Below are 55,056 nucleotides of genomic sequence, written 5' to 3' on the forward strand. Positions count from 1 at the left end.
AGCGCGCGGCCGGGTCGCGGCGCGGGTCGGCTTCGTACAGGCCGCGCTGGTCGGTCAGGATGATGAGCGCATCGGCTTCGATCAGGTTGGTGACCAGGGCGCCGAGCGTATCGTTGTCGCCCAGGCGTATTTCGTCGGTGACGACGGTGTCGTTTTCGTTGACGATGGGCACGACGCCCAGCGAGAGCAGGGTGTACAGCGTGCTGCGGGCATTGAGGTAGCGCCTGCGGTCGGACAGGTCTTCGTGGGTCAGCAGGATTTGCGCGGTGCGTATGCCGTGGCGCGCGAAAGCCGCTTCGTAGGCCTGCGCCAGGCCCATCTGGCCCACCGCCGCGGCGGCCTGCAGTTCGTGCATGGTGTGGGGGCGCACTGCCCAGCCAAGGCGGGCCATGCCTTCGGCGATGGCGCCGCTGGACACCAGAACGACTTCCCGGCCCTGGCCATGCAGCACGGCGATCTGCTCGGCCCATTGCTCCACCGCCACCAGGTCGATGCCGCGGCCCTCGTTGGTGACGAGCGACGACCCCACTTTGGCGACCAGGCGCTTGGCTTTGGCTATGACCGATTTGGCGGTTGTGTCGGAGGGCATGATGTAGTCAGAAGTAGGGAAGGTCGCAACGCCGTGATTTTACCCGCATGCGCCGCGCTATCGACAATGGCGGCGTAAAGCGCTGCGAACCGTGTTGCGTGCGAGCGCCGGCAGGCGGCTTCAGCCTTCGCCGCGGGTCGTATCGAAACGCGGGTCCTCGGCAATGTAGGAGCCGTCGGCCTTGTCTTGTTCGATCTGGGCTTTTTGGCGTTCGGCGTCGAGCCAGTCCTGGAGTTGCCAGATCAGTTCCTGGGTGCCTTCGCCGTTCAGGGCCGAGATGCTGAATACCGGGCCTTTCCATTCCAGGGCCTTGCATAGGCGCTGCTTGACGTCTTCCGGGTCGGCCACCATGTCCAGCTTGTTGAGCACCAGCCAGCGCGGCTTTTCGTACAGGGCGGGGTCGTAGCGGCGCAGTTCCTCGACGATGGCGCGGGCGTCGGCCGCGGCCTGTTCGACGGGGTCGATTTCGGGGTCGGGCGACGAGACGTCGACCAGGTGCAGCAGGACGCGGGTACGCGACAGGTGGCGCAGGAACAGGTGGCCCAGCCCGGCGCCTTCCGAGGCTCCTTCGATGAGGCCGGGAATATCGGCCACGACGAAGCTGCGCGATTCCGAGGTGCGCACCACCCCCAGGTTGGGATGCAGGGTGGTGAAAGGGTAGTCGGCGATCTTGGGCCGCGCGTTGGAAATCTTGCTGATCAGCGTGGATTTGCCCGCATTGGGCAGGCCCAGCAGGCCGACATCGGCCAGGACCTTGAGTTCGAGCCTGAGCTTGCGCTGCTCGCCTTCCTTGCCGGGAGTCCATTGGCGCGGCGCGCGGTTGGTGCTGGACTTGAAGTGCAGATTGCCCAGCCCGCCCTCGCCGCCGGCGGCAAGCACGACCTTTTCCTGGTGACGGTCGAGGTCGAACAACTGCTCGCCGGTCTCGGCGTCGAATATGGTGGTGCCTACGGGAACCCGCAGCGTGATGTCGGGCGCGGCAGCGCCGTATTGATCCGAGCCGCGGCCGTTTTCGCCGTTCTTGGCGCGGTGCAGGCGGGCATAGCGGAAATCGACCAAGGTGTTGATGTTGCGGTCGGCGATGGCGAATATGGTGCCGCCGCGCCCGCCGTCCCCGCCGTCGGGGCCGCCCTTGGGGATGAATTTTTCGCGACGAAAGCTCGACACGCCATTGCCCCCCTTGCCGGCGATGACTTCGATGGTGGCTTCATCTACGAATTTCATGATTTTTTGACCAGTAAGACAAAAAGCCCCGCCGTCACGGCAGGGCTTTGGCAAGACAGCAGTCCGGGAATTACTCGGCTGCGATCACGGAAACGGTGCGTTTGTTGAGCGCGCCCTTGATCGTGAACTTGACGGTGCCGTCGACCAGCGAGAACAGTGTGTGGTCCTTGCCGATGCCGACATTCGTGCCGGGGTGGAATTGCGTGCCGCGCTGGCGAACGATGATGGAACCTGCGTTGATGGCCTGGCCACCGTAGATTTTCACACCAAGCCGTTTCGATTCCGAGTCGCGACCGTTGCGCGTAGAGCCGCCGCCCTTTTTGTGTGCCATGTTTAGCTCCTGCTATGCAAACAGTTGATTGACAATTAAGCCGTGACAGCTTCGATGCGAAGCTCGGTGTAGTTCTGGCGATGGCCTTGACGCTTTTGATAGTGCTTGCGACGGCGCATCTTGAAGATCTTGACCTTGTCGTGACGACCTTGCGCAAGAACTGTTGCCTTGACCACGGCGCCAGCAACCAAAGGCGTGCCAATCTTTAATTGGTCACCTTCGCCAACCGACAAAACCTGGTCCAGCGTGATTTCTTGCCCAATGTCTGCCGGTATCTGTTCTACCTTGAGTTTTTGTCCTGCGGCAACACGATACTGTTTGCCGCCGGTTTTTATGACCGCGTACATGTGGGTAACCTCTAGATTTTTAACTTGGCAAAATGCCAAGCTAAGCATGATAACGCTTTTTTACGTGGTAAGTCAAGGGCTTGCGCAGGCGCTGCACAGTGCCGACGCGGCCCTTGTGCCCGGCGGGCCGCTCAGGAGCGGTAGTCGGCGTTGATGCTGACGTATTCGTGCGAGAAATCGCAGGTGTAGACGGTTTCGGCCACGTCGCCGCGTCCCAGGGCGATGCGGACGGTTATTTCGGCTTCCTTCATGACGCGCTGGCCGTCTTCTTCCTGGTATTGCGGATGGCGCTGGCCGTTGCTGGCCACCAGCACGTCTCCCAGCCACAGATTGACCGAGGAGACTTCCAGGTCGGCGATGCCGGCATAGCCGATGGCGGCCAGGATGCGGCCCAGGTTGGGGTCGGATGCGTAGAAAGCGGTCTTGACCAGCGGCGACTGCGCCACGGCATAGGCGACCTTGAGGGCTTCGTCGGTGTCCTTGGCCTGTTCGACCTGGATGGTCATGAACTTGGTGGCGCCTTCGGCGTCGCGCACGATTTTCCGGGCCAGTTCGGCGGCGGCGTCGGCCAGGGCGTCGAACAGGGCGGCAAAATGCGGGTCTTTGCTGCTGTCGATGTTCAGCCCGCTCTGGCCCGTGGCCATGATGATGAACGAGTCGTTGGTGGACGTGTCGCCGTCGACGGTGATGCGGTTGAAGGAGCGGTTGGCGATGGCCCGCGTCATGTCCTTGAGCAGGGCCGGGCCGATGCCGGCGTCGGTGCCCAGGTAGCCCAGCATGGTGGCCATATTGGGCCGTATCATGCCTGCGCCCTTGCTGATGCCGGTGATGGTGACGGTTTTGCCGCCCAGTTCCATGCGGCGCGACACGATCTTGGGCAGGGTGTCGGTGGTCATGATGGCGTGGGCCGCCTCGAACCAGTTGTCGGCCTTGGAGCTGGCAATGGCCTGCGGTAGTGCTGCGATCAGCCGGTCGACGGGCAGGGGTTCCAGGATGACGCCGGTGGAAAACGGCAGGATCTGCTGGGAATTGAGCCCCAGCAGCGAAGCCAGCGCCTTGCAGGTGTCCTGCGAGGCCTGCAGGCCGCTGTCGCCGGTGCCGGCGTTGGCATTGCCGGTGTTGACGACCAGGGCCCGGATTTCGGGTTCGGCCATGAGATGGCTTTCGCACACCTGCACCGGTGCGGCGCGGAAACGGTTTTGCGTGAACACGCCGGCGACCAAGGTTCCGGGGGCCAGTTGGAAGACGGTGAGGTCCTTGCGGTCGGCCTTGCGTATGCCCGCTTCGGCGATGCCGATTTCTATGCCGGGAACGGCGTGGATTTCGGATTCTGGGGGGATGTACAGGTTGACGGCCATAGCGAAGACACCAGCGAAAAAGGAAGCCGCCATTTTACTCGAAGCGCGGCCCTGCGCCCGCAGGCGGCGCCTTGCGGCCGTTCAGGAGCGCAAGGTAAGCTGGGTCTGGACGATGAGCTTGAGCTCGCCCAGCGCCTCGAACAGGTTTTTCTTGCTTTTTTCCGACATGCCGGCCATGACGCCTTGTATCCATTGCTCGTGGGACTCGGCCATTTTGCGGAAGGTGCGCTTGCCCTTGGCGGTGAGCTTGATGATGGAGCTGCGGCGGTCGGTGGCGACCTTGTTGCGCTCGACCATGCCTTCTTTCTCGAGCTGGTCGGTGATGCCGGTGATATTGCCGTTGGTAACCATCATGTGCCTGGAAAGCTCGCTCATTTTCATGCCTTCGGGCGCGCGCAGCAGTTGGGCCATGAGGTCGAAGCGCGGCAGGGTGGTTTCGTATTCGGTGCGCAGGCGGCTGCGGATGTCGCTTTCCAGCAAGTTGCAACAGGTCAGCAGGCGCAGCCATAGCCGAAGATCGCCGTGGTCTTCGGGCCGGGCCCTGGATTCCAGATCCGGGGTGGTTGCATTGAGGTAGGAATCGGTCATGGCTTTGCTTTCGTGGAGGTTCGCCGGGGCGATTTGTCTTTATGGGCGGCAGCGGGGCGGGGCCGTCTCCTGTGCGGGTGTTTCCGTATTTTCCCTAAATCTAAACAGCCTAAACTATTACTGTCAAGAAGGTTTAACCTTCAACATATAAAAAAACAGGGTAGCTGCGAAAAATCTCTTGCCACGCCTGTTCTTTGACTATATAGTTTAAGCTTAAAGTATATGGATTTGCCCGCCCCTGCCTGATCATGCCGCTTGTGCATTGTGCCAGCCGGTAACAGGAACAGCCCAGGCGGACGCCTGTTGTTGGAACGTACCCGGAGAGACGCATGAACATAGTTTGTATTGGCGGTGGCCCCGCTGGCCTGTATTTCGGTTTGCTGATGAAACTTAGCGACCCCACGCACGAAGTCACCGTCATCGAGCGGAATCGTCCTTACGACACCTTTGGCTGGGGCGTGGTTTTTTCCGATGCCACCCTCGAAAACCTGAAGGAAGCCGATCCGGTGTCGGCCGAGCAGATCAGCCAGGCCTTCAACCACTGGGACGACATCGCCATTCATTACAAGGGCCGCAGCATCCGCAGCGGCGGCCACGGCTTCATCGGCATCGGCCGCAAGAAACTGCTGAATATCCTGCAGGCCCGCTGCGAAGAGCTGGACGTCAAGCTGGTGTTCGAAACCGAGGTCTCCGACGACCAGGCCATCGCCGAACAGTACAAGGCCGATATCGTCATCGCCTCCGACGGCTTGAACAGCCGCATCCGCACGCGCTACCAAGACACCTACAAGCCCGACATCGACACGCGCGAATGCCGTTTCGTGTGGCTGGGCACCAAGCAGACCTTCGACGCCTTCACCTTTGCTTTCGTACAGACCGAGCACGGCTGGTTCCAGGCGCACGCCTACCAGTTCGAAGATGGCATGTCGACCTTCATCGTCGAAACCCTGGACAGCACCTGGAAGGCCGCCGGCCTGGACACCATGAGCCAGGAAGACGGCATCGCCTATTGCGAAAAACTGTTCGCCCCGTGGCTGGGCGGCAATGCGCTGATCAGCAACGCAACCCACCTGCGCGGCTCGGCCATCTGGATCCGCTTCCCCCGCGTCATCTGCGACACCTGGGTGCACGAGCAAAAGCTGCCCAGCGGGCGCACCGTGCCCGTCGTGCTCATGGGCGATGCCGCGCACACCGCGCATTTCTCCATTGGCTCGGGCACCAAGCTTGCGCTGGAAGACGCCATCGAGCTGCGGCGCTCCATCCTGGCCAACGACAACAACCTGGCCGCCGGCCTGCATCATTACGAAGAAGTGCGCAGCGTCGAAGTCCTGAAAATCCAGAACGCCGCGCGCAACTCCACCGAGTGGTTCGAAAACGTCGAGCGCTATGCCGCGCTCGAGCCCGAGCAGTTCGCCTATTCGCTGCTGACCCGCTCGCAGCGGATTTCGCACGAAAACCTGCGCCTGCGCGACCCCAAGTGGCTGGAAGGCTACGAACGCTGGCTGTCGGGCAAGCACGAGGCCCAGGCGGGCGAGCGTCCCGTGCCGCCCATGCACATTCCCTTCAAGCTGCGCACCGTCACGCTCAAGAACCGCATCGTGGTCTCGCCCATGGCCATGTATTCCTGCGTCGACGGCGTTCCGGGCGATTTCCACCTTGTGCACCTGGGTTCGCGCGCCATGGGCGGCGCCGGCCTGGTCATGGTCGAAATGACCTGCGTCTCGCCGGAAGGCCGCATCACCCCGGGATGCCCGGGGCTGTGGACCGACGAGCAGGCGGTCGCTTTCAAGCGCATCGTTGATTTCATACACGGCAATTCCGACGCCAAAATCGGCATCCAGCTCGGCCATGCGGGCCGCAAGGCTTCCACTCGCGTAAGCTGGGAAGGCACCGATCTGCCGCTGCTCGAAGGCAACTGGCCCATTATCTCGGCTTCGGCCCTGCCTTACATAGAAGGCGTGTCGCAAGTGCCCCAGGCCATGACGCGCCAGCAAATGGACGAAGTCCGCGACGAGTTCGTGGCCGCCACACGCCGCGCCATGGCTGCCGGCTTCGACCTGCTCGAGCTGCATTGCGCGCACGGCTACCTGCTGTCGTCGTTCATTTCGCCGCTTACCAATCTGCGCACCGACGAATACGGCGGCTCGCTCGACAACCGCCTGCGCTATCCGCTCGAGGTCTTCGAGGCCATACGCCAGGTCTGGCCGGCGCAACTGCCCATGTCGGTGCGTATTTCCGCGCACGACTGGGTCGAGGGCGGCATCACGCCCGACGACGCCGTCGAGATCGCGCGCCGCTTCAAGGCCGCGGGTGTCGATCTGGTGGACTGCTCTTCCGGCCAGGTCAGCAAGGCCGAGCAGCCCGTTTACGGCCGTATGTTCCAGACGCCGTTCGCCGACCGCGTACGCAACGAATCGGGAATCTCCACCATGGCGGTGGGCGCCATTTTCGAGGCCGACCACGTCAACAGCATCATCGCCTCGGGGCGCGCCGACCTGTGCGCCCTGGCCCGCCCGCATCTGGCGGACGCCGCCTGGACGCTGCGCGAGTCGGCCCGTATCGGCTATACCGACATCAGCTGGCCCAAGCAGTACTTCCCGGCCAAGCGCCAGCTTGAAACCAACTTCGAACGGGCTGCCGCCTACGCGCAGCAGATCGGCAAATGAGCGGCGCAGGCACGCTGGCGCGGCGCCACGCGCTGGTTACCGGAGGCTCGCGCGGCATCGGCTACGCCGTAGCGCAGCGGCTGCTGGAGCAGGGCGCCCGCGTTACCTTGCTGGGCCGCGACGTCAAGTCGCTGCAGCAGGCGGTGGACAGCCTGGCCGAATATGGCGAGGCGGGCTTCGTCAGCGCCAATATTTCCCAGCAGGCCGACGTGCGCAAGGCGTTTGCGCAAGCGGTCGAGCGTTTCGGGGTCATCGACATCCTGGTCAACAACGCCGGGCAGGCGGTCAGCGAACGCTTCGACCGGCTCGATGAGGCGGCCTGGGAAAAAATGATCGCCGTCAACCTGACCGGCACCTTCCATTGCATCCAGGCGGCCCTGCCAGGCATGCTCGAGCAGCAGTGGGGGCGCATCGTCAACGTGGCCAGCACCGCCGGCCTGGCGGGGTATGCCTATGTCAGCGCCTACTGCGCCGCCAAGCACGGGGTGATCGGCCTGACCCGCTCCCTGGCCCTGGAAACCGCCAAAAAGGGGGTGACGGTCAATGCGGTATGCCCGGGCTATACCGAGACCGACCTGGTTCAAGAGGCCCTGGACAACATCATGCAAAAAACCGGCATGAGCCGCGATCAGGCAAAAGCCAAGCTAGCCGAAGGCAATCCGCAGGGCAAGCTCGTACAACCCGCCGAAGTGGCCGATGCGGTGGCGTGGCTTTGCCAGCCGGGCGCATCGGCGGTAAACGGCCAGTCCATTCCCGTCGACGGGGGAGAAGTCATGGTTGGCTAGGCGCCGCCATCGTACTCAAGGAGAAAAATACAGATGACTCAAACCGAACACACCATGGCCCACCACAGGCAGCCGATGGCCGGCTACACGCCGCGCAATTTCCTCTGGAGCGTGTCCGGCGACGGCAAGGTTGCCACCATTACCCTGAATCGCCCCGAGCGCAAGAATCCGCTTACGTTCGAGTCGTACGCCGAGCTGCGCGATCTGTTCCGCAGCCTGGTGTACGCCAGCGACATCAAGATCGTGGTCGTGACCGGTGCCGGCGGCAACTTCTGCTCGGGGGGCGATGTGCACGAAATCATCGGGCCGCTCACCAAGATGACCATGCCGCAATTGCTGGAGTTCACGCGCATGACCGGCGACCTGGTCAAGGCCATGCGCGCCTGCCCGCAGCCCATCATTGCCGCCGTGGACGGCGTATGCGCCGGCGCCGGCGCCATCGTGGCGATGGCGTCCGACATGCGCCTGGGCACGCCGCAGGCCCGCACCGCCTTCCTGTTCACTCGCGTCGGCCTGGCCGGCTGCGACATGGGCGCCTGCGCCATCCTGCCGCGCGTGATCGGCCAGGGCCGGGCTTCCGAACTGCTTTACACCGGGCGCGCCATGAGCGCCGAAGAAGGCCAGGCCTGGGGCTTCTTCAATAGCCTGCATGCTTCAGACGCCCTGCTGGATGCCGCCCACAAGCTGGCGGATCAATTGGCCGCCGGCCCCACCTTCGCCCACGGCGTGACCAAGAAAATGCTGCACCAGGAGTGGAGCATGGGAGTGGACGAGGCGATCGAATCCGAAGCCCAGGCCCAGGCCATCTGCATGCAGACCCAGGACTTCCGCCGGGCGTACGAAGCGTTCGTCGCCAAACAGAAACCCGTATTCGAAGGTGATTGAATGAGCGACCTGACCTGGACCGACTGGCCTTTCTTCGACGAGCGCCACCAGCAGCTGGCGCGTGAGCTGGATGCCTGGTGCTCCAGCACCCTTCACGGCATAGACCATTCCGACACCGACGCCGCCTGCAAGCACTTGGTGCATGCGCTGGGCGAAGCGGGCTGGCTGAAGATTGCCGTGCCCCAGGGGCCGGACGGAGCGTGGGGCGGCCGTTGGCCCGAAATCGACTCGCGCTCGCTGTGCATCATGCGCGAGACCCTGGCGCGCTACGACGGCCTGGCCGATTTTGCGTTCGCCATGCAAGGCCTGGGCAGCGGCGCCATTTCCATTGCCGGCAGCGATGACCTGCGCCGGCGCTATCTGCCTCGCGTCTCCAGCGGCCAGGCCATCGCGGCTTTCGCCTTGTCCGAACCCGATGCGGGCTCCGACGTGGCGGCCATGTCGTGCGAGGCCAGGCTCGACGGCGACTCGTACGTGCTCAACGGCGAGAAGACCTGGATATCCAATGGCGGCATTGCCGATTTCTACTGCGTGTTCGTGCGCACGGGCGAAGCGCCGGGCGCGCGCGGCATCTCGGCCTTTGTGGTCGATGCCGGCACGCCGGGCTTTTCCATCGCCGAGCGCATCGACGTCATTGCGCCTCACCCCTTGGCCAGGCTGCGCTTCGATAATTGCCGCATCCCCGTTTCGCAGCGCCTGGGCGATGCCGGCCAGGGTTTCAAAATCGCCATGATGACGCTGGACATTTTCCGCGCTTCGGTGGCGGGCGCCGCGCTGGGTTTTGCGCGCCGCGCCCTCAGCGAGGGGCTGGCGCGCGCCAAGTCCCGCAAGATGTTCGGCCAGACTCTGGGCGACCTGCAGCTGACCCAGGCCGCGCTGGGCGACATGGCGACCGAAATCGACGCCGCCGCCTTGCTGACCTACCGTGCCGCCTGGATGCGCGACGTCAAGGGTGTGCGCACTACGCGCGAAGCCGCCATGGCCAAGATGGCGGCCACCGAATCCGCGCAGCGCGTCATCGATCGCGCGCTGCAGATGTTCGGCGGCGAAGGTGTCGTATCGGGCCGGCCGGTTGAAAAGCTGTATCGCGAAATCCGCGCCCTGCGCATCTACGAAGGCGCGACCGAAGTGCAAAAGCTGATCATCGCGCGAGAGCTCATGAAAGAATAATCAGGCAAGCGCGCGGGCATTGCGCCATGCAATGCGGCAAGCCCCGCAGCGGATGCGGGGCCGCGAAGACGATGCGCCGATCTTGAAAATACAGGAGATAGGAAATGGAAAAATCAGGACATACCGACACCTTTGCGCGCGATCACTTGCCGCCGCTTGCCGAGTGGCCCGAGCTGCTGCTCGACGGCAACCCCGACGTCGACTATCCGGCGCGCCTGAACTGCGCCGTCGAACTGGTGGACGCCCATGTCGCCCGGGGAAACGGGGATCGCGTGGCCTTGTTTTGGCGCGATGGCGCTGAAAAGAAAAGCATGACGTACCGGCAGCTCATGGAGCTGACCAACCGCATCGCGCACGTGCTGACCGAAGACATGCAGCTGCAGCCGGGCAACCGCGTGCTGCTGCGCGGGCCCAACAACCCCATGATGGCGGCGTCCTGGCTGGCCGCCGTCAAGGCCGGCCTGGTAACCGTGCCCACCATGCCCTTGCTGCGAGCGATCGAACTCAAGGCCATTATCGACAAGGGCCAGGTTTGCGCCGTGCTGAGCGACAAGCGGCTGGCCGACGACGTCGAGGCCTGCATGGACTCCAGCCACGCCGCGTATTGCCCCACCTTGAAGCAGGCGCGCTACTTTCACGACGACGGCCCCGATTCGCTGGACACGCTGGCCCGCTCCAAGCCCGCCGAGTATCGCGCCTGCGACACCGCCGTCGACGATGTCTGCCTTATCGCCTTTACCAGCGGCACCACTGGCCGTCCCAAGGGCTGCATGAATTTCCATCGCGATGTGCTGGCCATGTGCGATACGTTCTCCAAGCATATTCTGCGCACCAATGCGAACGACATCGTATGCGGCACGCCGCCCCTGGCCTTTACCTTCGGCCTGGGAGGCCTGCTGTGCTTTCCCTTGCGGGCGGGCGGCGCCACGGTGCTCACCGAAAAAGTCACGCCTGCCGAGCTGCTGCAAACCATTCAGGATTTCCGTGCCACCATGGTTTTCACGGCGCCCACCTTTTACCGGCAGATGGCGGCCCTGGTCGGCAATTACGACCTGTCCAGCCTGAAGACCACCGTTTCGGCTGGCGAGGCCTTGCCCGATGCGACCCGCCAGTTGTGGAAGCAGGCCACCGGAATCGAAATGACGGACGGCATCGGCGGCACCGAGATGATCCACGTGTATGTGTCGAGCGCGCCCGAAAACGTGCGCCGCGGCGCTATCGGCACTGTCGTGCCGGGCTATATTGCGCAGGTGGTGGACGAAAACCTGAAGCCGGTTCCCTTTGGCACGGTCGGCCGGCTGGCCGTCAAGGGCCCTACGGGCTGCCGCTACCTGGACGACGAGCGCCAGCGCGTTTTCGTCCAGGAGGGCTGGAACTTTCCGGGCGATACTTTCGCCATGGATGAAGACGGCTATCTGTACTACCAGGCGCGCAACGACGACATGATCATCTCGGCCGGCTACAACATCGCCGGCCCCGAGGTCGAAGACGCCCTGCTGCTGCACGAAGCGGTGGCCGAGTGCGGCGTGGTGGGCGTGCCCGACGAAAGCCGGGGCAATATCGTCAAGGCCTATATCGTGCTCAAGCCCGGTTTCGAAGGCAGCGATGCCCTGGTCAAGACGCTGCAGGAGCACGTGAAATCCGCAATTGCTCCGTACAAGTATCCGCGCGCCATCGAGTTCGTGGAAACCCTGCCCCGCACGGAAACCGGCAAGCTGCAGCGCTTCGTGCTGCGCAAGAAGCAATAAGGTGTGTGGAAGGCCGGCATTCCCGCCAAAGGATACGCCGAAGTCTTCCATGCGCAGAGTCACTATTGAAGAGCTCCGGGAAAACCGCTTTTCCGGATTTGATGAATGCGGCAGGCGCCCTACGGGCGAGCATCGCTATTGATTTGCATGAGGAACACATGAAAACTCTACAGCCACCTAATTGGACAGCACCGCGCGGTTACGCCAACGGCACCATGGCGGAAATGACTGCCGGCAGCCGTATTCTTTTCATCGGCGGCCAGATCGGCTGGAATGCGCAGCAGCAATTTGAAAGCGACGATCTGGCCGAGCAGGTCGGCCAGACCCTGCGCAATATCGTGGCCGTCCTGAAAGAGGGCGGGGCGGGGCCCGAACACATGACGCGCATGACCTGGTATTTGCGCGACAAGAAGGAATACGTTGCCTCGCTGAGCGCCATCGGCAAGCAGTACCGTGAAGTCCTGGGCAAGAATTTCCCCGCCATGACGGCTGTCGAGGTGGCCGATCTGGTCGAAGACCGGGCCAGGGTGGAAATCGAAGTCACGGCCGTCGTGCCGCCTGCCGTCTGATACGGCCGCTGTATAACGACCGCCGTGGTCGTTTTGGCCGGCATCTAAAAAGGGCCGCCGCTGCGATTCAATCGTGCAGCGGCGGCCCTTTTTTTTGCCGCCGGGCCGTCCCAAGGCAAAAAGCCCCCCCCCCCTGGGGGGGGGGCAGCAAGCCACGTAGTGGCGAAGCGTGGGGGGCTTTTTTGGCCCGGCGGGCGGCGTTACAGCTTGGCGAAGACCTGTTCGGCGGCGTCCAGCGTTGCCTGGATGATCTGGTCGTCGTGGGTGGCGGAAACAAAGCCCGCCTCGAACGCCGACGGCGCGAAATACACGCCCTTGATCAGCATGGCGTGAAAGAACTTCTTGAAGCGCTCGGCGTCGCAGGCTGCGACTTCGGCGTAGGTGGACGGCACCTGGCCGGTGAAGTACATGCCGAACATCCCGCCGACCGAGTCGGCGCAAAACGGAATGCCCGCCGCGGCGGCGCGTTCGGTCAGGCCTGCGGCCAGCTTCCGGGTTTGCGCAGCGAGTTTTTCATAGAAGCCCGGTTCGGACAATAGCCGCAGCGTGGCCAGGCCCGCCGCCACGGCGACCGGGTTGCCCGACAGCGTGCCGGCCTGGTACACCGGCCCCACGGGCGCAATGTATTCCATGATGTCGGCGCGCCCGCCGAAGGCGCCCACCGGCATTCCGCCGCCGATGACTTTGGCCAGGGTGGTGATGTCGGGCGTGATGCCGGTAAGGCCCTGCACGCCTTGCGGCCCGGCGCGAAAGCCCGTCATGACCTCGTCGAAGATCAGCAGCGCGCCGTGCTGGGTGCAGAGTTCGCGCAGGCCCTGCAGAAAGCCGGCCGCCGGCCTGATGAGGTTCATGTTGCCGGCGATGGGTTCGACGATGATGCAGGCGATTTCCTTGCTGTATTGTTCGAATGCCTTGCGGACGGCGTCGAGGTCGTTGTAGTCCAGGACCAGCGTGTGCTGGATGAATTCGGGCGGCACCCCGGCCGAGGTGGGGTTGCCGAAGGTCAGCATGCCCGAGCCGGCCTTGACCAGCAGGCTGTCGGCATGGCCGTGGTAGCAGCCTTCGAACTTGATGATCTTGGGGCGATTGGTATAGCCGCGCGCCAGGCGGATGGCGCTCATGGTGGCTTCGGTGCCCGAGCTGACCAGGCGGACTTTCTCGATGGAGGGTATGCGTTTTGCGATGGCCTCGGCGATTTCGATCTCGCCTTCGGTGGGAGCCCCGAAGGAAAGTCCGTCGACTGCGGCCTCCTGAACGGCGCGGATGATTTCGGGATGGGCGTGGCCCAGGATGGCGGGGCCCCACGAGCCGACGTAGTCGATGTACCGGGTGTCGTCGGCATCCCACAAGTACGGGCCCTGGGCGCGCTTTATGAAGCGTGGAGCGCCGCCCACCGAGCGAAAGGCGCGGACGGGGGAATTGACCCCGCCGGGAATGGTTTGGCAGGCGCGTTCGAATAAAGCGGTGTTGCGGGACATGGTGTGGACTCTATAACGGGTAAGCAAAAAAAGCGCCGGGCGGGGCCCGGCCGGCGTCAGCCTTTGAACAGGGCGCTGCAGCGCGCTGCCGTCGCCTGGATGTCGGGTGTTTCGAAAAGCCCGCTGATCAAGGCGATGCTGTCGGCGCCCGCCTGGATGACCGGCGCGGCGTTTTCGGGGGTGATGCCGCCGATGGCGACCACTGCGGCGCGCGGTGTTTTTTCCTGAGCCAGGGCCAGCCGCAGGCCTTCGCGCACGTCGTCCAGCGAGGCGCGCACCGTGTCGGGCTTGACGGTGGAGGGGTAGATGGCTCCGAAGGCGATGTAGTCGACGTCCAGTTCCAGGGCCTTGCGGGCCAGCTCGGGTTCGTTGTAGCAGGAACAGCCGACGATCTTGCCGGGCCCCAGCGCCTGGCGCGCTTCGGACAGGCTGCCGTCGCCTCGGCCCAGGTGGACGCCGTCGGCTTCGGCGGCCAGGGCAAGCTGCAGGTTGTCGTTGACGATGAACAGGATGCCGTGCTGCCTGCAGCATTCGGCCAGGGCCAGCGCCTGCGCCAGATGCTCTTGGTGCGAGCCCGATTTACGGCGCCATTGCAGGGCGGTCATGCCGCCGCGCGCCGCTTCGGCGACCGCGAGGATCAGTCGTTCGGTGTCGGGCCATTCTGGGGTAATGCCGTACAGGCCTTTTGGAAATCGTGGAGGAAGGCTCATGGTATGGATCGGTTGATCAGCCGGCTGCCCATGCCGGGCTGGAAAGTGGAAGCGGCCAGCGGTTCGGCCAGGGCCAGGGCGGTTTCGACGGCCTGGGGCATGGCCGAGCCCTTGCCAAGCTCGATGGCCAGCGCGCAGCTGAGCGGGCCGTTCGGATTGGCCAGGCGGGGCGGGGGCGCTTGCCACTCCCAGTTGAAGGTGGCCTGTTCGGGACCGTGCAGCAGACAGGCCTTGTGGCCCGGCCGTATGGGAAAGCCCGTGCTCAGCACCCACCGGGCGCCGTATTCCTGCAATACCCGGACAGGCGGATCGGTGTCGGAGCCTGCCAGCAGGCCGTCGGTTTTCCAGTGCGCGAGCAGGTTGTGCTCGGCAAGCACGAGATTGGTTTGCGGCAGCAGTAGTTCGAACAGCGCCGAAAGGACTTCCTCGGGGTCGTCGTCTTCCAGCAGGGAGTTGTCGGGCAGGGCCTCCAGGTGCAGCATGAGAGGCATGTGCGAGTAGTCGGCGGCGATCTGGGCCAGCACCCTGACGGATTCAATGTTATAAAGGCCCCCGACCTTGATGGCCTGTATGTTCATGTCTTCGAGCACGCAGCGTATTTGGTCGTCGATGAGCTCTGGGGACAGGATTTGGATGTCTTCGGTGGAGACGGTGTCCTGAACGTGTACGGCCGTAATGGCGCTTAGGGCGTGCCCGCCCAGTCTGGCACAGGTTACCGCGTCGGCAGGCAGGCTGCCCGAGCCGCTTGGATCGAAAGCGCCGACGACGAGAACTAGGGTGGGGTTGGACATTGATACGGAAAAAGGGCTATTTGAATGTTTTTTCAACATCTTTGGTTAATATCAAAGATGTAGGCGTTGAGTTTGGCGATAATGCCCCCATTCTAATTGAAGCGCCCACAGTTGGCTGGATTTCGCGCTTGATATTTTCAGAGAGTAACAAACATGCGTACCTGGATGTGCCTGATCTGCGGTTGGATCTATGATGAAGAAGCGGGTGTTCCCGAAGAGGGAATCGCTCCCGGGACGCGCTGGGAAGACGTACCCCCAAACTGGGTCTGCCCTGAGTGCGGCGCCCGCAAGGAAGATTTCGAATTGGTCGAGGTCTAAGCCTTTCCAGACGCCGACTGCAAATTCGTGCGGACGTTCGGTAACGTCTCGGATACAATAAAAGCGCAGCGGTTTCGGTCAAGGAGGCAAGCCATGGAACACTACAATAAGCCACATGCCGCATCTAGCGCCGATTTGTCGCAACAGTTGTTGCTGGCCATGCCCGGCATGGTCTCGGGCAATCTGGCCAATACCGTCATCTACCTTTGCGAACACACCGAGCATGGCGCGCTTGGCCTGGTCATCAATCGTCCCACCGATCTCACAGTGGGCAATTTGCTGCAGCGCATCGACCTCGATCTGTCGCTCGAGATCGGGCCCATCCAGGAGGCGCCGGTGTTTTTCGGCGGCCCCGTTCAAACCGACCGGGGTTTTGTGCTGCACGCCCCCGTCGGTGAATACAGCTCCAGCATTCGTCTTGGCGAGCTGGCGCTGACCACTTCGCGCGACATCCTGCAGGAAGTGGCCCAGGGCCACGGCCCGTCGCAAATCCTCATCACCCTGGGCTATGCGGGCTGGGGGGCGGGCCAGCTGGAAAGCGAGATGGCGCAAAATGCCTGGCTCAACATGGGGGCGTCCAACGAGATCCTGTTCAGCGTTCCCCCGGAAATGCGCTACGAAGCCTCCCTGGCGCAGCTTGGCATCAACTCGTCCATGCTGACGGGCGACGCGGGCCATGCCTGAAGAAACCCTGCTGGCGCTGGACTACGGTACAAAAAAAATCGGGGTGGCCATCGGCAACACCCTGACCCGCCAGGCCAGGCCCCTGGAGGTCTTGGTTTCCTCCACGCGCGACCAGCGTTTTGCGTCTTTGGCCAGGCTGTTCGACCAGTGGCGGCCGGACCGCATCGTCGTCGGCCTGCCTTTGGCCCTGGATGGCAGCGAACAGTACACCTCGATGCGCTGCCGGCGCTTCGCCAATCAACTCAGGGGGCGCTTCGGCGCTGTCGTCGAGCTGGTCGACGAACGCGGCTCCAGCCTCGAGGCGCAAGAGCTTCTGGGAACCAACGAGGCCGACGACGCCATGGCGGCGGCGGTCATCCTGCAGCGCTATTTCGATTCCCTGCCGGCCTGACGCCAAGGCCTGGCCCGCCTTGCCGGCGGATCCGGGCATCCGGATTTCAATGCAAGAGCCTGGGCCGGCCGGCAGTTCCTGACCAAACCGCGCACGAGCGGGTAATATTACGCCCAGGCTTCGGGCAGGCGGTTCGGCCGATGCGCATGCGCAAACCGGCCGGGTTGCGCGCAAGCTGGAACATTGTGGGAGAAATTGATTTGGGTTTGCTGCTTTTCGTATTCCGAGCGCCTTTGGTGATTATCTGGATAGCCTCCAGCCTGCTTTCCGTTGCCGTCGTCTACCCCATCCTGCCCCTGGCGGGGCGCAATGCCATGAACCAGGCCTGGTCGCGCGCGTTGATGAAGATCTGCGGCGTGCGCGTGCGCGTGCATGGCCAGCCCATGATGAGCGGCGCTTCGCTTTGGGTGGCCAATCATGTATCGTGGATCGACATCTTCATATTGAGCAGCGTGCGTTGCGTGGCCTTTGTCGCCAAAAGCGAGATACGGCAGTGGCCTGTCATCGGCTGGCTGGTGGCCAAGGCGGGCACGGTGTTTCTCAACCGGCGCCAGCGCCAGGCCATCAAAGAGGTCAGCAACCAGATGGAGCACCGCTTTGCGCGGGGCGAGGTGCTGGGCTTGTTCGCCGAAGGCACGACCTCGACCGGCTTCGACATCCTGCCGTTCCGCTCCAGCTTGTTCGACCCCGCCATCCATGCCTCGGTCGACGTTCAGCCGGTGGCGCTGCGGTTCTATCACCGGGGAGTGCGCAGCGGCCGTCTGTCCTTTGTGGGTGAACAGACTCTCGTGCAGAACCTGTGCATCCTGATCAGCGCCACCCAGGTCATGGTCGAGGTGGAGTTCCTGCCCGTGCTGCCGGCCGACTATTGCCGTGAATTGGGCCGCGTCAAGCTGGCGGAGCATGCGCACGATCTGATCGGCAAGGCCGTGCGCTCGCACAGCGACTAGGGCCTGCAAGCCACAATATTAAGGAGTCGCTTGGGGCTGGCTGGCGCTTAGGCGTCGCCGGGCTTCTGGTGCTGTTCGCAGTCGATTTGCAGCAGCTTATGATCGCGCAGGCGCAGGGCGGTCAGTTTTCCGCCCCAGATGCAGCCGGTGTCCAGGCAGACGACATCGGGCCGTACCAGCAGGCCAAGCGTCGACCAGTGGCCGAAGACGACGGTGACGCTGTCCCGCAAAATGGCCCGGCCCGGCGCGTCGAACCAGGGCACGAGCTGGTTGTCCTGCATCGGTGCGTGTTTGTAGCCGAAGTCCATCCGGCCCTGGCTGGTGCACATGCGCATGCGTGTCAGCGCATTGATGATGACGCGGAGGCGATCGTCCCCGCTCAGTTCGTCGTTCCATCCGGCGGGTTCGTTGCCGTACATTTTCTGCAGGCCGCTCTTCCAGTCGGGAGAGCGCAGCACGGCTTCGACTTCGGCGGCCAGCGCCAGTGTCTTGTCAAGATTCCAGGCGGCCGGGATTCCGGCATGAACCATGAGGTGGCCATGCTCGTAATGGGCCAGAGGCCGGTGCCTCAGCCAGTCGACGAGCTCGTCTGCGTTGGGCGCGTCCAGCACTTCGGCGATAGTGTCGGACTTGCCGGGCTTCTTGATGCCGGCGGCCACGGCCAGCAGATGCAGGTCGTGGTTTCCCAGGACGGCGACGGCGCGGCCGCCCATGCCATGGATGAGATTGAGGGTTTCAAGCGATTGCGGGCCCCGGTTGACGAGATCGCCTGCGAACCAGAACCTGGCGTCGCTGTCCTGGGCGATATCGGGTTGCGCCAGCAATTCCCGCAGCGATCCGCAGCATCCCTGGACATCGCCGACTATCCAGACGTTCGATTGCCCGTTCATGCCGCCGATTTGCTCCAGGGCCAGCGCGCCTGCGTGAAGGCGCGCACATTATGCTGGTTTTCCATGATGAGCAGGGCCGCCAGCGCCAGGGCCAGCGCGCCGAGATTGGGCACCAGCGCCGTGACCCAGGGCGCCCATTTGCTGAGCATGCCCACATTGAGCGATAGCTGGTTGATCATGAAGAAGCCCACCCCCAGCAGGATGCCTATGAAGACCTTGCCGCCGACGCCTCCCCGGCGGGTCTGCATGAAGCCGATGGGTGCGGCGATGGTCATCATGACCAGCAGCGTGAACGGATAGGCGATCTTGCGCCACAGGGCCACGACCTGCCTTTCGGTCTGGAGCTGATTGTTCTTGAGGTATTTGATGTAGTCCAGCAGCACCGAGATGGACATTCGCTCGGGGGTGAGGACGCGCGCGATCAGCCGCTCGGGGGTGAGCGTCGTGGGCAGGCTCAGGGTGGGCAGGGTGGCGATGTGGGTAATGGGCGTCGGAGGTACCTTGGCGTTGGCCAGCGCGGTGACCGCGTTGTCGTCGATCTGGGTTTGCGTGACGTTCTTCAGCACCAGAGAGCCGTTGTCGAAGTATCCGGTCTTGGCCTGGGACAGCGTGCTCAGCGCCTGGTCCTTGTTGAACTCGTAGAGCGTGACGTTGGCGACGCCGCCGTTGCCCTGCAGCTCGCCGATATTGATGATGCGCGTGCCCTGGTTGCCCGAGGCTTCCTTGAACCAATACCCGCTGTTCAGCCGCCCGCCGCCGGCCCGGCCGAGCAGGCTCAGGCTGACTTCGCTGGACTTGATTTCCGCCGCGGGGGTGACGACCTCGGACAGCAGGAACGCGCCCAGCACCCAGGGTATGGTAACGGCCCACAGCATGGCAAGCAGCTTCATGCCGCTGACGCCCGAGACCCGCAGGATGACCAGTTCGTTGCGCTGGGCCAGGCTGGCCAGCGCCAGGATGGCGCCGATGAGCAGCCCGATGGGCAGAAGATCATACAGCCGGGTGGGCAGTTGCAGGGCCTGCAGATAGAATAGATTGAGCAGTGTGAAGTTCGAGCCGATGTTGTCCAGTTCTTCGATGAGCGCGAAGAAGGTGAACAGCCCGACCAGGGCGATCAGCACGACGGCGCTGGAACGGTAGATTTCGGAAGCAAGATAACGGCGGGCGGTGCTCATCGGCTGGGTTTGGAAAGTCGGTGGATTTCGGTATGTTACTCGTCTTGGGCCGTCTTGCTGCCAGAGGGTGGTTTTTTCGAGGCGTCAGGGCGCTTCGACCAGCCGCATGCGTTTCTGGATGGTGGCGGTGCGCGAGCGCAGGTAGGCGGTGTTGCGGTGGATGTCGTAGTAGTCGGGGTTGGGCAGCATGGCCGCCAGCTGGGCGGCCTGGTAGCTGTTCAGCCTGGAGGCATCCACGTGAAAATAATGCCGCGCCGCCGCCTGGGCGCCGAATACATCGGTGCCCCATTGGGCCAGGTTCAGGTATAGCTCCAGAATGCGCCGCTTGCTCATGACCGCTTCGATCATGTAGGCCAGGATAAGCTCCTGGCCTTTGCGCAGATAGGTGCGCGAGCCGGACAGGAACAGGTTCTTGGCCAGTTGCTGAGTAATGGTCGAGCCGCCGCGCAATTTGCTTTTGCCGCGCTCGGCCTGCCGGAGATTGTATTCCCACGCCTTGCGGATGGCGTTCCATTCGACGCCGTCGTGGTCCGTGAAGTTGGAGTCTTCCGAGGCAATGACGGCGTGCTTGAGGTGAAGGCTGATCTGCGCGTAGGGCACCCATTGGTGCTCCAGTTGCGCGGCCGGGTCGGATGCGCGCAGTTCGGCCAGGGTGGCCTTCATGAACGCGCTGCTGCTGGGGTTGTTGACGGATATCCACAGCACCATGACGAACAGGCTGAACTGGTAAAGCAGCAGGGCGAACACGCCCAGCAGAATCGCGGCGCCCGCTATCCTGGTCTTGGACATTTTGCGTGCCTTGCGTTGGGCCATGGCCTCAGGCGTCGAGCTGGCGGCGCAGTATCTGCAGGACCGGCGCGGTGTCGGGCCGGCGGCCATGCCAGATGGCGAAGCTTGCCGCGGCCTGGGCGACCAGCATGCCCAGGCCGTCGGCCGCCTGTCCGGCCCCCTGCGCCAGGGCCTGCTGCATGAAGGCCGTGGGTTGGGCGGCATAGAACATGTCGTAGGCCAGGGAGCCGGGGGAGTAGCCGGCGCCGGGCAAGGGCGGCGCCTGGCGGCTCAGGCTGCTGGATGTGGCATTGACGACGATGTCCCACTGCCCCTGCGCCTCGTCCAGACTCCCCGCCGATATGCGCGCCGCGTGTTGCGGCAGCAGCGCGCGGACCTGCTCGCAGAGCTGGTGCGCCCGTTCGGCGCTGCGGTTGACGATGCGCAGCGCGGAGCAGCCGGCTTCGAGCAACGGGTAGATCACCCCTTTTGCCGCGCCTCCGGCGCCGACCAGCAAGATGCGCTTGTCGCGGGGCGGCGCGCCCAGGCGCTGTATGTCGTCGAGCAGGCCGACGCCGTCGGTGTTGCAGCCATGCAGGTTTCCGTCCCGCATCCATAGCGTGTTGACGGCTCCGGCCAGGCGGGCGCGCTCGCTCAGGTGGTCGGCCAGTGCGAACGCCTCTTCCTTGAAAGGCAGGGTAACGTTGAGACCGGCCCCGCCGTTGTCAAAGAAGCCGCGGATGGTTTCGGCGAAGCCATCCACGGGCGCAAGCAGCGTTTCGTAGCGCAGGGCAAGGCCCAGCTGGCGGCCGAATTCCTGGTGTATGGCTGGAGAGCGGCTGTGTCCGACGGGGTTGCCGACGACTGCGAAATGCGGAATGCCTTGGGTCATGGGGTTTCGGTGCTGAGTTTGTTGTTGGTGAAATGCCATGTGCGGGTAATGGCCAGTACGTCGGTCGTCCTGGCGATTTCCGGCGGCAGCGGGGCAAAGGGCGCCGCCAGTTGAACGATGCGCCGGGCGGCGAGGTTCAGGACGGCGTGTTCCGAAGGCCGGTTGATTTCCACGCGGACCAGATCGCCGTTCTTGCCTATGTATACCGTCAACTGCAATTTGCCATAGACTTTGCCGCGCGCCTCGTCGGGGTAGTGCTCGGTGCCCAGCAGCTCGATTTTCTTGCGCCAGGCTTCGACGTACCGGGCGTAGTCGACCTGTTTGGCCGACGGCCCGACGAACATCTGGCGCGGCTGGGCGTTATAGGTTTCGATGCGCTCTTTGATGGCGCTGATCTGGGCATTGAGCACCAGGCTTTGCTGATTGAGGTCGTCGGTGCCGGGGTCGGGAGATTCCTGCAACTGGTCGGGCCATTTTCGTGCCGCCCGGACTTTTTGCCGGGATTCCAGTTGGGTATAAAGCTGCTTTTGTTCTTTTTCCAGTTCTTGCTGGCGCTTGCGCAATGCGGCCAGCACGATCTGGTCGGGCGAGGCGTCGGCGGTGCGCGGCAGCGGCGACGAGGCCAGGCCGCTTTGGGCGTTGCCGCCCGCATTGATCTGGTTCTGGGCCAGCACGGCCGGGTTGGCCGCCGCGGTTTCGGTGCGCGCGTTGACCAGGGTGACCTCCAGCGTGTCCTGTTCGCGGGCGGGCGGCACAGGATGGGCAAAGTGTATGGCCAGCGCCGCAGCGTGCACGCACAGCGACAGGCCTATCGCTATGTACAGGCGGCGGTGCTGCGCTGGCTGCGCGGGGGGCGGCAGCCATGGGCGGGGGGTGGCGGCATTCACGGCGCAGTATTCCGTTGGAAGCGGCAATGACGGTATTATGCCGCGACGGTTTCCAGGTAGCGGCACTCCAGTTCAAGGGCCAGTTCATCGTACCCCAGAATCTGCAGCCGGATGGCCTGGCCGCGTTCCAGCTCCGGCATGCCGGGCACGCGCACGACCATGGGCACGCCCGAAAGCCGCACCAGATCCTCTCGCAGCACGCTGGCTTCGATGGTGGTCACGCCATGCTGCTGCAGCCAGCGCATGCACCAGTAGCGCTCCATGCTGGACTGGAAGTCGTTCCAGACCGCGTATTGCGAGTCGAACGCGCCGATGATGGCGAACAGGTCGGCATCCTTGGGCTTGAAGGGGGCGACCAGGCGGGCCGACACGCCGTGTTCGGCCGCGGCCAGGATCTGCCATTGATTGATCAGGTCCACGTAGCGGCGCAGCGGCGAGGTGCACCACGCATACTGGGGCACGCCGATGGCCTCGTGCGGCAGGGCCTGGGTGGACATGCGCACGCGGCCCGCTTGCTGCGAACGGTAGATGCCGGGCACGCCGTGTTGCGCCAGCAGGCCCCCCCACAGGTTGTTGGCCAGTATCATGTACTCGGCCACCAGCATGTCCAGCGGCGCATTGCGCTGGCGGGGCACCAGCCGCACCGTGCTGTCCGGATCGTCGGGCGCGCCGTCTATATAGAAAGAGTATTCGACCCGGTTGTTGTTTTCCGTTTTGCCGCGCACCAGGTCGCGCTGGGCGCTCAGGTGCCTGGAAAACTGCCATAGAGGCCGCAGCCAGCCGGCATAGGGCAGGCTGGCCTGAGGGTCGGCAAGCGCTTCTTCGGTAATCTGTCCTTCCAACGTGTCGTGGCGCAGGTTCTCGCGCACGCTCAGCCGCTCCAGACGGGTTTGCGTGCCCAGGATTTCCCCGCTGGACAAGTCGGCATCCACGTACAGCGAAACCGCGGGCCTGGGCTGGCCGGCATCCAGCGAGAAGGCCTGGATCAGTTCGTCGGGCAGCATGGGTATTTTCTGGCCGGGCATGTAGACGGTCGACATGCGCGCCCGGGCCAGTTTGTCCAGGCCGCTGTCGCGGGTGACCAGCAGGCCGGGCGCGGCAATGTGGATGCCGATGCGGGCCTTGCCGTCCGGCAGCATCGTGACCGACAGGGCGTCGTCCACTTCGGTGGTGGTGCTGTCGTCGATGGAATAGGCCTCGACCTCGGCAACCGGCAGGCCGTCGCCCACGGCGGGGACTTCCTGGGCGGGATGCTGTATGCCCTTGGGGAAATTCAGCGTAAAGAAGCGATGCCTGTGCAGGGCCAGCGGATTGGGCCAGGCGCCGAGCTTGAGCAGCAGTTTTTCGGGCGTGGTGCCCAGTTGCTCGACCGCCGCCTCGAACGCTTTCCATTGCAGCGTGTTTTTGTCCGGCCGCGTCAGCAGGGTGTCGGACACCTGGGCAATGGGCTCGGGCAACTGGCCCGCCACCAATTGGTCGGTCCATTCCTGCTGTTGCTCCGCCTGCTTCTGCTTTTTTTCGATGGCGGCCAGGGCGGCCTTCAGGATTTCCGGCGGGGCGGGGCGATAGCGCCCCTTGCCGCGGCGGTGAAAGTAGGCGGGCGCCGCATTCAGCGCAAAAATCAGCCCCGCTTTTTCAACGGCGCTGGGCGGATGCCCGAAATATTCTTCGGCGAAGGCTGCGGCCTCGAATTCCTCCTGGGGGGCGCACTCCCACAGGAAATCCAGCTCCAGCGTCTCGGCCAGTTCGCGGGCCTGGGCCAGCATGGCCGCGGGCTCGGGTTGCTCGAAGCTGAACAGCACGCTGGCGCTTTTTATTTTGCTGCGTTTGCCGGACTCGGACTCGACCTGCATGGTCGAGTCGCTTTGCGAAAAGATTTTTTCCGCTTTGAAGTTGCCGCTGTCGTCGTAGAGAACATACATAGAGTTGTCGGGCGGACTTGCTTGCGCAAGAATCCGTCGGGGTTAAGGTTTATGGGGGGCGTGCAGGGCGAAGGCCATGACCTCGGGCAGCCAGCGGTCGAAATCCGAGATGCCGTGATCGCTGCCGCAGATGATCCGGCTGGCGCATCCCGCATACCATTGGACCATTTCACGCCAGTCCAGGACTTCGTCGCCCGTGGCGGCCAGCAGAAAATATCGCTCGGGGCGGCTGGGCCGGTCGACGGCCAGCCCGGCCAGTTCATCGACGTATTCGGGCAGAAAGACAAAAGGCTCTTCGGAATGAAACTGCGTATGCTCGCCGACCTGGGTTGCCAGGTCGCGCGCCGCATGGATGACGGGATTGAGCAGGACGGCCCGGCAATCCCAGCGTTGGGCCAGGTGGGCGGCGTAATAGCCGCCCAGCGAAGAGCCAATGACGGTCAGGTCGCGGCCCGGCTGCAGACCTTGCTTGCGCGCATTTTCTATTAAACCATGAACCAGGGCCATGGCCTGGGCCGGACTGGCAGGCAGTTGCGGGCATAGCCAGTTGCTGCCCAGCCCCCGGTCGTGCATGGCCTGCGCCAGCTTTTGCGCTTTGGCGGACTGCGGCGACGAGCGGAAACCGTGCAGGTAAAGAATCATGATGGTTGCCGCGGTAGCTTACAGCCTGTCCAGAAGCTTTTGATGGATGCCGCCGAACCCGCCGTTGCTCATGACGAGTATCGAGTCGCCGGCGCGGGCTTGCGCTGCGATGGCTTCGACCAGCGTGTCCAGATCGTCGTAGGACGAGGCGCGCGTTCCCATCGGCGCCAATACCTCGGCGGGGTTCCAGCCCAGGGCGTGCTTGCCGCTCGTGGCCCCGAAGCAGAAGACTTGGTCGGCCTGTTCGAGCGCCTGGGGCAGGCGGGCGGCCATGGTGCCCAGCTTCATGGTGTTCGAGCGCGGTTCGATGACCGCCAGGATGCGGGCCTTGCCGACCTGGCGGCGCAGGCCTTCCAGGGTGGTGGCGATGGCGGTGGGATGGTGGGCGAAGTCGTCGTAGACCTTGATTTGGTTGACGGTGCCGCGCAGCTCGAGGCGCCGCTTGACGCCCTGGAAGCGCGACAGGGCCTGGATGCCGGTTGCGGGCGCCACGCCCGCGTGCCGGGCGGCGGCCAGGGCGGCCAGCGCGTTCATGCGGTTGTGTTCGCCGCCGATGTTCCAGCCAATTGTGCCCAGCGGACTGCCGTCGAGCACGACGTCGAAATGGCAGGGGTCGCCGTTGCGTGGCGCGTGCTGCCAGTGCCCGCCGGGGCCAAAGGCTTCCACGGGCGACCAGCAGCCGCGCGCCAGCACGCGATCCAGCGCCTCGTCGGGTCGAGGCCGGATGATCAGGCCGTTGGACGGAATCGTTCGCACAAGGTGGTGGAACTGCGTTTCGATAGCGGCAAGGTCGGGGAAGATGTCGGCATGGTCGTATTCCAGGTTGTTGAGAATGGCGGTGCGCGGGCGGTAATGAACGAACTTGGAACGCTTGTCGAAAAACGCGGTGTCGTACTCGTCGGCCTCGATGACGAACCATTGCCGCCCCGGGCCGTAGCGGGCCGAGACTTTCAGGTCGCGGGCAATGCCGCCGATCAGGAAATTGGGTTCGAGCCCGGCGTATTCCAGTATCCAGGCCAGCATCGAGCTGGTGGTGGTCTTGCCATGCGTGCCCGCCACGGCCAGCACGTGCTGGCCGCCAAGCACCTGCTCGCCCAGCCATTGGGGCCCCGACACATAGGGCAGGCCCGCGTCGAGTATGGCTTCCATCAGGGGGTTGCCGCGCGAAACCACGTTGCCGATGATGAACAGATCCGGTTTCAGGCTTAGTTGATCGGCGGCAAAGCCTTCGATCAGCCGAATGCCCTGTTCTTCCAGTTGCGTGCTCATGGGGGGGTAGACGCCGGCGTCGCAACCGGTCACGGTGTGCCCGGCGGCCCGCGCAATGAGGGCCAGGCCGCCCATGAATGTGCCGCAAATTCCCAGAATGTGTAAATGCATAAAGCCCTCCAGCCGCTATTGTAGTCAGAAGACGCGGAATGAACGCTTGTCGGGCCAGCCCGATCGCCGATGCCGGCGCCGGCGGCTGTCAATGCTCCCGGGGCAATGTCCCGTCGATGTTAAACTGGATCCAGTAGCGGCTGGACGCGCCGCGAGGGCATGGCTGCTCCGGATGGCGCGGCTGTGCGTATCCAGGCAGCACAGGCCTTGCATCAATTCATGAACCGGGTGTTATCCAATGAAACGACGTGACTTTCTGCTTCGTGCCGCCGTCCTGGGCGGTGCAGGTATCGCGGCGGCGGGCATTTCGTTTTTTACGCTTGCGGGGCACGCGCCCGATGCCTTGTTCGAGCACAGCTTTCCCGATATCGACGGCAAGCCGGTTGCTTTGCGCGGGTTCCTGGGCAAGCCGGTCGTGGTGAATTTCTGGGCGACCTGGTGCCCGCCCTGCGTGCGGGAAATGCCCGACATCGACGCCTTGCGCGCCAAGTACCCGGGCATCCAGTTTCTTGGCCTGGGTATCGACACGGCCAGCAATGTGCGCACCTTTCTGCAAAAGGTGCATGTTTCCTACCCTCTGCTGCTGGCTGGCAATGGCGGCATAGCGCTTATGCGGCCGCTGGGCAACGCGGCCGGAGGCCTGCCGTTCACCGTGGTGTTCGACGCACGGGGGCAGGTGGTGCACAAGGTTCTGGGGCAGATCAAGCCGGACGTCCTGGCGCGAACGCTCGACGGCCTGTCCAGCGGCTGAACCCATGCGGCTTTCGCCGCCGGGCTGTAATGTCTTGTTTCAAGTGGCCTGGATTCTTTGCCTGAGCAGGCCGGTTTCTATGTTTTTATTCGACAAATACCGCTTTTTAGCGTAAAAAGACGGTCTGTCTGTCAGCAAACTTCATAATGGCGCAACACATACTCGTTTTGCACGGCCCCAATCTGAATCTACTTGGCACCCGCGAGCCGGATGTCTATGGGCGCCAGACTTTGGCCGACATTGACGCGCGTTTGCAGCAGTTGGCGGCCGAAGGCCAGGCATCGCTCGAGGCCTTTCAAAGCAATCACGAGGGCGCGCTGGTCGACCGCATCCACGCGGCCCGCAACGAGGCGGTGGATTGCATCATCATCAATGCCGGCGCCTACACGCATACCAGCGTGGCGATCCGCGACGCGCTGGCGGCCGTGGCGATTCCATTCATCGAAGTTCATTTGTCCAATGTCCATAAGCGCGAAGCGTTTCGCCACCACTCCTTCCTGTCCGACCTGGCGCAGGGAGTGGTCGTGGGCCTGGGCGCGTTCGGGTATGAGGCGGCCTTGCGCTACGCCCTCGATCATTGAGGGCGGGCTGGCAAGCCGTAGTTTGGTTTTTATCAATAATCTAGCTCGCTGTATGCTCCAGGCGCGGCGAGCCAACGGGAAGTCTGTATGGATCTAAGAAAACTCAAAACCTTGATCGACCTGGTTGCCGAATCCGGCATCGCCGAACTCGAGATCACCGAAGGCGAAGGCAAAGTACGCATCGTCAAATTCTCCCAGCAGCAACAGCCCGTAGCCTACGCGCCCGAGCCCGTGGCCGCGCCGGTCGTGGCGGCTGCGCCCGCCGCTCCCGCAGCCGCGCCGGCGCCGGCTCCCGCCGCGCCCGTCGTTCAGGGGCATATGGTCAAGTCGCCCATGGTCGGCACCTTCTACCGCGCGCCCAATCCGGGCGCGTCGGCTTTTGTCGAAGTGGGACAGTCGGTCAAGGAAGGCGAGCCGCTTTGCATCATCGAGGCCATGAAGCTGCTCAACGAAATCGAAGCCGACAAAGGCGGCGTCATCAAGGAAATCCTGGTTGAAAACGGCGAGCCCGTCGAATACGGCCAACCCCTATTTGTTATTGGCTAAGCGATGTTTGAAAAAATACTGATAGCGAATCGCGGAGAGATTGCGCTGCGCATCCAGCGCGCCTGCCGCGAGCTTGGCATCAAGACCGTGGTGGTGCACTCGGAGGTTGACCGCGAAGCCAAATACGTGCGCCTGGCCGACGAATCCGTGTGCATCGGGCCGGCATCGCCGCGCGACAGCTACCTGAGCATGCCGGCGCTCATCTCGGCGGCCGAAGTGACCGACGCCGAAGCCATTCACCCCGGCTATGGCTTCTTGTCCGAGAACGCCGATTTCGCCGACCGTGTGGAAAAAAGCGGTTTCGTCTTCATCGGCCCGCGCCCCGAAACCATACGCACCATGGGCGACAAGGTTTGCGCCAAGAAAGCCATGATCGAGGCCGGCGTGCCGGTCGTGCCGGGCTCCGATGGCGCCCTGCCGGACGATCCCGAAGAAATCCTGCGCATGGGCCGTGAAGTGGGCTACCCGGTCATCATCAAGGCGGCCGGCGGCGGCGGCGGCCGGGGCATGCGCGTGGTCTACACCGAGGCGGCGCTGATCACCGCCGTCGCCATGACCCGCACCGAGGCCGGCGCCGCGTTCAACAATCCCGAAGTCTATATGGAGAAGTTCCTCGAGAACCCGCGCCATATCGAGATCCAGGTATTGGCCGACGGCGGGCGCAATGCCATCTGGCTGGGCGAGCGCGATTGCTCCATGCAGCGGCGCCACCAGAAGATCATCGAGGAAGCTCCCGCGCCCCACATTCCGCGCCGGCTCATCGAGCGCATCGGCGAGCGCTGCGCCGAGGCCTGCCGCAAGATGGGGTATCGCGGCGCGGGCACCTTCGAGTTCCTGTATGAAAACGGCGAGTTCTTCTTCATCGAGATGAACACCCGCATCCAGGTGGAGCACACGGTCACCGAAATGATCACGGGTGTCGACCTGGTCGTGCAGCAGATACTCATCGCCGCCGGCGAAAAGTTCACCTTGCGCCAGCGCGACGTCCAGATCCGCGGCCATGCCATCGAATGCCGCATCAATGCCGAAGATCCCTTCAAGTTCGTGCCCAGCCCCGGCAAGATCACCAACTGGCACACACCCGGTGGACCCGGCGTGCGTATGGACTCGCATGTGTTCAACGGCTACACCGTGCCGCCCAACTACGACTCCATGATCGCCAAGCTCATCACCTACGGCGACACGCGCGAGCAGGCCATCGCTCGCATGGAAATCGCCTTGTCGGAAATGGTGGTGGAAGGCATCAACACCAACATCCCCTTGCACCGGGAACTCATGCAGGACGCCCGCTTCGTCGAAGGCGGCACCAGCATTCACTATCTTGAACAGAAATTGTCGCAGCGCCCGTAGGCGCCGGCGGCATCAACATCAGGACGCCGGGGGACTTGGCCTCTCGGCGTTCGCTGGAAAACACTATGCGTGAACTCGTGCTTCATTGTCCAGAGGCGCAGGCCGAGGCGCTTTCGGATGCCTTGCTCGAGGCAGGGGTGCTTTCGGTATCCGTCGAAGACGCCGAAAGCGACACCGAAGCCGAACAGCCCTTGTTCGGCGAACCCGGCACCGAGCCAGAGGTCCAGGCCTGGCGTCACAACCGCGTGGTGGCCCTGCTGCCCGACGGTGCGGATCCCGAGCAGATACTCGAGCAGGTTCGCGTGATGGGCGGGTTGGACTACATGGCCGGCGGCTGGTCCACGCGCGACGTTCCCGATGCGGACTGGGTTCGCCTTACCCAGGCGCAGTTCAGGCCCATCCAGATCGGTCAGCGCGTATGGATAGTGCCCAGCTGGCATCGCGACGACCCCGGCGTTCCCGAGCTTGGTGCATCGCGGCAGGCGGGCGGGCCAATCCACCTGCAGCTCGATCCGGGCCTGGCCTTCGGCACGGGCAGCCACCCGACCACGCATCTGTGCCTGGAGTGGCTGGAGGCCAATCTGCAGCCCGGCGAAACCTTGCTGGACTATGGCTGCGGTTCGGGCATCCTGGCCATTGCCGCCAAAATGCTGGGGGCTGGGCCCGCGCTGGCCGTCGACATCGACGAACAGGCGGTGCTCTCCACCCGCTACAACGCCCAAATCAACCAGGTCGAACTGCAAGCCTTGCTGCCCGACGAGTTGCCGGCCGGCCAAGTGCAATTGGTCGTCGCCAATATTTTGTCCAATCCCCTGAAGGTTCTTGCTCCCATGCTTTCCGGCCGTGTGCAGCCGGGCGGCCGCCTGGTGCTATCGGGGGTCCTGGAAAGGCAGGCCGACGAGGTGGCGCAAGCCTACGCGCCGTGGTTGAGCATGAGCGTATGGCGAGCCCGCGACGGCTGGGTTTGCCTGCATGGTCAGCGAAGCTGACCGTTATCGCCGGCGGATAGGCCTATGGACTTGATGACGAAGTGCCCGCAGTGCGGTACCGTGTTTCCAGCCAGTCTCAGCGAGTTGCAGCTGCGCAAGGGCTATATCCGCTGCATCGGCTGCGCCAATATCTTCGATGGCTACGAAGCTGTCGTTCCCAACGGCCAGGGGGCCGCGGCGCCGGCGGTTTCTTCGCCTCCGCCTTCTTCGCGCCAGGCGCCCTTTGCCGCCCCTGCGGAGGCGGCGCCCAGCGTGGTGCGCCAGCGTGGCGCGGGCACACCCGGTTCTTCCGCGCCGGCCAGCGCGTCGCCGGGTATTTTTGCGCCCGCCCGCCAACGGGACGACGATGGCGAGGCTTCGGCGTTTGCGCTGCGTCTGGATGACGGAGATTTGCCTGCTTCGGCAAGGCGGCCCGAGCCAGGCTTGTATTCGGGCGATGGCATGGGCGAGGGCGATACGCCGGAGGTTCGAGGCATTTACGCCGAACCTCGCGGGGCGATGTCTTCGGAGCCGAATCGCGGTGCATTGCACGACGATGATGTCCTGCCGGATTTCCTGTATGCGCGCCGGCAGCGGCGCCATGGCTTTGCGCGGGTCTTCTGGAGCGTGCTGGTTCTTGCCGGCCTGGTGTTTCTGCTGGCGCAGCTTGGCTATGTGTACCGCACGCAGATTGCCACCAGCGCGCCCATGCTGCGTCCTTTGCTGGAACAGGCCTGCCTGTCGCTGCATTGCAAGGTTGGGTACTCGCGCCGCATCGAGCATATCTCGATCATGGACTCGTCGCTGCAGTCCGCGCCCCGCAACGACCAGCTCAAGCCGAATGAAAACGCCATGCTGCTGAGGGTGGTATTGCGCAACAGCTATGACAAGCCGCAGGCGTGGCCGACGCTGACGCTCGATCTGGTAGACTTTTCGGGCTCCGTCGTGGTCCGGCGCAAGCTTGCGCCGAAAGACTATTTGCCGCCCGAGGCGCTTGGGCAGCCGTTCGCCGCCAATACCGAACGGCAGATCACGGTGCCGCTCATCGTGGCCGGCGTAAAGATCAATGGTTATCAACTGGGTAAGTTCTACTCTCCTGAAGGATAGATATGTCTGAAAAAGTACTGGTGTGCGGGTCGGTGGCGTTCGACACCATCGCTGTGTTCGAAGGGCACTTCAAAGATCACATATTGGCCGACAGCATACAGTCGCTGAGCGTTTCCTTTTTTGTGCCGTCGATGCGCAAGGAGTACGGCGGCTGCGCCGGAAACATCGCCTACAACCTGCGCCTGCTGGGCGGTTCGCCGGTGCCGGTGGGAACGGTGGGGGGCGACGCCTCGGACTATCTGGCGTACTTCAAGGGCCTGGGCATCGACACGAGCATGATTCGCGTCATCCCGGACATGTTCACGCCGCAGTGCTTCATTACCACCGACCTGGACAACAACCAGATTGCGTCGTTCCACCCAGGCGCCATGCTGCGTTCGGCCGAGAACGACCTGAGCGGCACGCAGGCGGCCTGGGCCATCGTGGCGCCCGACGCCAAGGACGGCATGTTCGCGCATGCGCGCCGCCTGAAGCAGCAAGGCACGCCCTTTATCTTCGACCTGGGCCAGGCCATGCCGCTGTTCACGGGTGAGGACCTGGAGCAGATGCTGGACCTGGCCGATATCTTCACCGCCAACGACTACGAGGCCAGCATCGTGGAGCAGCGCACCGGGCGCAGCCTGCAGGAGATTGCCGCGGGCATGAAGGCCGTGGTCGTGACGCGCGGGGCCGAGGGGGCCACCTTGTACGCCGGCGGCAAGCAAACCAGCATCGCTCCCATCAAGGTGGCGTCGGTGGTGGATCCCACCGGTTGCGGCGATGCTCACCGCGCGGGCCTGTTGTACGGGCTGACCCGCCAGTGGCCGCTGGAGCAGGCATGCCAGTTGGCGAATGTGATGGGGGCCTTTAAAATTGCCTCGCGAGGTCCGCAAAATCACAAGCCTGGCCGCGCCGAAATCAGCGCGTCGTTGAAACAGCATTACGGTGTCGAGCTGCTCGCATAAGCGCAGCCGCCTTACAAAGGAAAATTCTCATGACTACAACCATTGCAGCAGCCGGTTTTCGCTTTCGCCGTTTGGCAGCCGCAGCGGCCGCCGCCGCTGCGCTCGCGGTAGTGGCCGGGTGCGCGAATCCCTCGGCCTCCAGTTCGGTATACACCTACGGCCAGGCGCAGCAGGAACAAATCGTTCGCACGGGCACGGTGGTGTCGGTGCGTCCGGTCACCATCCAGAACGACAAATCCAGCGGTGTGGGCATGCTGGCCGGAGGCGCCCTGGGCGGCGTGGTGGGCAATAGCATGGGCGGTGGATCCGGCAAGGTCATCACCACGGTGGGCGGCGCCATTCTGGGCGGCCTGCTGGGCAATACCGTCGAGAACCAGGTCGGCAAAACCCAAGGCCTGGAAATCACCGTGCGTCTCGACAACGGCGAAACCCGTGTCGTCGCCCAGGCGGCCGACGTAGGATTCACCTCGGGCCAGCGCGTGCGCCTGGTCAGCGGCAACGGCCCCACCCGCGTCGTGCCCATGTAAGATCGCAGCCGACCTGGGGGGCTGGCCGGCCGCGTTGGCCTGGATCAGCCTTTGTTGCATTACCGGGCCGCATTATCGAACCGCCCCCTGAAAGCCGGGTAGCAATCCGGCTTTCAGGGGGCGGTTCTGTTTTTGCGGGTTTTGGCTTGGCTACATGCTGATGGAGTAAATGAAGTTCTCCAGTATCCGGACGACGATCTGGGCCAGTATGAGCAGGACCAGCGGCGAGAAATCCAGGCCGCCCAGATTGGGCAGGATCCGGCGGATGGGGTCGAGCAAGGGCGCGGTAAGCGTTTGCAGAACCGGCATGATGGGCGCCAGCGGGTTGACCCAGGACAGCACGGCCTGGATGAGGGTCATCCACAAAACAAGATTGAATACCCACTTGAGCACGGTAAGCACGCTGGCTGCCACGGCCGGCAGCAGGGCGGCGGCGATGGGAAACCTTCCGAAGGCGACGAACCATTCGAGCAGCACGCACACGAAGGCGGTAAGCCAGCACGCCACGATGCTGGGGTAGTCGATGCGGTTGCCGGCGGGAACGACTTTTCGCACAGGCTGGACCAGCCAGTTCGTGGCGCGTATGACGGCCTGGGAATACGGGTTGAAGGGGTGCAGGCGAATCGCATAGGCCCAGGCACGGATGATCAGGGCAATACCGAAAAGGGTAAAGACGATCTCGATGATGAGGCTCAATGTGTTGCTAAGCATGTTGGTAAGCATAAGTTAAAAGAATGCCCCCATTGTCGCATGAAAAAAAAGCCGCCCGGCTGGGCCGGGCGGCAGGGTGATGCTTGTGATACTACCGATGGCGCCTGTTAGGGGCGGCCACCCGTGGGGAAAGGCCACGATGCGGCGGTATTTACCGTGTTCTTTACTGCTGGCGCCGGAGCCTTGGCCTTGGTTGCCTTGGCGGCGGTCTTGGTGCTGGCCTTTTTGGGCGCGGCTTTCTTGGCAGGGGCCTTTTTGGCCGGCGCCTTCTTGGCTACCGCCTTTTTGGCAACGGCTTTTTTCGCGGCTGCTTTTTTAGCCGGGGCTTTCTTGGCGACGGCCTTTTTGGCGGCGGCTTTCTTGGCAGGGGCCTTTTTGGCTACTGCTTTCTTGGCTGCTTTCTTGGCCGGTGCTTTTTTGGCTACGGCCTTTTTGGCGACTGCCTTTTTAGCAACGGCTTTCTTTGCTACGGCTTTCTTGGCGGCTGCTTTTTTGGCAGGCGCTTTTTTGGCGACTACTTTCTTGGCCGGTGCTTTCTTGGCGACGGCCTTCTTCACTGCTGCCTTTTTGGCGGGTGCTTTTTTAGCCACTACCTTTTTGGCGGGTGCTTTTTTTGCTGCGGTGGTTTTCTTGGCGGCCGCCTTTTTTGCGGCCTTCTTGGCTGTAGCCATCGTAATGCTCCTTGAGAATGAATCGTAAAGATAACGTCCATCCATTTGATATGGCCCCCATCGAAAGGTGCGACCCATCTCAAATGGCACAAGCGTGCAAGATGCAAAGCACCTCGCACGCCTAGAGTCTAACTTAAGCAGTTACGGTATCCAAGCATTATTCCCAGCTTAATGCTCCGCCGGTTTGATATTCGATGACTCGAGTCTCGAAAAAATTGCGTTCTTTCTTCAGATCGATCATCTCGGCCATCCATGGAAATGGATTTTCTTCTTGCGCAAATTGCGGTTCGATGCCGATTTGCTGGCAGCGTCGATTGGCGATAAATCGCAAATACGACTTGAACATCGAGGCGTTCAAACCGAGTACGCCGCGAGGCATGGTGTCCTCAGCGTAAGCATATTCAAGGTCTACAGCCTTTTTGAAGAGATTTTGAATTTCTTCGCGGAAGGCCGGCGTCCACAAATGCGGGTTCTCGAGTTTGATCGTGTTGATGAGATCGATGCCGAAATTGCAGTGCATGGATTCGTCGCGAAGAATGTACATGTACTGCTCGGCGGCGCCCGTCATTTTGTTTTGACGGCCCAATGCCAAAATTTGCGTAAAACCAACATAAAAGAACAAACCTTCCATCAGGCACGCAAAAACGATGAGCGATTTCAGCAGGGTTTGATCGCTTTCGGGCGTGCCGGTTTTGAAATCCGGATCGGCAATGACGTTGATGAAGGGGATCAGGAATTCGTCTTTGGCGCGGATCGAAGGCACTTCGTTGTACGCGTTGAAGATTTCCGATTCGTCCAGGTCCAGGCTTTCGACGATGTACTGATATGCGTGGGTGTGGATGGCTTCTTCGAAGGCCTGGCGCAGCAGGAACTGGCGGCACTCGGGCGCCGTGATGTGGCGATAGGTGCCCAGCACGATGTTGTTGGCGGCGAGGGAATCGGCAGTGACGAAGAAACCCAGGTTGCGCTTGATGATGCGGCGTTCGTCTTCGGTGAGCCCGTTGGGGTTTTTCCAGAGGGCGATGTCGCGCGACATATTGATTTCTTGCGGCATCCAGTGATTGGCGCAGCCGGCCAGGTATTTTTCCCAGGCCCATTTGTATTTGAACGGCACCAACTGGTTGACGTCGGTCTGGCCGTTGATGATGCGCTTGTCGGCGGCGCGCACGCGCGAGCCCGCGGGCGCGGCCGGGCTGGCCGCTTGTTGAGGCGCGATGGCGGTGTCGGCCTGCGCGCCGGCCGACACGTTGCGGCCGGTCGGGGCGGGGCTTGGAGCCGCGGGGGCTGCCGAAGGTTGGGGTTGAAGAGGGGTGTCGTCCCAAGTAAGCATGATGTGAACCTTTCCTAATTGTTATGGGTTACTGGCAGGCTTCGCATTCTTCGAAGCCTTCGTCGCCCGGACGCAGGGTGCACACGGTGCCGACCACCTCGGCTTCGGGCAGGGCTGCCACGGGGGCCGCCGCGACGCCGCCGGCTTGCGGGTTGGCGGAGACGGCGTTGAGCTCGCCGCCGCGGCCGGTGGATTTCTCGGCGTTGGTGGCGCCGCTGGAACGCAGGTAGTACGTGGTCTTGAGCCCGCGCTGCCATGCCAGCTTGTAGGTGTCGTCGAGCTTCTTGCCCGAGACGCCCGCCATGAAGATGTTCAGCGACTGGGCCTGGTCGATCCATTTTTGGCGGCGCGCCGCGCACTCGACGACCCAGCTCGGATCGACTTCGAAGGCGGTGGCGTAGAGCTCGCGCAGGTCGGCCGGGATGCGGTCGATGCGGGCCAGGCTGCCGTCGAAGTACTTCAGGTCGGCGACCATGACTTCGTCCCACAGGCCGCGCTGCTTCAGGTCGCGCACCAGGTAGTCGTTGACCACCGTGAACTCGCCCGAGAGGTTGGACTTGACGTACAGGTTGCGGTACGTGGGCTCGATGCACGGCGAGACGCCGATGATGTTGGAGATGGTGGCCGTGGGCGCGATGGCGATGCAGTTGGAGTTGCGCATGCCGTGTTCATGGATGTGGGTGCGCAGGGCATCCCAGTCGAGGGTGCTGCTTTCGTCGATGTCGACATAGCCGCCGCGCTCTTCGCGCAGCATGGCGAGAGTGTCTTGCGGCATGATGCCGCGGTCCCACAGCGAACCCTTGAAGCTGGAGTACGAGCCGCGTTCGGCGGCCAGCTTGCTGGATGCCAGGTAGGCGTAGTAGCACACCGCCTCCATGGACGTGTCGGCGAATTCGACGGCCGCTTGCGAGGCGAACGGCACGCGCATGACGTGCAGGCAGTCCTGGAAGCCCATGACGCCCATGCCCACGGGGCGGTGGCGCACGTTGGAGTTGCGGGCCTTGGGTACGGCGTAGTAGTTGATGTCGATGACGTTGTCCAGCATGCGCATGGCGACGGCGACCGTGCGCTGCAGCTTTTCGTGGTCGAGCACGTACTGGCCGCTGGCGTCCTGCTTGAGGTGGGCCGCCATGTTGACCGAGCCCAGGTTGCAGACGGCGATTTCGGTGTCGCTGGTGTTCAGCGTGATTTCAGTGCACAGGTTGGAGCTGTGGACGACGCCGACGTGCTGCTGGGGCGAGCGAATGTTGCAAGGATCTTTGAAGGTGAGCCAGGGGTGGCCGGTTTCGAACAGCATGGACAGCATCTTGCGCCACAGCGAGGTGGCAGGGATGGTCTTGAACAAGGGCAGTTCGCCGCTGACCGTCTTGGCTTCGTAGGCAAGGTAGGCCTTTTCGAACGCCTTGCCGTACTTGTCGTGCAGGTCGGGCACGTCGGAAGGCGAGAAGAGAGTCCAGTCGCCGTTTTCCATGACGCGTTTCATGAACAGATCGGGGATCCAGTTGGAGGTGTTCATGTCGTGCGTGCGGCGGCGTTCGTCGCCGGTGTTCTTGCGCAGCTCGAGGAATTCTTCGATGTCCAGGTGCCAGGTTTCCAGGTAGGCGCACACCGCGCCCTTGCGCTTGCCGCCCTGGTTGACCGCCACGGCGGTGTCGTTGACCACCTTGAGGAAGGGCACGACGCCCTGGCTTTCGCCGTTGGTGCCCTTGATGTGGCTGCGCAAGGCGCGCACGGGGGTCCAGTCGTTGCCCAGGCCGCCGGCGTACTTGGCCAGCAGCGCATTTTCCTTGATGGCGTCGTAGATGCCGACCAGGTCGTCCGAGACGGTGGTGAGGTAGCACGACGAAAGCTGGGAGTGCAGGGTGCCCGAGTTGAACAGGGTGGGGGTGGAGCTCATGAAATCGAAGGACGAGAGGATTTCGTAGAACTCGATGGCGCGCTCTTCGCGGTTGATTTCGTTGAGCGCCAGGCCCATGGCGACCCGCATGAAGAATACTTGCGGCAGTTCGATGCGGCGTCCGCGCACGTGCAGGAAGTAGCGGTCGTAAAGCGTTTGCAGGCCCAGGTAATTGAATTGCTGGTCGCGTTCCGCCTTGAGGGCGTTGGCGAGCTTGGGCAGGTCGAACTGGGCCAGCTTGCTGTCGAGCAGGCTGCTCTCGATGCCCAGCTTGATGAAGCGGGGGAAGTATTCGGCGTAGCCGGCGGCCATGGCGGACTGGGCGACTTCTTCGCCCAGCACTTCCTTGCGGATGGTGTGCAGCAGCAGCCCGGCGGTTACCTGGCTGTAGGCCGGGTCGGTTTCGACCAGGGCGCGCGCCGAAAGAATGGCCGACTTGTAGACTTCGTCGACGGGGATGCCGTCGTACAGGTTCTTGACGGTTTCACGCAGGATGGCGTCGGTGTCGATGTCGATGGGCAGGTTCTGGCCGGCTTCGACGATGGTGTTGCGCAACTGGGCCAGATCCAGCGGGCGCAGGACGCCGCCATCGTTGACGTTGAGGCTGCTTTTTTCAGCCACGGGTTGCTCGGGAGCCGAGCGGGCGCGTTCCTGCGAGCGCTTTTCACGGTAGAGCACGTAGGCGCGGGCCACGTCGTGCTCGCCGGAACGCATGAGCGCGAGCTCGACCTGGTCCTGGATGTCTTCGATGTGGAAGGTGCCGCCGCCCGGGCGGTTGCGAACCAGGGCATTGACCACCTGCGCGGTGAGGTCCTCGACCAACTGGCGCACGCGAGCCGAGGCGGCGCCCTGGCCGCCATTGACCGCCAGGAAGGCCTTGGTCATGGCGATGGCGATCTTGCCCGGTTCGAAACCCACCACGGCGCCGTTGCGCCGGATGGTGCTGAAGTTTTGCCATTGCGACCCGCCCGATGAAGCATTGGGCTGGCTGGCCTGTGGTGCAACGGGCTGGGAGACTTCGGGCCGTGACTCAGCGGTTTGTGTGGTCTGCATGAATGCTCCTGAATGAGAAAGACATGCTGCCTTGTGCAGCATGTGGTCTGGCGTTTGGAAGGTGGCGGGTACTGAAAAGGCGGCCTTGCGGCGGTTTTTATAGGGAGTCGCTCTTTTTCTATAAACCACAAGATATTGTGGTTGGTTCTTGTTTGAGCACTAATTGTAGTAATTTGCCTGGGCGTAGGCAAGCGTATTCTGTATCTTTTTTTAACGCTTTCGGGCCTTCCGGGCAAGGCGCCCGGGGCGGGGTTTTGCCCCGCTTTCTGCTTTAGTTCAAGTAGAACATGGCCTTAGCCAGGAACACGATGGCCAGCATGTGCAGGAAAACACTGAGATGAATGAATTTGAATTGCCTGGCGTTGAGGGTGCCGGCCGCGCTGCGCCGGATGGCGGTGATGAAGTGCACCAGCACGCTGAGCGCCAGGAGTATTTTCAGGCTTAGCAGAGTGCCCATGACGCTGTCGAAGGGCTGGGCCAGAATGCCGCGGTATTGCCAGGCCATGGAAATGCCGGCGCCGTACAGGACGATGATGACGAAGGGCATGAATTTGCGCGCCCTCTGGCCGATGGCGATTTCCACCGCGCGCATGGCGTCGCGGGGGACGTGCGAGCGTATGCCTTCCAGCATCAGCACCTCGAAAAAAACCGTCCCGACGAATATGAAGGCGGCGAACAGGTGCAGCAGAAGCAGGATCAGGTGGCTCATGTGATGCGGACTCCAAAAGAATATTACCCCCACGCCGCGCTGCTACGCAGCTTGCTGCCCCCCACGGGGGCGCTTTTTGCCTTGGGGCGGCCCGGCGGCAAAATAGGCCCCCACGCTGCGCCGCTACGCGGCTTGCTGCCCCCCACGGGGGCGCTTTTTGCCTTGGGGCGGCCCGGCGGCAAAAAATACCCCCACGCTGCGCTACGCGGCTTGCTGCCCTCCGAGTTTTACCGGCCGGGGGCGATCCGTTCAAGTAAAATTGTCAGGATAGGCGCGCCGGGGCCGGAAAGGCTTGCGTTGGCGCAAATGATGCGTATTCATTGTAGGTCTGCATGGCCTGCGCGCCTGGCGTAGCCGCATTTGAAATATGGTTTTTGGCTTCGGGCCGGGCGGCCCGGACGGGGTTTCGAGTCATGATGAGCAAGAGGAATTTGTTTCGTACAGGCCGCGGCGTTGTTGCGGTGGCGGCGTCGATGGCGGCCGGATGCGCCGTCAAACCCGAAAAGGCGCCAGGTCCGCCTGTTGCCCGGGCGCCGGCCAGCGTGCAGTGCCAGGCGGCGCGGGCCGGCGACGAGGCCATAGGAAATTGGTACGGCACGCGTTCGCAGCGAGGCGTTGCCGGCACGTTGCATGTGCTTATACATTTGAGGGCCGACGGCACCATGAGCTACGACGAGCAGCTCAAGCGCGGCAAAAAGCCCGGCCAGGCCCTTGGCGAAACCGGGTGCTGGCATCGCGACCAGCAAGGGCTGGTATTGCAGACCGTCAAGTCCAACGGCGAGCCGGTCGAGTTGTCCGACCCGATTTACAAAAACCGTTATACCGTACGCTTCCAGCCGCCGCAGACCATGGTGTTCGACGGCCGCGACGGCCGGCTCAAGGCCCGCCGCATGCCCGAGAACTACCGCCTGCCGTTCTGAGGCGCTGGCCCGGGACCGCTCGTCCGTTGTCTGGAACGGCCGGCCGGGGGCTTGGAAACTATTGCTGGCCGTTGCGGACCGTTGCGTCCAGGCGTTCCAGCACGGTGTCGCGACCCAGGATGGCCAGGACGGCGTCGATGGCGGGGGTTTGCTTTTTGCCGGTCACGGCCAGGCGCAAGGGGATGCCCAGCTTGGGCATCTTTATATTGTGTCTGGCGAGCGTTTCCTTGATCAGCGCGGCCAGCGCTTCGGTGGTCCACTCGGGCAGCGAGCGGGCCTGGGCCGCAAAATCGGCCAGCACGGCTTTGGCCTCGGGGGTCAGGTGCTCGGCGGCCAGTTCGGCGCCGGCGGGCTCGTAGGCGCCGCAGAACAGCATGGCGCCTTCGGCCAGCTGGTTCAGGGTTTCGGCCCGGTCCTTCAGCAGGCCCATGACGGCATCGAGCTTGACGGCATCCGGGTTGCCGCCCAGCCCGCCGATGCGGGGGGCGACCAGGACGGCCAGCGCGGCGTTATCGGTTTGCTTAATGTAGTGGGCGTTGACCCAGTTCAGCTTCTTGGGATCCCACTGCGAGGCCGACTTGCTAAGGTTGCGGGTATCGAACCATTCCACGAACTGCTCGCGCGAGAAGATTTCCTCGTTGCCGTGGCTCCAGCCCAGGCGGGCCAGGTAATTGACCATGGCTTCGGGCAGATAGCCTTCCTTGTCGTATTCCATGACGCTGACCGCGCCGTGGCGCTTGGAAAGCTTTTCGCCGTCGGGGCCGAGGATCATGGGCAGGTGGCCGTATTGCGGCAGCGTTGCGCCCAGCGCGCGCAGTATATTGATTTGCCGTGGCGTATTATTGACGTGGTCGTCGCCGCGCAGCACATGGGTGATCCGCATGTCCCAGTCGTCGACCACTACACAGAAGTTGTAGGTGGGCGTGCCGTCGGGGCGCGCGATGATCAGGTCGTCAAGTTCGGCGTTGTCGATGCTTATAGGGCCTTTTATAAGGTCGTCCCAACTGGTGGCGCCGTCTTGCGGGTTCTTGAAGCGCACGACGGGCTTGCGGCCTTCGGGAACGGGAGGCAGTGTCTTGCCCGGCTCGGGGCGCCAGGTGCCGTCGTAGCGCGGCTTCAGCCCCTGGGCCCGGGCCTTCTCGCGCATGGCGTCGACTTCGTCGGGTGTGCTGTAGCAGTAATAGGCGGTGCCTTCCTCCAGCATTCTGGCGATGATTTCGCGGTAGCGATCCATATGCTGCATTTGGTAGAAGGGGCCTTCGTCGGGCTGCATGCCCAGCCAGTCCATGCCGTCCAGAATGGCCTGGACGGCCTGCGGCGTCGAGCGCTCGAGGTCGGTGTCTTCGATGCGCAGGACGAACACACCCTTGTGATGCCGCGCGAAGGCCCACGAAAACAGGGCTGTGCGGGCGCCCCCCAAGTGCAGGTAGCCGGTGGGCGATGGGGCGAAGCGGGTGCGGACGGTGGAAGATGCAGGCAGGGTCATGGAATTTTCAGGCAGGACGCGGCGCGGGTTTCCCGCGCCGCGAATATAGATTCAAGTGGTTGGCATTGATGCCGTTAACCAATGTATTTTAGAGTACAGATTCAAACTTGTTAAAACAGGCTCATTATGTTGCGTCATCGTCTTGCTGCGTTGTTCGAACCTCGATCCTTGCTGGTGGTGGCCGACCGCCCCTTGCCGGTGGCGCGCAATGCGCCGTCGGCGCTGGAAAACGCCCTGACCCTGGTCGATGCCGGGACTTCGGTGGCCATACCCGAGCGGCTCAATGGCGTCGAGGCGGGCGGCCGGGTGGATCTTGCCGTGCTGTGCCTGCCGCCGTCGTTGTTGCCCCAGGCTCTCGAGGCATTGCACCGCCATCGCCCACGGGCGCTGCTGGTGCTGGCGGCGGGAACGCAGCCTGATCGGCCGGCCGACGACATGGCGCTGTGCCAGGCCTGGGGCAGCCAGAACGGCTGCCTGGTGCTGGGGCCGCGCGCCTTCGGATTGCAGAATCCGGCAACGGGCCTGAACCTGAGCCATGCGCCGGAGCTCGCGCAGACGGGCCGCGTCGCCCTGGTGTCGCAATCCGGCTCCATTGCCTCCGCCGTGCTGGACTGGGCGGCGGATATCGGGCTGGGTTTCTCGACGGTGGTGTCGCCCGGCGACGGCGCCGGTGTCGACGTCGCCGATCTGCTGGACTACCTGGCCACCGATCCAGGCACGGACAGCATTGCCCTGTATCTGGAAAACACGGCATCGTCGCGCGCGCTGACCAGCGCCCTGCGCGCCGCCGCCGGCGTCAAGCCCGTGGTCGTGCTCAAGTCGGGCCGACGGCAGGAAGGCGGCTCGCCGCACGACGCGGTGTTCAATGCCTTGATGCGCCGGGTCGGGGCGGTGCGCGTGCCGTATTTCGTGCAGCTGTTTTCGGCCATCAAGGTGCTGCGCTATCCGCATCGGCCGCGCGGGCGGCGCATTGCATTGGTCTCCAACGGCTCGGGCACTTCGCAACTGGCTCTGGACGTCATGGGCGTCAATGCCGCGGTGTTCCGCGCCGAGCTTTCCATGATGTCCGTCCAGGAGCTGCGCAACCTGCTCGAACCGGATGCCCAGGTCAACAACCCGGTCGTCACGCGCGCTCCGCTGGACGCCGAGAAAATCCGCAAGCTGGTCAACATCCTGGCCGTGGACAGGGGGGTGGACGGTGTGCTGGTATTGCTGGCGCCCGACCCGCTGGCCGACATGCCGGCGGTTGCGCGCCAACTGGCGCAGGTGGCCTCCAGCACGCGCAAGCCCGTGATCACCTGCTTCATGGGAGACGCCACCATGCGTCCCCTGCGCCACCTGCTCGACGACGTGGGCACACCGGCGTTTCGCACGCCCGAATCGGCGGCCAATGCCTTTGGCGTACTGGCGTCCTATCACTACAACCAGACCCTTTCGCTGCAGATGCTCCCGCCCGAGCCGCTCAGCAAGCCGCCCCGGTTGAAAGAGGCGCGGCTCATCATTCAGGCGGCCCGCATGACGGGACGGCAGTCGTTGCTGGCCGAGGAAATCGCCCGCCTGTTCGCCTGCTTCGACATACCCATCCAGGTTTTCGCCGCCGCAGGCATGCAGGCGGCGGCAACCGCTCCCATGGCCATCCGCGTGCGCCGCGACCCGGATCTGGGGCCCTACATCAATTTCGGCTCGGGCAGCCGGCAGGGTATCTCGGCCACCGACAGGGCCATCGAGTTGCCGCCGCTCAACGGCTATCTGGCGCGCCAGTTGGTCGAGCGCAGCGCGTTGTGGCGCAATGTGCTGATCCGTCAGATGAGTCCCGCCGCCAGCGACTGCCTGCAGGAGGCCTTGGAACGGATCTCCGACCTGGTGTGCGAATTGCCCGAAATCGACAGCCTGGCCGTCGACCCGCTGTATGCCAGCGACGAGCATCTGCTGGCGCATTCCGTCCAGGCCGTCCTGTCGGAAATCGAATCGTTCGAGCCGCCCGAAAAATCGGGCTACAGCCATCTGGCCATCCACCCGTATCCCCTCAATCTGGTTCAGAACAAAGAGTTCGACGACCACTCGCCGTGGATGATGCGGCCTATTCGCCCCGAAGATGCCGAGGCTTTGCAGGAGTTCGTGCGCGAGCTGTCGGACGAGTCGCGCTATATGCGCTTTGTTTCCATGCTGCGCGAGCTGACCCCGCGCATGCTGGCCCGCTACACGCGCATCGACTACGACCGCGAATTGGCCCTGGTGGCGACTGTGCAGGTGCCCAATCCTGCGCATCGGGGCTATATGCGCGAACAGATCATCGGCTTCGCCCACTATCTGCGCAACGCGGATGGGCGCGGCGCCGAGTACGCGCTGGTCATCGGCGACAACTGGCAGCGGCGCGGCCTGGGCAAGCAACTGATCGGCGGCTTGATCGAGGCGGCCAAGACCCAGAACCTTACTTATATAGATGGATTGGTGCTGTCGACCAATCGGGCCATGCTGGGCCTGATGACGCAGCTTGGCTTCCAGAACGACGCAACCGAGGACGACCCTTCGATGCGCCGGGTGTGGCTGGACCTGGGCGAGACGCGTTCCGACAACGGCTAGGAGCGCGGTGGCCGGGCCCGCGCGTTCTTGAATGCCCCGGCCAGCGGCGTTAGCGGTCCGACAGAACCTTGCGCAGGAAGTCGGCGATGTCGCCGATTTCGGGCAGGCACACCGAGTGCGGCATGTTGTAGGTCTTGAAGGTGACGTCGTAGCCCTGTTCCCGCAGCCGCTGGCACGAAGCCTGCGCGCGGTCGATGGTGACGACGGGGTCTTGTGTGCCGTGCGCCATGAAGATGGGCGTGTCGCGGTTGGCGCCTTGCTGCTCGGCCTGCAGCAGGTCGGGCAGGGGCAGGTAGCCCGACAGCCCGATCATGCCAGCCAGCTTTTGCGCCAGGCGCGGGCCGGTGTGCAGAGTCATGGCGCAACCTTGCGAGAACCCGGCAAGCACGATTTTCTCGGTGGGGATGCCGCGTTCGTTTTCGCGCGCGATCAGCGCCTGGATAAGACGCTCGGAGTCGCGGATGCCTTGCTCGTCTTCGCGGCGTCCCAGGTCGGCGTTGCGGATGTCGTACCAGGCGCGCATGGACGCGCCGCCGTTGATGGTAACCGGCTGCACCGGCGCATTGGGAAAAACGAAGCGGATGGCGGGCTCGTGTTTCATGCCCAGTTCGGGCACGATCGGCACGAAGTCGTTGCCGTCGGCGCCAAGCCCATGCAGCCAGATGACTGCGCAGTCGGGGTTGGGGGCGGTTTCGAGTTCGATGGCGTCCAGCAGAGGTTGAGTCATGATTGTTCCGATGTTTCGTCCAGCGTCTTGAGCGCCTGAAACAGGGCGCGGAAATGTTTGCGCTGCGGGTCCTGGCCGGGCTGCAGCGCTGCATTGTTCTGGGCTTCCTTGCGGCCGGCGCGGATAAGCGTGCGCAGTTGCTGGCCGTCGGCGCCGGGGTATTCGTTCAGCAGCTTGGTCAGGGCGTCGTCGTCGGCCAGCAGGCGGTCGCGCAGCGTTTCCAGGCGATGCAGTTCCTGGGTTTGCTCGCGCGAGCCATTGAGCCAGATGTCGAGCTGGCTGGTGATGGTTTCGGCGTCGGCCTGGCGCATGAGCTTGCCCACGTAGTGCACCTGGCGGCGCCGCCCTTCGCGGCTGGTGGTGCGCTGGGCCAGGCGGATGGCCTCGTACAGCTTCTCGTCCAGGGGCAGCTGCTTGAGTTTTTCGGGGGGCAGTTCCACGAGCTGTTTGCCCAGGTCTTGCAGGGCCAGCATTTCGCGCTTGATCTGCGATTTGCTGGGGCCGTCGTAGTCGTCGGCAAAGTCGTCGGTGTCGTCGCGCATTGGGGGCAAAAAATTTTCTCGATTAGCGATATGATAACCGTCTAACTTCACAAGAGCAGCAATGAGTCGACAATCCTCCCTACGCCTACCCATTTCCGAAAACCAGGCCCAATTCCGCGAACTCGTCCAGGACGCCCTGAAGCACGCCAGGTCGCTGGGCGCCAGCGATGCCGCCGCCGAGGTCTCCGAGAGCGCCGGACTGTCGGTTTCGGTGCGGAACAAAGACATCGAAACGGTCGAGCAGACGCGCGACCGTTCGCTGGATGTCACGGTTTTCGCCGGCCAGAAGCGCGGCTCGGCCTCGACTTCCGATTTCTCGCCGCAGGCGCTGCGTGAAACCGTCGAAGCGGCGTGGCATATTGCCCGCTATACGGCCGAAGATCCCGCCGCCGGGCTGCCCGACGCCGCCGACCTGGCCACCGAGTTCCCCGACCTGCAACTGTATCACCCCTGGGAAATCGATGCCGATCAGGCCGCCAGGCTGGCGCTCAAGGCCGAGCGGGCCGCCAGCGCCGTCAGCCCTCTCATCACCAATACCGACGGCGCTTCGGTCAGCACCTTCGAGGGCCATTTCGTCCTGGGCAATAGCCGGGGCTTCCTGGCGGGCTATCCCTATTCGCGGCATTCGCTGTCGGTCGCGCCCATTGCCGGGCGCGGCGCGTCCATGCAGCGCGACTACTGGTATACGGCCGATCGCCAGGCCAGCCGCCTGGCCGATGCGGGCAAGGTGGGGCGCTACGCCGCCGAGCGCACCCTGGCCCGCCTTTCGGCGCGCCGCATAAAAACCGGGCGCTTCCCCGTATTGTTCGAGGCCCCGCTAGCCCTGGGCCTGCTGGGCGCCCTGGTGCAGGCGACCAGCGGCGGCGCGTTGTACCGCAAGGCCAGCTTTCTCATCGATTCGCTGGGCAAGCCGGTTTTGGCCGGCCATATCCAGGTCGCCGAAGACCCATTGGTCGCGGGCGCCATGGGCAGCTCGGCCTTCGACGACGAAGGCGTGCGCACACAGGCGCGCGATGTCGTGCAGGACGGTGTCTTGCAGGGCTATTTCCTGTCCACGTACACCGCGCGCAAGCTCAATATGCGCACCACCGGCAACGCGGGCGGCTCGCACAACCTCAGTCTGGTCTCGCGGCTTACGCAGCCCGGCGACGACTTTCGAGCCATGCTGCGCAAAATGGGCACGGGCTTCCTGGTTACCGAGCTCATCGGGCAGGGCGTCAACTACGTTACCGGCGATTACTCGCGCGGGGCGTTCGGCTATTGGGTCAAGAACGGTGAAATCCAGCACGCCGTGCAGGAAGTCACCATCGCCGGCAACCTGGCCGACATGTTCAGGCAAATCGTCGCCGTGGGCGCCGACGTCATCAACCGCGGCTCCAAGTCGTCGGGTTCCATCCTGATCGAGCAGATGGCGATTGCCGGGCAGTAAGGCGTTTTGCCCCCGGCGCTTGAAAAAACAACAACTTATGCTAATATAGAGGGCTTTTCCAATTCCTGGCTTTGCACGGGCGAGTTACAACGCTTAGGCGAAGCCGCTTGGAGAAGGCGGGCCAAAATCCGTTTGGCCCTGTAATTCATTAATTAGGAACACCATCATGAAGACCTTTGTGGCCAAGCCGCATGAAGTCAAACGTGACTGGTACGTGATTGACGCCAAGGGCAAAGTCCTCGGTCGTGTGGCCAGCGAAGTCGCACGCCGCCTGCGTGGCAAGCACAAGCCAGAATTCACGCCTCACGTTGACACCGGCGATTACATCGTCATTATCAACGCCGCCGAAATCGTCGTTACCGGCAACAAGGCGCAAGACAAGCGTTACTACCGTCACTCGGGCTACCCCGGCGGTATCACCGAAACCACATTCGAGAAAATGCAACAGCGTTTTCCCGGCCGTGCCCTGCAGAAAGCCGTCAAGGGCATGCTGCCCAAGGGCCCGCTGGGCTATGCCATGGCCAAGAAACTCAAGGTTTACGCTGGCGCCGAGCATCCTCATTCGGCTCAACAGCCTAAACCGCTGGAAATCTAAGGACAGGTCATGATCGGTAATTGGAACTATGGAACCGGCCGCCGCAAAACCTCGGTGGCTCGCGTGTTCTTGAAAAAAGGTTCGGGCAAAATCGTGGTCAACGGCAAGCCTGTCGATGAATACTTTGCTCGCGAAACCGGACGCATGGTCGTCCGTCAGCCCCTTGAGCTGACCGGCCACCTCGAGTCCTTCGACTTTCACATCAATGTGCACGGCGGCGGCGAAAGCGGCCAGGCCGGCGCAGTGCGCCACGGTATTACCCGCGCGCTCATCGACTACGATGAAACGCTCAAGTCTCCGCTCAAGCAAGCGGGTCTGGTAACCCGCGACGCCCGCGAAGTCGAACGTAAGAAAGTCGGTTTCCACAAGGCGCGTCGCCGCAAGCAGTTCAGCAAGCGTTAATTCCGCTGCACGGCAGGGCCGCCGGCCCTGTGCGACGTCAAAAACCCCGGTGCGCCGGGGTTTTTGCATTGCAGCCCGCAGCCGCAGGTTTGCCTTGCTGGTAAACTTGAACTCGTGGCGCGTCCCAAGCCTGGCGGCGTTTCAGGCGGCGGCAGCCAGTCGATTCATTTCACGTTTTTTCAGGACATCATCATGACCGCGGCAGCATCCCGGATCAAAGTGGGCATCGTCGGCGGCACCGGTTATACCGGCGTCGAACTCTTGCGCCTGCTGGCCCAGCACCCCAATGTCGACCTCCAGGCCATTACTTCCCGCAAGGAAGACGGCATGCCGGTGGCCGACATGTTCCCGAACCTGCGCGGCTACGTCGATTTGCGCTTCGAAACGCCCGAAAAAGCGGGGCTGGATCAATGCGACGTCGTGTTCTTCGCCACGCCGCATGGGGTGGCCATGAGCCAGGCCAAGGAGTTGCTGGCAAAAGGCGTGCGCCTCATCGACCTGGCCGCGGACTTCCGTCTGCAGGACACCGCCGTGTTCGAAAAATGGTACAAAATGCCGCATTCCTGCCCCGAGGTGCTGGCCGAGTCCGTATACGGCCTGGTCGAAGTCAATCGCGCCAAAATCGCCAAGGCGCAGGTGGTGGGCAATCCTGGTTGCTACCCGACAACCGTCATCCTGGGCTTGCTGCCGCTCATCGAAAACGGCCTCAGGCTGGTCGATGTGGGGCACATTATCGCCGACTCCAAATCGGGGGTTTCGGGCGCGGGCCGCAAGGCCGAGGTCGGCACGCTGTTCTCCGAGGCCAGCGACAACTTCAAGGCCTACGGAGTGGCCGGGCACCGCCACCAGCCCGAGGTCTGCGAACAACTGGCTACGCTGGCCGGCGGGCCCGTGGGCCTGACTTTCGTGCCGCACCTGGTGCCCATGATCCGCGGCATGTTCTCGACGCTGTACGCGCGTATCTTGCCTGAAGCCATGGACACCGACTTCCAGGCCCTGTACGAAAAGCGTTATGCCAACGAAACCTTCGTCGACGTCATGCCGCCGGGCAGCCAGCCCGAAACTCGTTCGGTGCGCGGTTCCAACCATTTGCGCATCGCCGTTCACCGCCCGGGCGGCGGCGACCAGCTCGTCATCCTGGTCGTGCAGGACAACCTCGTGAAAGGGGCGGCGGGCCAGGCTGTGCAGAACATGAACCTCATGTTCGGCCTGCCCGAGGAAACCGGCTTGCGGCATGTTGCCGTGCTGCCCTGACATCACTGCAGCACACATTGACTTACACACTGGGCCTGAACTTCCGGGCCGTTGACGGGGTCAGTCAGGGATGAATGAAAAAGACACCCCCGACGGCGCCGGGGCATTGCCCCAGGCTGAACCCGCCAAGGCCGGCTCGGCGCGGCGCGGCCGGCCGTGGGCAGGCCTGGCGACTGCCTTGTGCATCGGCCTGGCGCTTGGCTATGCCGGAACGCATTATGGGCTTGACGACAACGTCCAGCGCCTGGCCGATCTCAAGAAGCAGTACGAAACCGTGCTGGCGCAGCATTTGTACGACCTGAACTCCGCCATGATGCGGGCCGATGCCTTGCAGGGCCAACTGGCGGTGGAGGAAAGCACGCGCAAAAGCCTGGAGGCCACGCTGCAGGCGACCCAGCAGGACCTTGGCCGGGCGCGTGACCAACTGGCGTTCTACAACCAGTTGCTGCCGGCCGGGCCCAATGGGTCCATCAGCATCCGCGCCCTTGATATCGAGCAGCGCGGCCCCACTTTGTATTACAAAGTGCTGCTGATGCGTAATGCGCCCGGCGATGAAACCTTCAATGGCCTTATGGAATTTGTGGCAAATGGTTCGGAAAAGGGTAAAACGGTTAAAATAAGCTTGCATCCCGCTTTGGCCGAGAACGCTTCCCTGGACGGCGGCGCGGCCAATACGGCAAAGCTGGTGCTAAGTTTCGACCAGTTCCAGCGCGGCGAAGGGGTATTGAGCATCCCGCCGGGGTTTATCCCCAAGGCCGTTACGCTCAATATCCTCGAGGGCGAAACGGTGCGCGCATCGCGCACGGTCAATCTGGCCGCCGCCCACTGACCCGGCGCCGCAGTCTGGGTCAGCCTTTGTTTTTTATTGCGCAATTCAATATTGCCTGGAGTACCAAATGACTACACTGACAGAATCCGTCGATCTGCAAGTTCCGCCTCCCGCGCTGGTGTTCACCGATGCGGCGGCGGCCAAGGTCAAGGATTTGCTGGCCGAAGAGGGCAACCCCGACCTCAAGCTGCGCGTTTTCGTGCAGGGTGGGGGATGTTCCGGGTTTCAGTACGGGTTCACGTTCGACGAAGTCATCAACGACGACGACACCACCATCGACAAAGAAGGTGTGCAACTGCTGGTCGACCCCATGAGCTTCCAGTACCTGTTCGGCGCCGAAATCGACTACAAGGACGACATCGAAGGTTCCCAGTTCGTCATCCGTAATCCCAACGCCACATCCACCTGCGGCTGCGGGTCGTCGTTTACCGCCTGATTCAAGCCCGCTTCGACCGGCCAGGCAAGGGGCGTCGTCGCACGCAGCCGCCGCGTGCGGGAATTTTATTTTTCAAGCCGGATATTTGCAGCCAAGCACGCTTGGGTGGCGTGCGCCGGTAACCGAGGGCAGGCCCGCCGGGAGGCCGTGCTCGTAAGCCCAGGCCAGCCAGGCAAATGCCAGAGCCTCGACAAGCTGCGGCGCAATGCCGGCATCCGCGGTCGAGCGCACGGGGCGCTGCAAGGCATGCTCCAGTTCGCTCATCAGGCCTGAATTCTTTGCTCCCCCCCCGCAAACCAGCATGTCCCGGGTTTCGGGCGCCCAGGTCTCGATGGCGCGCGCCACGGTGTTTACGGTAAAGCTTTGCAAGGTTGCCTGCACGTCGCGGGCCGACGGCGCCATGGCGGCGAACGGCGCCAGTTTTTGATTCAGCCATGATTCGTTGAACAGGTCGCGTCCCGTGGACTTGGGGGGCGGCAAGGCAAGCCAGGGTTCGTCCAGCAGGGCGTCGAGCAGGGCGGGAATGCGTTGGCCGCCGGCAGCCCAGCTGCCCATGTCGTCGTAGTCGCGGCCGGTATGTTTTTTACACCAAAGATCCAGCAGGACATTGGCGGGCCCGGTGTCGAAACCGCGCACGTCACGGCCCGGGTTCAGCAGCGTGACATTGCCCATGCCGCCAAGATTCAGCACGGCGCGGGGCTGCCGGCCGCTGAACACGGCCTGGTGAAACCCCGGCACCAGCGGCGCCCCCTGGCCGCCCGCGGCCACGTCGCGCGTACGAAAATCGGCGATCACGGCGATTCCGGTAAGCTCGGCCAGCAGGGCGGGAGCGTTGAGCTGCAGGGTGTAGCCTTGGGCCGGGTCGTGGCGAACCGTCTGGCCGTGCGCGCCGATGGCGGCGATGTCTTCGGGGGCGGCGCCCGCCTCGTCCAGCAATTGATGGCAGGCCTTGGCGTAGAGCCGGCTCAGTTCATTGCCGGCCAATGCGGCGCGCGCCAGTTCGTTGTCTCCAGGCTGGTTCAGGGCCAGGAATTCCTGGCGCAGCGCCGGCGGCATGCAGAGCGAGGCCTGCGCGACGATGCGCGGCACGGCTGGGGAAAAATCGGCCAGAACCGCATCGACGCCGTCGATGCTGGTGCCCGACATGAGACCGATATACAGTGCAGAGCGGGCCATGGACGGTGCCGCCGGACAGCCTTAGCGGCTGGCCAGTTGGACGTGGTCGGCTTGCAGGCTGGCCAGCATGCGGATGTCTTGCTCGTAGCTGCCGACCTGGTCGTTGAAGGCCTGGCGATCGGCGCCTTCCAGCGCACGCGCCACCGGCAGATCGACCGAAAGAGGGTCGACCGGCCTGTCGGCGATGCGGAATTCGTAATGCAGATGCGGGCCCGTGGCCCAGCCGGTGGCGCCGACATAGCCGATGAGCTGGCCTTGCTCGACGGTATCGCCCTTTTTCAGGCCGGGCGCAAAGCGGCTTTGGTGCGCATACAGCGTGGTGATCTTGTTGTAGTGCTTGAGGATGATGACGTTGCCATAGCCGTTTTGCTGGCCGATGAACTCGACCGTGCCGTCGGCGGTGGCGTGTATGGGGGTGCCCCGGGGCGCTGCATAGTCGACGCCCTGGTGGCCCTTCCAGACGCCGTGTATGGGGTGCTTGCGCATGCCGAAGGTGGAGCTGATGCGGGTGAATTGCAGCGCCGTGCGCAGAAATGCGCCTTTCAGGCTGCTGCCGGAGAAATCGTAATAGCCGCCCGCGCCGTTCTTGGGTTTGAACCAGACGGCGGTATAGGTCTTGCCCTGGTTGACGAATTCCATGGCCAGGACCCGCCCCGAGCCGACGTCCTTGCCCGCGTGCGCGTGGGTTTCGTAGATGACGCGGAACTGGTCGCCTTTGCGCAGATCCTGCATGAAGTCGATCTTGCTGGCCATGATGTTGGCCATTTGCTGGGTGATGGCGTCGGGAATGCCGGCGGCGTCTGTGGCCCCGAACAGCGACGATGCGATTTCGCCTTCGCCCATGCGGATTTGCGTATCGGTGGCCTGGCTATGTTCGGCGGCGGTGTAGCCCCCATCGCCCGTTGGCGTGATTTCAAGCCATTTGGAGACGAAGCCGCCGTTGTCCGTCGTGCCGGGCGTATGGTAGTAGCGCAGCCAGGCGAGGTCGCCGTTTTCGTCCAGGGCGGCCTGCACGCTGCGGCCCGGGTATAGTTTGTAGATGGAGCGCGCGTCTTTGTCGTGCACGAGAAAAGGCAGCAGCTTGTCTTCGTGGATGTTCAGGCGCTGCAATACCGCTGCCAGCGTGTCGCCGGGCCGGATCCGGGTTTCGTCGACGAACGGCGCCGAGAACTGCGTCTGAGCGACTCTTGCGGGGAGCAGCGCGGGCAAGGCCAGGCTTTGGTGCGCCTGATACACCGGCGGGGGCGGGGCGCTGGGTTTGACGACAGCCAGCGCGGCGGCGGTGGCGAAAAGCCCGAATGCCATGAACACCAGGCCATTTGTAAAATAGTGGTGTTTGCGGGGACGGGCTTGCGGATTGACGAGGGAGGTTGCGGTAGGTGTCCCTTTTTTAAGCATTGAACTAAAGCCTGTGGGTCGTTTTCTGTTGAAGGACTCGCCTTGAATGATTGCGATCATGATCATTCATGGCGACAGAAGATTGCCCGACCCAGACACTCTGATAAGATTGTGTTGCGTCAAGCCAAGGCACAGCCGTTTGTTTGCACACAGCCGTTTGTCTACAACACAGCTGGCTGTTTACAATTCTGTAACAATCAGTGTGGCCTTAACTCGTAATCCTAACGCAATAGTGCGGGTTTTTCGAGTCTTTTTTGGCTTTTCTACCCATTAAATTCATCTCTTTAGCATAACGGTTTTCATATGTCGCCCTCCGAAGTTGTCATTACGCCTGAAGTTGAAGCCGATTTGCGTGTTGTTAAGCGAGGATGCGACGAATTGCTGGTTGAGTCCGAGTTCGCCCGCAAGCTGGCGCGCAGCCGCGCAACGGGGCAGCCGCTGCGCATCAAGCTGGGGCTGGATCCCACCGCGCCCGACATCCACCTGGGCCATACCGTGGTGCTCAACAAAATGCGGCAGTTGCAAGACCTCGGGCATACCGTCATTTTCCTGATCGGCGACTTTACCTCCATGATCGGCGACCCCAGCGGGCGCAACGTTACGCGGCCGCCGCTTACGGCCGAACAAATCCAGGAAAACGCCAAGACCTATTACGCCCAGGCCAGCCTGGTGCTGGATCCGTCCAAAACCGAAATCCGCTACAACTCCGAATGGTGCGATCCCCTGGGCGCGCGGGGTCTCATCCAACTGGCGTCGCGCTACACCGTGGCGCGCATGATGGAGCGCGACGACTTTACGCGCCGGTTCAAGGGCGGCGTGCCCATTTCGGTGCACGAGTTCCTGTATCCGCTTATGCAGGGCTACGATTCCGTGGCCTTGAAGGCCGACCTCGAACTGGGCGGCACCGATCAAAAATTCAATCTGCTGGTGGGGCGCGAACTGCAAAAAGAATACGGTCAGGAGCCGCAGTGCATCCTGACCATGCCTTTGCTCGAGGGCATCGACGGCGTCGATAAGATGTCCAAGTCCAAGGGCAATTACATCGGCATTTCCGAAACGCCCGACTCCATGTTCGGCAAGATCATGTCGATTTCCGACACGCTGATGTGGCGCTATTACGAACTGCTGTCTTTCCGCTCTATGGACGAGATCGCCTTGCTGCAGAAGCAGGTTCGCGACGGGGCCAACCCGCGTGACACCAAGGTGCTGCTGGCCCAGGAAATCGTCGCCCGCTTCCATTCGCAGCAGGACGCGCACGATGCGCTGGCCCGCTTCGAGGCGCGGTTCCGCGACGGCATCATTCCCGAGGACATGCCCGAGGTGCAGATAGGCGCCGCGCCCATGGGCATACTCAAGGTGCTGCGCGAGGCCGGCCTGGTGGCGTCGGCCTCCGAGGCGCAACGCAACATCGAGCAGCGCGGCGTGCGCATCGACGGCGACCGCATCGAAGACAAAGGCCTGCAGCTGCAGGCCGGCACGTATGTGGTTCAGGTGGGCAAGCGCAAGTTCGCCCGCGTTACGCTCAATGCGTAGCTGCCACTTGCATTCATTGCTTTGTTAACGGACTAGCTTAGGAGGTCTTATGAAGCTTTCCAGCACTTCATTCCAGGATCAGGCGCGCATTCCCGAGCGCAACGCCTTCGGGAAGGTCGACGCGGCATCGCACGTGGCCCTGGCGGGCAATGCCAACCCTCAATTGGCCTGGGCCGACGCGCCCGCGGGCACGCAGTCGTTCGCGCTTATCTGCCACGATCCCGATGTGCCCAGCCGTCCCGACGACGTCAACCAGGAAGGGCGCGAAGTGCCCGCCGACCTGCCCCGTGTGGACTTCTACCACTGGGTGCTCGTCGATATCGCTCCCACGGTTTCCCAGATCGCCGAAGGCGCCTATTCCAACGACGTGACCCCGCGCGGCAAGCCGGGGCCAAGCGCGGCCAACGGCACGCGCCAGGGCATCAATGGCTATACCGCCTGGTTCGCCGGCGACCACGACATG

General features: G+C 63.2%; 55 protein-coding genes (1 of these 55 only partly in view). 28 read left to right on the forward strand and 27 right to left on the reverse strand.

What is annotated here, in order from left to right; translation table 11 throughout:
* The 6 genes from proB to VNT00_RS09645 form a co-directional block, all read right to left on the reverse strand.
* Positions 1 to 589 (reverse strand): glutamate 5-kinase (gene proB / locus VNT00_RS09620; RefSeq protein WP_325586861.1); only part of this gene is annotated, 589 nt, incomplete at its 3' end.
* A 120-nt stretch (positions 590 to 709) separates the two neighbouring features.
* Positions 710 to 1,813 carry a GTPase ObgE gene (gene obgE / locus VNT00_RS09625; protein WP_325586863.1) on the reverse strand — a complete coding sequence of 368 codons (1,104 nt, stop codon included), beginning with the start codon at positions 1,811 to 1,813 and terminating at the stop codon, positions 710 to 712.
* 70 nt (positions 1,814 to 1,883) lie between these two features.
* Positions 1,884 to 2,144 (reverse strand): 50S ribosomal protein L27, encoded by a 261-nt coding sequence (rpmA, locus tag VNT00_RS09630; protein WP_325586865.1) that lies wholly within the window; start codon positions 2,142 to 2,144, stop codon positions 1,884 to 1,886.
* Positions 2,145 to 2,179: 35 nt separating this feature from the next.
* Positions 2,180 to 2,491, reverse strand: coding sequence for a 50S ribosomal protein L21 (gene rplU / locus VNT00_RS09635; RefSeq protein WP_113933035.1), 312 nt, complete (start codon positions 2,489 to 2,491; stop codon positions 2,180 to 2,182).
* Between the two features lie 131 nt (positions 2,492 to 2,622).
* Positions 2,623 to 3,849, reverse strand: a complete 1,227-nt coding sequence (argJ, locus tag VNT00_RS09640) for a bifunctional glutamate N-acetyltransferase/amino-acid acetyltransferase ArgJ (protein WP_325586868.1) — start codon at positions 3,847 to 3,849, stop codon at positions 2,623 to 2,625.
* Between the two features lie 81 nt (positions 3,850 to 3,930).
* The gene (locus VNT00_RS09645; protein WP_325586870.1) at positions 3,931 to 4,437 is read right to left on the reverse strand and encodes a MarR family winged helix-turn-helix transcriptional regulator; all 507 of its coding nucleotides are present in this window, start codon (positions 4,435 to 4,437) and stop codon (positions 3,931 to 3,933) included.
* 329 nt (positions 4,438 to 4,766) lie between these two features.
* On the opposite strand from VNT00_RS09645, the gene VNT00_RS09650 reads away from it, so the two are divergent.
* The 6 genes from VNT00_RS09650 to VNT00_RS09675 all read left to right on the forward strand — a co-directional run bounded on the left by VNT00_RS09650 (position 4,767) and on the right by VNT00_RS09675 (position 12,260).
* On the forward strand, positions 4,767 to 7,103 hold the full coding sequence (locus tag VNT00_RS09650; RefSeq protein ID WP_325586872.1) for a bifunctional salicylyl-CoA 5-hydroxylase/oxidoreductase: 2,337 nt from the start codon (positions 4,767 to 4,769) through the stop codon (positions 7,101 to 7,103).
* Positions 7,100 to 7,888 carry an SDR family NAD(P)-dependent oxidoreductase gene (locus VNT00_RS09655; RefSeq protein ID WP_325586874.1) on the forward strand — a complete coding sequence of 263 codons (789 nt, stop codon included), beginning with the start codon at positions 7,100 to 7,102 and terminating at the stop codon, positions 7,886 to 7,888. Before VNT00_RS09650 ends, VNT00_RS09655 begins: the two co-directional genes overlap by 4 nt.
* Positions 7,889 to 7,921: 33 nt before the next feature.
* Positions 7,922 to 8,773 carry an enoyl-CoA hydratase family protein gene (locus VNT00_RS09660; RefSeq protein WP_325586876.1) on the forward strand — a complete coding sequence of 284 codons (852 nt, stop codon included), beginning with the start codon at positions 7,922 to 7,924 and terminating at the stop codon, positions 8,771 to 8,773.
* Positions 8,774 to 9,943, forward strand: a complete 1,170-nt coding sequence (locus tag VNT00_RS09665; protein WP_325586878.1) for an acyl-CoA dehydrogenase family protein — start codon at positions 8,774 to 8,776, stop codon at positions 9,941 to 9,943.
* Positions 9,944 to 10,047: 104 nt separating this feature from the next.
* Entirely contained in the window at positions 10,048 to 11,691 is a 1,644-nt protein-coding gene (locus tag VNT00_RS09670; RefSeq protein WP_325586880.1) for an AMP-binding protein, read from the forward strand.
* A 158-nt stretch (positions 11,692 to 11,849) separates the two neighbouring features.
* Entirely contained in the window at positions 11,850 to 12,260 is a 411-nt protein-coding gene (locus VNT00_RS09675) for a RidA family protein (protein ID WP_325586882.1), read from the forward strand.
* Positions 12,261 to 12,460: 200 nt separating this feature from the next.
* Here the strand turns inward: VNT00_RS09675 and hemL are convergent, their stop codons facing one another.
* Genes hemL through thiD form a run of 3 tightly spaced genes read right to left on the reverse strand, consistent with a single transcriptional unit; the run spans position 12,461 to position 15,239 of the window.
* Positions 12,461 to 13,738, reverse strand: coding sequence for a glutamate-1-semialdehyde 2,1-aminomutase (gene hemL, locus VNT00_RS09680; RefSeq protein ID WP_325586884.1), 1,278 nt, complete (start codon positions 13,736 to 13,738; stop codon positions 12,461 to 12,463).
* A gap of 56 nt (positions 13,739 to 13,794) precedes the next feature.
* The gene (gene thiE / locus VNT00_RS09685; protein ID WP_325586886.1) at positions 13,795 to 14,448 is read right to left on the reverse strand and encodes a thiamine phosphate synthase; all 654 of its coding nucleotides are present in this window, start codon (positions 14,446 to 14,448) and stop codon (positions 13,795 to 13,797) included.
* Positions 14,445 to 15,239, reverse strand: a complete 795-nt coding sequence (gene thiD / locus VNT00_RS09690; RefSeq protein WP_325586888.1) for a bifunctional hydroxymethylpyrimidine kinase/phosphomethylpyrimidine kinase — start codon at positions 15,237 to 15,239, stop codon at positions 14,445 to 14,447. Before thiD ends, thiE begins: the two co-directional genes overlap by 4 nt.
* A gap of 153 nt (positions 15,240 to 15,392) precedes the next feature.
* Here thiD and VNT00_RS09695 point away from each other — a divergent pair, with 153 nt between their 5' ends.
* The 4 genes from VNT00_RS09695 to VNT00_RS09710 all read left to right on the forward strand — a co-directional run bounded on the left by VNT00_RS09695 (position 15,393) and on the right by VNT00_RS09710 (position 17,582).
* Complete coding sequence (locus VNT00_RS09695; RefSeq protein WP_026068197.1) at positions 15,393 to 15,557, forward strand: rubredoxin; 165 nt, start codon at positions 15,393 to 15,395, stop codon at positions 15,555 to 15,557.
* Between the two features lie 93 nt (positions 15,558 to 15,650).
* Entirely contained in the window at positions 15,651 to 16,241 is a 591-nt protein-coding gene (locus VNT00_RS09700) for a YqgE/AlgH family protein (protein ID WP_325586893.1), read from the forward strand.
* The gene (ruvX, locus tag VNT00_RS09705) at positions 16,234 to 16,632 is read left to right on the forward strand and encodes a Holliday junction resolvase RuvX (protein ID WP_325586895.1); all 399 of its coding nucleotides are present in this window, start codon (positions 16,234 to 16,236) and stop codon (positions 16,630 to 16,632) included. Before VNT00_RS09700 ends, ruvX begins: the two co-directional genes overlap by 8 nt.
* Positions 16,633 to 16,832: 200 nt before the next feature.
* Positions 16,833 to 17,582 carry a lysophospholipid acyltransferase family protein gene (locus VNT00_RS09710; RefSeq protein ID WP_325586897.1) on the forward strand — a complete coding sequence of 250 codons (750 nt, stop codon included), beginning with the start codon at positions 16,833 to 16,835 and terminating at the stop codon, positions 17,580 to 17,582.
* Positions 17,583 to 17,629: 47 nt separating this feature from the next.
* Here VNT00_RS09710 and VNT00_RS09715 read toward each other — a convergent pair whose 3' ends face one another.
* From VNT00_RS09715 to mpl, 8 genes are all read right to left on the reverse strand, one after another.
* On the reverse strand, positions 17,630 to 18,472 hold the full coding sequence (locus VNT00_RS09715) for a symmetrical bis(5'-nucleosyl)-tetraphosphatase (RefSeq protein ID WP_325586899.1): 843 nt from the start codon (positions 18,470 to 18,472) through the stop codon (positions 17,630 to 17,632).
* Positions 18,469 to 19,647, reverse strand: a complete 1,179-nt coding sequence (gene lptG, locus VNT00_RS09720; RefSeq protein WP_325586901.1) for an LPS export ABC transporter permease LptG — start codon at positions 19,645 to 19,647, stop codon at positions 18,469 to 18,471. The genes VNT00_RS09715 and lptG overlap by 4 nt, the downstream gene beginning before the upstream one ends.
* Positions 19,648 to 19,731: 84 nt before the next feature.
* On the reverse strand, positions 19,732 to 20,436 hold the full coding sequence (gene mtgA, locus VNT00_RS09725) for a monofunctional biosynthetic peptidoglycan transglycosylase (protein WP_414650918.1): 705 nt from the start codon (positions 20,434 to 20,436) through the stop codon (positions 19,732 to 19,734).
* A 28-nt stretch (positions 20,437 to 20,464) separates the two neighbouring features.
* Positions 20,465 to 21,307, reverse strand: coding sequence for a shikimate dehydrogenase (aroE, locus tag VNT00_RS09730; protein ID WP_325586905.1), 843 nt, complete (start codon positions 21,305 to 21,307; stop codon positions 20,465 to 20,467).
* Positions 21,304 to 22,194 carry an energy transducer TonB gene (locus VNT00_RS09735; protein ID WP_325586907.1) on the reverse strand — a complete coding sequence of 297 codons (891 nt, stop codon included), beginning with the start codon at positions 22,192 to 22,194 and terminating at the stop codon, positions 21,304 to 21,306. The genes aroE and VNT00_RS09735 overlap by 4 nt, the downstream gene beginning before the upstream one ends.
* Before the next feature lie 35 nt (positions 22,195 to 22,229).
* The gene (locus tag VNT00_RS09740) at positions 22,230 to 24,116 is read right to left on the reverse strand and encodes a ribonuclease catalytic domain-containing protein (RefSeq protein WP_325586909.1); all 1,887 of its coding nucleotides are present in this window, start codon (positions 24,114 to 24,116) and stop codon (positions 22,230 to 22,232) included.
* 42 nt (positions 24,117 to 24,158) lie between these two features.
* A complete protein-coding gene (locus tag VNT00_RS09745; protein ID WP_325586976.1) occupies positions 24,159 to 24,761 on the reverse strand; it encodes a YqiA/YcfP family alpha/beta fold hydrolase in 603 nt (200 codons plus the stop codon).
* A 15-nt stretch (positions 24,762 to 24,776) separates the two neighbouring features.
* Complete coding sequence (gene mpl, locus VNT00_RS09750; RefSeq protein ID WP_325586911.1) at positions 24,777 to 26,138, reverse strand: UDP-N-acetylmuramate:L-alanyl-gamma-D-glutamyl-meso-diaminopimelate ligase; 1,362 nt, start codon at positions 26,136 to 26,138, stop codon at positions 24,777 to 24,779.
* Positions 26,139 to 26,376: 238 nt separating this feature from the next.
* Between mpl and VNT00_RS09755 the strand changes: the two genes are divergently transcribed.
* From VNT00_RS09755 to VNT00_RS09790, 8 genes are all read left to right on the forward strand, one after another.
* A complete protein-coding gene (locus tag VNT00_RS09755) occupies positions 26,377 to 26,889 on the forward strand; it encodes a TlpA family protein disulfide reductase (protein WP_325586913.1) in 513 nt (170 codons plus the stop codon).
* 146 nt (positions 26,890 to 27,035) lie between these two features.
* Positions 27,036 to 27,470: a type II 3-dehydroquinate dehydratase gene (aroQ, locus tag VNT00_RS09760; RefSeq protein WP_325586915.1), complete on the forward strand. Its 435-nt coding sequence runs from the start codon at positions 27,036 to 27,038 to the stop codon at positions 27,468 to 27,470.
* Positions 27,471 to 27,557: 87 nt separating this feature from the next.
* Positions 27,558 to 28,016 (forward strand): acetyl-CoA carboxylase biotin carboxyl carrier protein, encoded by a 459-nt coding sequence (gene accB / locus VNT00_RS09765; protein ID WP_325586917.1) that lies wholly within the window; start codon positions 27,558 to 27,560, stop codon positions 28,014 to 28,016.
* 3 nt (positions 28,017 to 28,019) lie between these two features.
* Positions 28,020 to 29,366, forward strand: a complete 1,347-nt coding sequence (gene accC, locus VNT00_RS09770; RefSeq protein WP_325586919.1) for an acetyl-CoA carboxylase biotin carboxylase subunit — start codon at positions 28,020 to 28,022, stop codon at positions 29,364 to 29,366.
* A gap of 65 nt (positions 29,367 to 29,431) precedes the next feature.
* A complete protein-coding gene (gene prmA, locus VNT00_RS09775; protein ID WP_325586921.1) occupies positions 29,432 to 30,355 on the forward strand; it encodes a 50S ribosomal protein L11 methyltransferase in 924 nt (307 codons plus the stop codon).
* Positions 30,356 to 30,379: 24 nt separating this feature from the next.
* On the forward strand, positions 30,380 to 31,441 hold the full coding sequence (locus VNT00_RS09780) for a zinc-ribbon and DUF3426 domain-containing protein (protein ID WP_325586923.1): 1,062 nt from the start codon (positions 30,380 to 30,382) through the stop codon (positions 31,439 to 31,441).
* Positions 31,442 to 31,443: 2 nt separating this feature from the next.
* Positions 31,444 to 32,385 carry a carbohydrate kinase family protein gene (locus VNT00_RS09785; RefSeq protein WP_325586925.1) on the forward strand — a complete coding sequence of 314 codons (942 nt, stop codon included), beginning with the start codon at positions 31,444 to 31,446 and terminating at the stop codon, positions 32,383 to 32,385.
* 29 nt (positions 32,386 to 32,414) lie between these two features.
* Positions 32,415 to 32,912 carry an outer membrane lipoprotein gene (locus VNT00_RS09790; RefSeq protein ID WP_325586927.1) on the forward strand — a complete coding sequence of 166 codons (498 nt, stop codon included), beginning with the start codon at positions 32,415 to 32,417 and terminating at the stop codon, positions 32,910 to 32,912.
* Positions 32,913 to 33,062: 150 nt separating this feature from the next.
* Here VNT00_RS09790 and VNT00_RS09795 read toward each other — a convergent pair whose 3' ends face one another.
* From VNT00_RS09795 to VNT00_RS09815, 5 genes are all read right to left on the reverse strand, one after another.
* Entirely contained in the window at positions 33,063 to 33,623 is a 561-nt protein-coding gene (locus VNT00_RS09795) for a YggT family protein (protein WP_325586929.1), read from the reverse strand.
* A gap of 107 nt (positions 33,624 to 33,730) precedes the next feature.
* Positions 33,731 to 34,294: a histone H1-like DNA-binding protein gene (locus tag VNT00_RS09800; protein ID WP_325586931.1), complete on the reverse strand. Its 564-nt coding sequence runs from the start codon at positions 34,292 to 34,294 to the stop codon at positions 33,731 to 33,733.
* Between the two features lie 157 nt (positions 34,295 to 34,451).
* Positions 34,452 to 35,624 carry a ribonucleotide-diphosphate reductase subunit beta gene (locus tag VNT00_RS09805; RefSeq protein ID WP_325586933.1) on the reverse strand — a complete coding sequence of 391 codons (1,173 nt, stop codon included), beginning with the start codon at positions 35,622 to 35,624 and terminating at the stop codon, positions 34,452 to 34,454.
* Positions 35,625 to 35,652: 28 nt separating this feature from the next.
* Positions 35,653 to 38,574 (reverse strand): ribonucleoside-diphosphate reductase subunit alpha, encoded by a 2,922-nt coding sequence (locus VNT00_RS09810; protein WP_325586935.1) that lies wholly within the window; start codon positions 38,572 to 38,574, stop codon positions 35,653 to 35,655.
* A 271-nt stretch (positions 38,575 to 38,845) separates the two neighbouring features.
* Positions 38,846 to 39,283 carry a CopD family copper resistance protein gene (locus VNT00_RS09815; protein WP_325586937.1) on the reverse strand — a complete coding sequence of 146 codons (438 nt, stop codon included), beginning with the start codon at positions 39,281 to 39,283 and terminating at the stop codon, positions 38,846 to 38,848.
* A 416-nt stretch (positions 39,284 to 39,699) separates the two neighbouring features.
* On the opposite strand from VNT00_RS09815, the gene VNT00_RS09820 reads away from it, so the two are divergent.
* Positions 39,700 to 40,203: a hypothetical protein gene (locus VNT00_RS09820; protein ID WP_325586939.1), complete on the forward strand. Its 504-nt coding sequence runs from the start codon at positions 39,700 to 39,702 to the stop codon at positions 40,201 to 40,203.
* Between the two features lie 58 nt (positions 40,204 to 40,261).
* On the opposite strand, the gene gltX is transcribed toward VNT00_RS09820, so the two are convergent.
* Positions 40,262 to 41,689 carry a glutamate--tRNA ligase gene (gltX, locus tag VNT00_RS09825; protein WP_325586941.1) on the reverse strand — a complete coding sequence of 476 codons (1,428 nt, stop codon included), beginning with the start codon at positions 41,687 to 41,689 and terminating at the stop codon, positions 40,262 to 40,264.
* 126 nt (positions 41,690 to 41,815) lie between these two features.
* On the opposite strand from gltX, the gene VNT00_RS09830 reads away from it, so the two are divergent.
* Positions 41,816 to 44,272 (forward strand): bifunctional acetate--CoA ligase family protein/GNAT family N-acetyltransferase, encoded by a 2,457-nt coding sequence (locus VNT00_RS09830; RefSeq protein WP_325586943.1) that lies wholly within the window; start codon positions 41,816 to 41,818, stop codon positions 44,270 to 44,272.
* A gap of 49 nt (positions 44,273 to 44,321) precedes the next feature.
* Here VNT00_RS09830 and VNT00_RS09835 read toward each other — a convergent pair whose 3' ends face one another.
* On the reverse strand, positions 44,322 to 44,999 hold the full coding sequence (locus VNT00_RS09835) for an alpha/beta hydrolase (protein ID WP_325586945.1): 678 nt from the start codon (positions 44,997 to 44,999) through the stop codon (positions 44,322 to 44,324).
* On the reverse strand, positions 44,996 to 45,541 hold the full coding sequence (gene yjgA / locus VNT00_RS09840) for a ribosome biogenesis factor YjgA (protein WP_325586946.1): 546 nt from the start codon (positions 45,539 to 45,541) through the stop codon (positions 44,996 to 44,998). Before yjgA ends, VNT00_RS09835 begins: the two co-directional genes overlap by 4 nt.
* Before the next feature lie 61 nt (positions 45,542 to 45,602).
* Between yjgA and pmbA the strand changes: the two genes are divergently transcribed.
* The 6 genes from pmbA (at position 45,603) to erpA (ending at position 50,486) form a co-directional block, all read left to right on the forward strand.
* The gene (gene pmbA / locus VNT00_RS09845) at positions 45,603 to 46,970 is read left to right on the forward strand and encodes a metalloprotease PmbA (RefSeq protein ID WP_325586948.1); all 1,368 of its coding nucleotides are present in this window, start codon (positions 45,603 to 45,605) and stop codon (positions 46,968 to 46,970) included.
* Positions 46,971 to 47,136: 166 nt separating this feature from the next.
* Entirely contained in the window at positions 47,137 to 47,565 is a 429-nt protein-coding gene (gene rplM, locus VNT00_RS09850; RefSeq protein ID WP_325586950.1) for a 50S ribosomal protein L13, read from the forward strand.
* A 9-nt stretch (positions 47,566 to 47,574) separates the two neighbouring features.
* Positions 47,575 to 47,967, forward strand: a complete 393-nt coding sequence (rpsI, locus tag VNT00_RS09855) for a 30S ribosomal protein S9 (RefSeq protein WP_325586952.1) — start codon at positions 47,575 to 47,577, stop codon at positions 47,965 to 47,967.
* 192 nt (positions 47,968 to 48,159) lie between these two features.
* Positions 48,160 to 49,221, forward strand: a complete 1,062-nt coding sequence (gene argC, locus VNT00_RS09860) for an N-acetyl-gamma-glutamyl-phosphate reductase (RefSeq protein WP_414650919.1) — start codon at positions 48,160 to 48,162, stop codon at positions 49,219 to 49,221.
* Between the two features lie 70 nt (positions 49,222 to 49,291).
* Positions 49,292 to 50,050: a DUF6776 family protein gene (locus VNT00_RS09865; RefSeq protein WP_325586954.1), complete on the forward strand. Its 759-nt coding sequence runs from the start codon at positions 49,292 to 49,294 to the stop codon at positions 50,048 to 50,050.
* Between the two features lie 67 nt (positions 50,051 to 50,117).
* Positions 50,118 to 50,486 (forward strand): iron-sulfur cluster insertion protein ErpA, encoded by a 369-nt coding sequence (gene erpA, locus VNT00_RS09870; RefSeq protein WP_325586956.1) that lies wholly within the window; start codon positions 50,118 to 50,120, stop codon positions 50,484 to 50,486.
* 72 nt (positions 50,487 to 50,558) lie between these two features.
* Here erpA and VNT00_RS09875 read toward each other — a convergent pair whose 3' ends face one another.
* Together VNT00_RS09875 and VNT00_RS09880 are read right to left on the reverse strand one after the other, a co-directional pair.
* Positions 50,559 to 51,662 carry an anhydro-N-acetylmuramic acid kinase gene (locus tag VNT00_RS09875; RefSeq protein ID WP_325586958.1) on the reverse strand — a complete coding sequence of 368 codons (1,104 nt, stop codon included), beginning with the start codon at positions 51,660 to 51,662 and terminating at the stop codon, positions 50,559 to 50,561.
* Between the two features lie 21 nt (positions 51,663 to 51,683).
* On the reverse strand, positions 51,684 to 53,060 hold the full coding sequence (locus tag VNT00_RS09880; protein ID WP_414650920.1) for a M23 family metallopeptidase: 1,377 nt from the start codon (positions 53,058 to 53,060) through the stop codon (positions 51,684 to 51,686).
* A 303-nt stretch (positions 53,061 to 53,363) separates the two neighbouring features.
* Between VNT00_RS09880 and tyrS the strand changes: the two genes are divergently transcribed.
* Positions 53,364 to 54,593 (forward strand): tyrosine--tRNA ligase, encoded by a 1,230-nt coding sequence (gene tyrS / locus VNT00_RS09885; protein WP_325586962.1) that lies wholly within the window; start codon positions 53,364 to 53,366, stop codon positions 54,591 to 54,593.
* A gap of 49 nt (positions 54,594 to 54,642) precedes the next feature.
* A protein-coding gene (locus VNT00_RS09890; protein ID WP_325586964.1) for a YbhB/YbcL family Raf kinase inhibitor-like protein crosses the window boundary here: on the forward strand, positions 54,643 to 55,056 show its 5' portion. 219 nt of this gene lie beyond the right edge of the window; 414 of the gene's 633 nt are visible here — the first part of the coding sequence; it begins with the start codon at positions 54,643 to 54,645; the stop codon falls past the right edge of the window.

Source organism: Eoetvoesiella sp. (assembly GCF_035555955.1).
GTDB lineage: Bacteria > Pseudomonadota > Gammaproteobacteria > Burkholderiales > Burkholderiaceae_B > Eoetvoesia.

Excerpts from the sequence above, each read along its gene's own strand:
- gltX (WP_325586941.1), bottom strand. The coding sequence starts at position 41,689 with ATGACCCTGCCTGCATCTTCCACCGTCCGCACCCGCTTCGCCCCATCG.
- yjgA (WP_325586946.1), bottom strand. The coding sequence starts at position 45,541 with ATGCGCGACGACACCGACGACTTTGCCGACGACTACGACGGCCCCAGC.
- VNT00_RS09875 (WP_325586958.1), bottom strand. The coding sequence starts at position 51,662 with ATGGCCCGCTCTGCACTGTATATCGGTCTCATGTCGGGCACCAGCATC.
- rpmA (WP_325586865.1), bottom strand. The coding sequence starts at position 2,144 with ATGGCACACAAAAAGGGCGGCGGCTCTACGCGCAACGGTCGCGACTCG.
- VNT00_RS09670 (WP_325586880.1), top strand. The coding sequence starts at position 10,048 with ATGGAAAAATCAGGACATACCGACACCTTTGCGCGCGATCACTTGCCG.
- VNT00_RS09815 (WP_325586937.1), bottom strand. The coding sequence starts at position 39,283 with ATGAGCCACCTGATCCTGCTTCTGCTGCACCTGTTCGCCGCCTTCATA.
- rplU (WP_113933035.1), bottom strand. The coding sequence starts at position 2,491 with ATGTACGCGGTCATAAAAACCGGCGGCAAACAGTATCGTGTTGCCGCA.
- VNT00_RS09715 (WP_325586899.1), bottom strand. The coding sequence starts at position 18,472 with ATGAACGGGCAATCGAACGTCTGGATAGTCGGCGATGTCCAGGGATGC.
- rpsI (WP_325586952.1), top strand. The coding sequence starts at position 47,575 with ATGATCGGTAATTGGAACTATGGAACCGGCCGCCGCAAAACCTCGGTG.
- VNT00_RS09805 (WP_325586933.1), bottom strand. The coding sequence starts at position 35,624 with ATGCTTACTTGGGACGACACCCCTCTTCAACCCCAACCTTCGGCAGCC.
- mpl (WP_325586911.1), bottom strand. The coding sequence starts at position 26,138 with ATGCATTTACACATTCTGGGAATTTGCGGCACATTCATGGGCGGCCTG.
- VNT00_RS09780 (WP_325586923.1), top strand. The coding sequence starts at position 30,380 with ATGGACTTGATGACGAAGTGCCCGCAGTGCGGTACCGTGTTTCCAGCC.
- pmbA (WP_325586948.1), top strand. The coding sequence starts at position 45,603 with ATGAGTCGACAATCCTCCCTACGCCTACCCATTTCCGAAAACCAGGCC.
- VNT00_RS09880 (WP_414650920.1), bottom strand. The coding sequence starts at position 53,060 with ATGCTTAAAAAAGGGACACCTACCGCAACCTCCCTCGTCAATCCGCAA.
- VNT00_RS09695 (WP_026068197.1), top strand. The coding sequence starts at position 15,393 with ATGCGTACCTGGATGTGCCTGATCTGCGGTTGGATCTATGATGAAGAA.
- lptG (WP_325586901.1), bottom strand. The coding sequence starts at position 19,647 with ATGAGCACCGCCCGCCGTTATCTTGCTTCCGAAATCTACCGTTCCAGC.
- rplM (WP_325586950.1), top strand. The coding sequence starts at position 47,137 with ATGAAGACCTTTGTGGCCAAGCCGCATGAAGTCAAACGTGACTGGTAC.
- thiD (WP_325586888.1), bottom strand. The coding sequence starts at position 15,239 with ATGTCCAACCCCACCCTAGTTCTCGTCGTCGGCGCTTTCGATCCAAGC.
- hemL (WP_325586884.1), bottom strand. The coding sequence starts at position 13,738 with ATGTCCCGCAACACCGCTTTATTCGAACGCGCCTGCCAAACCATTCCC.
- VNT00_RS09810 (WP_325586935.1), bottom strand. The coding sequence starts at position 38,574 with ATGCAGACCACACAAACCGCTGAGTCACGGCCCGAAGTCTCCCAGCCC.
- thiE (WP_325586886.1), bottom strand. The coding sequence starts at position 14,448 with ATGAGCCTTCCTCCACGATTTCCAAAAGGCCTGTACGGCATTACCCCA.
- tyrS (WP_325586962.1), top strand. The coding sequence starts at position 53,364 with ATGTCGCCCTCCGAAGTTGTCATTACGCCTGAAGTTGAAGCCGATTTG.
- VNT00_RS09755 (WP_325586913.1), top strand. The coding sequence starts at position 26,377 with ATGAAACGACGTGACTTTCTGCTTCGTGCCGCCGTCCTGGGCGGTGCA.
- VNT00_RS09865 (WP_325586954.1), top strand. The coding sequence starts at position 49,292 with ATGAATGAAAAAGACACCCCCGACGGCGCCGGGGCATTGCCCCAGGCT.
- obgE (WP_325586863.1), bottom strand. The coding sequence starts at position 1,813 with ATGAAATTCGTAGATGAAGCCACCATCGAAGTCATCGCCGGCAAGGGG.
- accB (WP_325586917.1), top strand. The coding sequence starts at position 27,558 with ATGGATCTAAGAAAACTCAAAACCTTGATCGACCTGGTTGCCGAATCC.
- VNT00_RS09785 (WP_325586925.1), top strand. The coding sequence starts at position 31,444 with ATGTCTGAAAAAGTACTGGTGTGCGGGTCGGTGGCGTTCGACACCATC.
- VNT00_RS09795 (WP_325586929.1), bottom strand. The coding sequence starts at position 33,623 with ATGCTTAGCAACACATTGAGCCTCATCATCGAGATCGTCTTTACCCTT.
- VNT00_RS09660 (WP_325586876.1), top strand. The coding sequence starts at position 7,922 with ATGACTCAAACCGAACACACCATGGCCCACCACAGGCAGCCGATGGCC.
- VNT00_RS09675 (WP_325586882.1), top strand. The coding sequence starts at position 11,850 with ATGAAAACTCTACAGCCACCTAATTGGACAGCACCGCGCGGTTACGCC.
- VNT00_RS09790 (WP_325586927.1), top strand. The coding sequence starts at position 32,415 with ATGACTACAACCATTGCAGCAGCCGGTTTTCGCTTTCGCCGTTTGGCA.
- VNT00_RS09740 (WP_325586909.1), bottom strand. The coding sequence starts at position 24,116 with ATGTATGTTCTCTACGACGACAGCGGCAACTTCAAAGCGGAAAAAATC.
- VNT00_RS09665 (WP_325586878.1), top strand. The coding sequence starts at position 8,774 with ATGAGCGACCTGACCTGGACCGACTGGCCTTTCTTCGACGAGCGCCAC.
- VNT00_RS09800 (WP_325586931.1), bottom strand. The coding sequence starts at position 34,294 with ATGGCTACAGCCAAGAAGGCCGCAAAAAAGGCGGCCGCCAAGAAAACC.
- accC (WP_325586919.1), top strand. The coding sequence starts at position 28,020 with ATGTTTGAAAAAATACTGATAGCGAATCGCGGAGAGATTGCGCTGCGC.
- ruvX (WP_325586895.1), top strand. The coding sequence starts at position 16,234 with ATGCCTGAAGAAACCCTGCTGGCGCTGGACTACGGTACAAAAAAAATC.
- VNT00_RS09645 (WP_325586870.1), bottom strand. The coding sequence starts at position 4,437 with ATGACCGATTCCTACCTCAATGCAACCACCCCGGATCTGGAATCCAGG.
- argJ (WP_325586868.1), bottom strand. The coding sequence starts at position 3,849 with ATGGCCGTCAACCTGTACATCCCCCCAGAATCCGAAATCCACGCCGTT.
- VNT00_RS09820 (WP_325586939.1), top strand. The coding sequence starts at position 39,700 with ATGAGCAAGAGGAATTTGTTTCGTACAGGCCGCGGCGTTGTTGCGGTG.
- VNT00_RS09830 (WP_325586943.1), top strand. The coding sequence starts at position 41,816 with ATGTTGCGTCATCGTCTTGCTGCGTTGTTCGAACCTCGATCCTTGCTG.
- mtgA (WP_414650918.1), bottom strand. The coding sequence starts at position 20,436 with ATGTCCAAGACCAGGATAGCGGGCGCCGCGATTCTGCTGGGCGTGTTC.
- aroQ (WP_325586915.1), top strand. The coding sequence starts at position 27,036 with ATGGCGCAACACATACTCGTTTTGCACGGCCCCAATCTGAATCTACTT.
- aroE (WP_325586905.1), bottom strand. The coding sequence starts at position 21,307 with ATGACCCAAGGCATTCCGCATTTCGCAGTCGTCGGCAACCCCGTCGGA.
- argC (WP_414650919.1), top strand. The coding sequence starts at position 48,160 with ATGACCGCGGCAGCATCCCGGATCAAAGTGGGCATCGTCGGCGGCACC.
- VNT00_RS09655 (WP_325586874.1), top strand. The coding sequence starts at position 7,100 with ATGAGCGGCGCAGGCACGCTGGCGCGGCGCCACGCGCTGGTTACCGGA.
- erpA (WP_325586956.1), top strand. The coding sequence starts at position 50,118 with ATGACTACACTGACAGAATCCGTCGATCTGCAAGTTCCGCCTCCCGCG.
- VNT00_RS09650 (WP_325586872.1), top strand. The coding sequence starts at position 4,767 with ATGAACATAGTTTGTATTGGCGGTGGCCCCGCTGGCCTGTATTTCGGT.
- prmA (WP_325586921.1), top strand. The coding sequence starts at position 29,432 with ATGCGTGAACTCGTGCTTCATTGTCCAGAGGCGCAGGCCGAGGCGCTT.
- VNT00_RS09835 (WP_325586945.1), bottom strand. The coding sequence starts at position 44,999 with ATGACTCAACCTCTGCTGGACGCCATCGAACTCGAAACCGCCCCCAAC.
- VNT00_RS09700 (WP_325586893.1), top strand. The coding sequence starts at position 15,651 with ATGGAACACTACAATAAGCCACATGCCGCATCTAGCGCCGATTTGTCG.